Here is a 56,052-nt window from a genome sequence, read left to right on the forward strand (position 1 = left end):
GAAGCGGGCCGTGCAGTTTCGCTTTCCAGGTTCTTCGCTTTCGCGTTTTCCCTTTCCGGCGAGTCCGACTCTATCAGATCCTTTCGGGCCTGATTCCCAGTCAGTGGGTTTTGTCTTCCGGGCTGTTGGGCCGTTCCGACGAGTGAGACTTTAGCGGAATCCTGCGCCCCGACGCTAATCGGGGTGCGTTCCTTCGAACGCGGATTCCTCATTTCGCGCAGGCACACGAAAAGGCATGCGACACGAGGTCGCGCGTCTGTCGTGGTTACTGCGGAATGGCTGTCCGGGGACCGACCGGGGTCGGCGCTCACGTCGGACAACTCGGAGCACACTACGGATGTGTCCGGGGTGTGTCAACCCCCGGCCCGTGGTGCCGGTGGCCGGGGGTCGAGGGTGGTCCTGAGCTGGGGATCAGCCGTTGCCGGAGGCCAGTTCGCGGCTGCGGTCGCGGGCCGCTTCCAGGGCGGCGATGAGGGCCGCGCGCACGCCGTGGTTCTCCAGCTCGCGGATCGCGCTGATCGTGGTGCCGGCCGGGCTGGTGACGGCCTCGCGGAGCTTGACCGGGTGTTCGCCGCTGTCGCGGAGCATGACGGCGGCGCCGATGGCGGCCTGGACGATGAGGTCGTGGGCCTGGGCGCGGGGCAGGCCGAGCAGGATGCCCGCGTCGGTCATGGCCTCGACCAGGAAGTAGAAGTAGGCGGGGCCGGAGCCGGAGAGGGCGGTGGCCGCGTCCTGCTGGGACTCCGGGACGCGCAGGGTCTTGCCGACGCCGCCGAAGATCTCCTCGGCGGTGGCGAGGTGCGCGCCGGTGGCGTGGCTGCCCGCCGAGATGACCGACATGCCCTCGTCGACGAGGACCGGGGTGTTGGGCATGACCCGGACGACCGGGGTGTCCGGGGTGAGCCGGTCCTCGATGAACGTCGTGGTGATGCCGGCCGCGGCGCTGATGACCAGACGGTCGGCGGTGACGTGCGGGGCGAGTTCGTCCAGGAGCTTGCCCATGTCCTGCGGCTTGACCGCGAGGATGAGGATGTCGGCGTTCTTGGCCGCCTCCGCGTTGGTGACGGACTCGACCCCGTACCGCGTGTGCAGTTCCCGGGCCCGGTCGCCGCGGCGGGTGGTCACCAGGAGGTCGGCCGGTCGCCAGCCCGCCCGGATCATCCCGCTGAGCAGGGCCTCACCGATCTTGCCGGTGCCGAGGACTGCGACTGTCTGGGTCATGCGTTCACCCTCCGGGCGGTGCTGGGCTGTGCTCTCCCCGTCATCCTCGCATCGGGTTCTCACGGTGTACGGCGGCGGAGGGTGATCGCGCCGAGGCAGAGGACCAGGAGGGCGCTGCCCGCGACCACGGCGATGTCGCGGACGAAGTCGCCGGTGATGTCGGGGTGGTGGAGGACCTGGTTCATGCCGTCGACGGCGTACGACATGGGCAGGACGTTCGAGATCGCCTCCAGGGCGGGGTGCATCGCCTCGCGCGGGGTGAACAGGCCGCACAGCAGGAGCTGGGGGAAGATCACCGCCGGCATGAACTGGACCGCCTGGAACTCGGACGCGGCGAACGCGGAGACGAACAGGCCGAGCGCGGTGCCGAGCAGCGCGTCGAGCAGGGCGACCAGGAGCAGCAGCCACGGCGAGCCGATGACGTCCAGGCCCAGCAGCCAGATGGAGACGGCCGTCGCGAGCGCCGACTGGAGAGCCGCGACCGCGCCGAACGCGAGGGCGTAGCCCGCGATCAGGTCGCCCTTGCCGAGCGGGAGGGCGAGAAGGCGTTCCAGGGTGCCCGAGGTGCGTTCGCGCAGGGTCGCGATCGAGGTCACCAGGAACATCGTGATCAGCGGGAAGATGCCGAGGAGGGAGGCCCCGATGGAGTCGAAGGTGTCGGGGCCGCCGTCGAAGACGTAACGGAGCAGGGTGATCAGCAGGACCGGGACGATCACCAGGAGCGCGATGGTGCGGGGGTCGTGCGTCAGCTGGCGCAGGACCCTGCCCGCGGTGGCGGTCGTCCGGGACGGGGTGAGCGGGCGGGCCGGGGCGGCTCCGCTCGTGGGCAGGGCCGGGCTGGGGGCGGTGGCGGTCATCGGTACGCCTCCTCGGTGAGGGGTGCGGCTGCGTCGACCAGGCGGAGGAACGCCTCCTCGACCGTGGCCGTGCCGGTGCGGTGGCGCAGGGCGTCCGGGGTGTCCTCGGCGAGGATCCGGCCGTCGCGCATCAGGAGCAGGCGGTGGCAGCGTTCGGCCTCGTCCATGACGTGGGAGGAGATGAGGAGCGCGGTGCCCCGGTCGGCGGCCAGGCGGTGGAAGAGGTCCCAGAGGTCCCGGCGGAGTACGGGGTCGAGCCCGACGGTCGGTTCGTCCAGGACCAGCAGGTCCGGGGTGCCGAGGAGGGCGACGGCCAGCGAGACGCGGCTGCGCTGGCCGCCGGAGAGCGCGCCGGCGAGGGCGTCGGCACGGGTGGTCAGGTCGACGTCGTCGATGGCGCGGGTGACGGCGTCGCGGCGGGCGTCCCGGTGGGCGCGGCCGGGGTGCAGGACGGCGGCGAAGTAGTCGAGGTTCTGCCGGACGGTGAGGTCGGTGAAGACGGAGGGCGCCTGGGTGACGTAGCCGATGCGGGGGCGCAGGGCCGGGTCCCCGGCGGGGTGGCCCAGGACGTCGAGGGTGCCGGTCACCTTGGCCTGGGTGCCGACCACCGCGCGCATGAGGGTGGTCTTGCCGCAGCCCGAGGGGCCGAGGAGGCCGGTGATGCTGCCGGGTCGGACGGTGAAGTCGAGTGCGCGCAGGACGGTGCGGTCGCCCCGGACGACGGTGAGGCCGCGGGCTTCGATCGCCGGGTCCGGCGGTGGGGGTGGGGGCGGAGGCGCGTCCGGGGCCGGGTGCGTCGTGGGGGCGGTCGGCGCCGACCCGGGTTCGTTATTCATCATGTGATGAATTCTTCGCCTGACAAGGCCGCCCGTCAAGAGGGAGGAGAGGAGGGGTGGGGTGGGAATGACTCGGCCCGCCGACGCGGGGTCGGCGGGCCGATTCGTGGGTGCGTGCGGTGGGGCTTCGGTTCTCAGCCGCGCTTCGGGCGCTTGCGGCCCGACGCCTTGCGGGCCGCCGGGTTGCCGGTGCGGGTCGAACGGCGCTTCTCGAACTGGGCGCGGGCCTTCTCGTACTCGGTGCGGCGCAGCTTCTCGCCCGGTGCCTCGGTGAGCGAGCGGACGAAGTAGGCGAGGAGCGAGCCGATGAAACCGATGGACTTCAGGCCGCGCAGGGAGTCTTCGCGGGCCGGGTCCCTGGGGCGGGCGCCGAAGCCCTCCCAGGTCTTGCGGAACGCGATGGCGCTGCACACGGAGAACATCGCGATGACCAGAATCCCGACGAAGCTCCCGACCTCCGCGATCTCCAGGCCCTCGTAGGCGAAGCGCAGGACGAAGCAGGCGGCCACCGCGGCGGCCAGGGAGCCGACGGCGGCGCCGGCGCGGCGGAGCCCGTAACCGCCGTCGTGGTCGACCCACGTCGTGCCGAAGAAGCGGATGGGCTCGGGCTGCGGGCCCGGGGGCGTGGCCGCGGAGATGCCGCCGGAGGGTGTTCCTCCGGTGGGCGGGGTGCCGGGGGCTGCGCTGTTCTCGCTCACGGGGTCGATTATCCCCGTTGCCCCCGGCCCTGCGGGTGGGCCCGTCAGTCGCAGCGCGGTGCGATGTAGCCGTCACGCCCCGTGTAGACGTAGGCGTCCGCGACGAACTGGCCGTTGGCGATGTTGTCCCAGAGGTTCGACGTGCCGTACGGGCCCGTGACCCGCTCCCCCGGCTTCTGGCAGTAGATCGGGATCTTCTGGTCGTACGGCAGGGTCCTGACGATGCGGTAGCTGGTACCCGGTCCGGTGCGGACGTTGACCCGGTGGCCCGGGGCGATCGGGTAGCGGGTGCCGGACGCGGTGGTCTCCACCGCGAGCTCCGCCGTCGCCGAACCCTCGGCCGCCGCCGGTTCCTGGGTGTGCTCTTCAACGCCCATGTGGGCCTCCCCCGTTGAGAATCGCGTACGCGCGGCGCGTACGACGCGCAGGCTAGCAAGCGCCGTGCTTCTCGCACGCACCATCGACTAGGCTCCGTGCGTCGCATGCGCACGAACACACGGGGGTGGGCGATGCCGCCGCTGCGAGAGCCCGGAGCGCATCCGGAAGCGGAGTTTCCGCAGTACGCCGGCGCCTACCGCCTCGAAGCCTGTCTCGGCTCGGGCGGCATGGGGGTCGTGCATCTGGCGCGCTCGGCCTCGGGGATGCAGCTCGCGGTGAAGGTCGTGCACGCACCGTACGCGGCGGATCCCGAGTTCAGGGCGCGGTTCCGGCAGGAAGTGGCGGCCGCGCGGCGGGTGAGCGGGGCGTTCACCGCGCCCGTCGTCGACGCCGATCCGGAGGCCGGCCGGCCCTGGATGGCCACTCTCTACGTTCCCGGGCCCACGCTCGCCGAGCAGGTGAAGCGGAACGGCCCGATGGCCCCCGCCGAGCTGCGCAGGCTGACCGCCGGGCTGGCCGAGGCGCTGCGGGACATCCATCGGGCGGGCGTGATCCACCGCGACCTCAAGCCGAGCAACGTGCTGCTGACCGACGGGGGCCCCAAGGTCATCGACTTCGGGATCTCCCGCCCGTACGACAGTGATCTGCGCACCGAGACCGGCAAGCTGATCGGCTCGCCGCCCTATATGGCTCCCGAGCAGTTCCAGCGGCCGCGCGAGGTGGGGCCGCCGGTCGACGTGTTCGCGCTGGGGGCCGTGATCGTCCACGCGGCGACGGGCCGGGGTCCGTTCGACTCGGACAGCCCGTACATCGTGGCGTACCAGGTGGTGCACGATCAGCCGGATCTGGGCGGAGTGCCGGAGGACCTCGCCCCGTTGGTCGCCCGGTGCCTGGCGAAGGACCCGGACGACCGGCCGACGCCGGACGAGGTGATGGCGGCGCTGCTGCCCCCGTCGTACGAGGCCAAGGCGTTCGTACCGGCGCGGCGGCGGGCGGTGGTCGCGGCGGCGGTGCCGGACGGGGAGCGGGCCGGTTCGGAGGAGCACACGCATGTGGGGGCCGCGCCTCCGGTCCGCCGCCGGCGGCTGCCGCGGGCCCGGCTGATCGTCGCGGTGGCGGTGCTCCTGCTGGTGGCGGGTGCGGGCGCCGGGGCGTACGCCGTGTGGGGCGGCGCTGCGGAGACGGACCGGCCGGGGCCGGAAGCGGAGCCGGAAGCGGGCGGTCCGAAGGGCGGGGACGACGGGGCCGGGGGCGTCACTCCTTGGCGTACCGGACTGCGGACCGCCGGCAGCGCCACGCCCGTCTGTTCCACCGCCGGTGCGGGCGGCGCGCTCTACTGCTCGGTGGCCGGGACCGGCACGGTCAGGATCGACCCGGCGGACGGGCGGGTGCTGTGGTCGGCCCGGTCCTCCTCGACCGGGGACGCCCACGCTCCGGTGGTCTCGGGCGCGGTGGTGCTGGCCGGCGGCCCGGACGGGAAGCTGCGCGCCCTCGACCCGGTGAAGGGGACCGCCGTCCGGGACACCGCGCTGTCCGCGAGCCCCGGCGGGGCGTTCCCGGCGGGCGACACCCTGCTGGCCGTCGCGGAGGACGGCACGGTGACGGCGCTGGACGGGGCGAGCGGGACGGACCGCTGGCAGAAGCCGCTGGCGCGGCACACGCGGCCCGACTTCGCGCTGTACGACGGGGCGTCCGGGCTCGCCTACGCCTTCGAGCACGCGCCCTCCGGCGCCTCCACCCTCGTCACGGCGGTGGACGCTGTCAGTGGCCAGGCGGCCTGGCAGCGGCGGCTGGACGGGGTGCTCACCCCGGTCGGCACCGCGGGGGCCGGGGAGCTGGTACTGACGGCGATGGACGAGAACTCGGACACCGCCGAGCTCGTCCGGTACGCGCCCGGGTCCGGCGCGGCCGACCGTATCGCGCTGCCTTTCACGCTGGACGGGCCGCAGGTGGCGATGGCTGGGGATGTCGCGTACCTGCTGGCGCGGGGCGGATCGCTGCTGGCCGTCGACACCGCGGCGAGCGGTGCGGAGGCGGAGCTGTGGCGGCTGGAGACGGGGGTCGGGCGGGCTTCCGCCCCGGTGCTCGGGGAGGGCGGCCACCTGTACTTCTCCGCCGCGGACGGGCGGCTGCTGGCCGTCGACACGGGCCGGGGGGCGCTGGTGGGGCAGACCCGGGCCCGGTTGAGCGGGGGGAAGCTGACGTACGCGTCCGATCTGCCCGCGCCGGTGGTGGCGGGGCGGGCGGTGGTGGGGACGGCTCCGGACGGGTCGGTGTTCGCGGTGGACGGGGCGGATCCGGGCGGCTGGTGAGGGCCGCCCGGGTCCGGGTCCGGCACCGGGTTCCCGGGGCCCCGCGCCGGACCCCGCTCCTCCATCGCCGGAGGGGCTGACAGGGGTCACCCGGAGCCACCGGGGGGACCCGGAGGCGGCTCCGGGTGCGGAGGTGCCCGGTGCCCCCCGGGAAGGTACCCGGAGCCGCCCCGGGAAGGCCCGCCGAGCCGGTGGGGTGGAAGGTCAGCCGAGCTTGGAGATGTCGCGGACCGCGCCGCGGTCGGCGCTCGTCGCCATCGCGGCGTAGGCGCGCAGCGCGGCCGAGACCTTGCGCTCGCGGTTCTTCGGCGCGTACACCCCGTTCAACGCCTCGCGGCGGGTGGCCAGCTCGGCGTCGTCGACGAGCAGCTCGATGGAGCGGTTCGGGATGTCGATGCGGATCCGGTCACCGTCCTCGACCAGCGCGATGGTGCCGCCGGAGGCCGCCTCGGGCGAGGCGTGGCCGATGGAGAGGCCCGACGTACCGCCGGAGAAGCGGCCGTCGGTGACCAGCGCGCAGACCTTGCCCAGGCCCCGGCCCTTGAGGAAGGAGGTGGGGTAGAGCATCTCCTGCATGCCGGGGCCGCCGCGCGGGCCCTCGTACCGGATGACGACGACGTCGCCCGGCTCGATCTCCTTGCGGAGGATCTTGTCGACGGCCTCGTCCTGCGACTCGCAGACGACGGCCGGGCCCTCGAAGGTCCAGATCGACTCGTCGACGCCGGCCGTCTTCACGACACAGCCGTCCACCGCGAGGTTGCCCTTGAGGACGGCGAGGCCGCCGTCCTTGGAGTAGGCGTGCTCGACGTCGCGGATGCAGCCGCCCGCCGCGTCCAGGTCGAGGGTGTCCCACCGCTCCGACTGCGAGAAGGCGGTCGCGGAGCGGACGCAGCCGGGGGCGGCGTGCCACATCTCGACGGCCTCGGGGGACGGGGAGCCGCCGCGCACGTCCCAGTTCTTCAGCCACTCGGCGAGGGTGTCGGAGTGCACCGAGTGGACGTCCTCGTTGAGCAGACCGCCGCGGTGCAGCTCGCCGAGGAGGGCGGGGATGCCGCCGGCCCGGTGGACGTCCTCCATGTAGTACGTGCCGCCGGGGGCGACGTTGGGGGCGACCTTGGCGAGGCACGGCACGCGGCGCGAGACCTCGTTGATGTCGTCGAGGTCGTACGCCAGCTGCGCCTCCTCGGCGGCGGCCAGCAGGTGCAGGATCGTGTTGGTGGAGCCGCCCATGGCGATGTCCAGCGCCATCGCGTTGTCGAACGCGGCGCGGGTGCCGATGGCGCGCGGCAGGACCGTCTCGTCGTCCTGCTCGTAGTAGCGCTTGGTGATCTCGACGACCGTGCGGCCGGCCTCCTCGTACAGCGCCTTGCGGGCGGTGTGCGTGGCGAGGACGGAGCCGTTGCCGGGGAGGGAGAGGCCGAGGACCTCGGTCAGGCAGTTCATCGAGTTGGCGGTGAACATGCCGGAACAGCTGCCGCAGGTGGGGCAGGCGTTCTCCTCGATACGCAGGATGTCCTCGTCGGAGATGGACTCGTCGACCGCGTCGCTGATCGCGTTGACCAGGTCGAGTTTTCGCACGGTGCCGTCGACGAGGGTGGCCTTGCCGGCCTCCATCGGGCCGCCGGAGACGAAGACGGTCGGGATGTTGAGGCGCATGGCGGCCATCAGCATGCCCGGGGTGATCTTGTCGCAGTTGGAGATGCAGATCAGCGCGTCCGCGCAGTGCGCCTCGACCATGTACTCGACGGAGTCGGCGATCAGGTCGCGGGAGGGCAGGCTGTAGAGCATGCCGCCGTGGCCCATCGCGATGCCGTCGTCCACGGCGATGGTGTTGAACTCGCGCGGGACCGCGCCCGCCGCCTGGATCGCCTCGGAGACGATCCGGCCGACCGGGGCGAGGTGGGTGTGGCCGGGGACGAACTCGGTGAACGAGTTGGCGACCGCGATGATCGGCTTGCCGATGTCCGCGCTCGCTACGCCCGACGCGCGCATAAGGGCGCGCGCGCCCGCCATGTTGCGTCCGTGGGTGACCGTGCGGGACCTCAGCTGGGGCATCGTCGCTCGCTCCTTCGGCAGGGGGTACTGCCTCCGACAGTTAGGAAAAGACTGTCTTCGAGCGTACGCCCCGGATCCAAGATCTGGACAGGCCGTCCGGAATGCGGGACGTGGTGGTCGGTGGGTGGTCATCCCCCGCCGGTGAGCGCTCGGGCCCGGGCCCGCTTCAGCCCTCGCCCAAGTATCTCTGGAGCGTGGGGGCGACCATCGCCACGATGTCCTCCGGGTCGGCGGAGGCGAGCGGCTCGGCGCGGACCACGTACCGGAGCATCGCGATGCCGAGCATGTGCGAGGCGGCCAATTCGGCGCGGAAGGTGGGGTCCGGCACGTCCAGCTCGGCCGCGACCCGTTCCAGCAGCCGCCGCAGCACGAAGTCACGCAGGACGTTCGCCGCGGCCTCGTGGGTGACCGCCGAGCGCAGGATCGCCAGGAGGGGCGTACGGGTGCCCGGGTCCTCCCACACGGAGAGGAAGAACCGCGCCAGCCGCTCCCCCATGCTCTCCGGCGGGCCGCCGAGCACGGCGGGCAGGACCAGGGCGGGCTCGAAGGTGACCTCGATGGCGGCGGCGAAGACCTCGTCCTTCGTACCGAAGTAGTGGTGGACGAGGGCCGCGTCGACCCCGGCGGCCTTGGCGATGCCCCGGATCGACGTCTTGTCGTAGCCGCGCTCCGCGAACTCCGTGCGGGCCGCCTCCAGGATGCGCGTACGGGCGTCGGGGCCTTCGGCGGCGGCCTTGCGGGAGGGGCGGCCCCGGCGACGCGGGGCGGGAGCGTCCTCGGTCACGGGCGGTGGATCGGGCTCCCCGGCCACGGGCCGCCGGTCGGGCTCCTCGGTCACGGGCGGTGGATCTTCGCGGACGGGTCGGCGGCGACGGAGGCGGTGGCCAGGTGGAGGCGGGTGAAGGCCAGCGCCTCGGCGAGGTCGGCCTCACGTTCGGCGGAGGACATCGCGCGACGGGTGTTGACCTCGATGACGACATGGCCGTCGAACGACGTACGGGCCAGGCGCTCCAGCAGCTCCGCGCACGGCTGGTCGCCCCGGCCGGGCACCAGGTGCTCGTCCTTGGCCGAGCCCTTGCCGTCGGCGAGGTGGACGTGGGCGAGCCGGTCGCCCATCCGGTCCACCATGGTGAGCGCCTCGGTGCGGGCGGTCGCGGTGTGCGAGAGGTCGACCGTGAAGTGCCGGTAGTCGTCGTTGGTGACGTCCCAGTCGGGGGCGTACGCGAGCATCTCGCGGTCCCGGTAGCGCCAGGGGTACATGTTCTCGACGGCGAACCGGACGTCCGTCTCGTCCGCCATCCGCCAGATCCCGGTCACGAAGTCCTTGGCGTAGTTGCGCTGCCACCGGAACGGGGGGTGCACCACGACGGTGGAGGCGCCGAGCTTCTCGGCGGCGGCCTTCGCCCGCTGGAGCTTGATCCACGGGTCGGTGGACCAGACGCGCTGGGTGATCAGGAGGCAGGGGGCGTGCACCGCGAGGATCGGAACCCGGTGGTGGTCGGAGAGCCGGCGCAGGGCCTCGATGTCCTGGCTGACGGGGTCGGTCCAGACCATGACCTCGACGCCGTCGTACCCCAGGCGCGCGGCGATCTCGAAGGCCGTCGCGGTGGACTCGGGGTAGACCGAGGCCGTTGACAGGGCGACCTTCGCATCGGGGATGCGCACCACTGGTTCTGCCACCTGGACAGCGTACGGGCAGTGATGCGCCACTCCGAGAGGTCCTGGCCGAAAGTGATCAGGGCCATGGGCCCGTGACCGAACGTCACCGGCGCGGCGCTTCCCGTGCCGCCGAGCGGCGGGCACCGGCGTCGCATCCCGTCCGCCGGAGGCCGGCCGCGGGAACCGCGTCCCGGTCCGCCGCAGGTCGGGCACGGGCAGTGCGGCCCGGTCCGCCGGAGGTCGGCGGTCGCCGTGCACCCGTCCGCCGTACGTCAGCCGGGCAGGGCGGCCTGTTTCGCCGGGAGGTGGTCCAGGCGGCGCAGGATGACGCCCTCGCGCAGGGCCCAGGGACAGATCTCCAGCTCCCCGACGCCGAACAGGTCCATCGCGCCCTCGGCCACGAGCGCCCCGGCGAGCAGTTGCGCGGCCCGGCCCTCGGAGACTCCGGGGAGCCTGCCGCGCTCCTCGACGGTCATCGCCGCCAGCTTGGGGACCCAGTCCTCCAGCGCCTTGCGGGTCAGCGAGCGCTGGACGTACAGGCCCTCGGTGGAGCGGGCGGCTCCGGCGATCCGGGCGAGCTGCTTGAAGGTCTTGGAGGTGGCGACGACGTGGTCGGGGCGGCCGGCCCGGCTGAACTCGCCCACCGTCCGCGCGATGCTGGCCCGTACGTGCCGGCGCAACGCCCTGACCTGCTCCGGGTCGGCCGGGTCGTCCGGCAGCCAGGTGCCGGTGAGGCGGCCCGCGCCGAGCGGCAGGGAGACGGCGGTGTCGGGCTCCTCGTCGATGCCGAAGGCGATCTCCAGGGAGCCGCCGCCGATGTCCAGGACGAGCAGCTTCCCCGCCGACCAGCCGAACCAGCGGCGGGCGGCCAGGAAGGTCAGCCGGGCCTCCTCCTCGCCGCTGAGGACGGCGAGGTCCACGCCGGTCTCCATCCGCACGCGCTCCAGCACCTGGTCCGCGTTGGTCGCCTCGCGCACCGCGGAGGTGGCGAAGGCCAGCACGTCCTCGCACCCCTTGTCCTCGGCGGCCTGGACCGCCCCGGCGATCGTCGCGACGAGCCGGTCCACGCCGAGCGGGCCGATCGCTCCGGTCCCGTCGAGGAGTTCGGCGAGCCGGAGCTCGGCCTTGTGCGAGTGCGCGGGCAGCGGGCGGGCGCCGGGGTGGGCGTCTACCACCAGCAGATGAACCGTGTTCGATCCCACGTCGAGGACTCCGAGTCTCATACGGGAACGCTACTGCGCCATCGGACTTACTCTGGGCGCGTGCCAAAGACGAAAAAGGCTAAGCAGGACAAAGCCACGAAGAAGCCGAAGTCGAACAAGCAGGCGTCACAGCCGGAGGCGAACGGACCGGACCCGTCCGACGAGAAGGGCATCGACTTCGCGCGGGCCTGGGTGGAGTTCCCCGACCCGGCCGACGACGAACAGGTCTTCCGCTGCGATCTCACCTGGCTGACCTCCCGCTGGACCTGCATCTTCGGCAGCGGCTGCCAGGGCATCCAGGCGGGCCGCGCCGACGACGGCTGCTGCACGCTGGGCGCCCACTTCTCCGACGAGGACGACGAGAAGCGGGTCGCCGAGAACGTGGCACGGCTCACCCCCGAGCTGTGGCAGTTCCACGACGTCGGCACGGAGACGGGCTGGGTCGGCGTCGACGAGGACGGCGAGCGGCAGACGCGCCGCTGGGAGGGCTCCTGCATCTTCCAGAACCGTCCGGGATTCGCCGCCGGGGCGGGCTGCTCGCTGCACATCCTGGCGCTGCGGGAGGGCAAGGAGCCCCTGGAGACCAAGCCGGACGTGTGCTGGCAGCTGCCGGTGCGACGGACGTACGACTGGATCGACCGGCCCGACGACACCCGGGTGCTCCAGGTGACGATCGGGGAGTACGACCGCCGGGGCTGGGGTCCGGGCGGCCACGACCTGCACTGGTGGTGCACCTCGGCCACCTCGGCGCACGGGGCCGGTGACCCGGTGTACGTGTCCTACCGCCCGGAGCTGATCGAGCTGATGGGCAAGGAGGGCTACGACCGGCTGGTCGAGCTGTGCGAGGAGCGGCTGTCCTCGCTGCTGCCGATGGCCCCGCACCCGGCGGACCCGCCGCTTCCCGCGCCTTCGAAGAAGCGCTGAGACCGGCCCCGGCGGGCCCGGTCGTCCTGCTCAGCCCGTCGGGGCCGGGTCGGTGGGGTCCGTCGGCGCCGGGTCGGTCGGGTCGGTCGGGTCCGGCGTCGGTTCGGGCGGGTCCGTGGGGTCGGGCGGATCGGTCGGGTCCGGCGGGTCCGTGGGGTCGGTCGGGCCCGGTCCCGGGTCGGTGGGACCGGGGTCGGTCGGGCCCGGGTCGGTGGGGCCGGGATCCGTCGGGCCCGGATCGGTCGGCCCGGGGTCCGTGGTGCCCGGGTCCGTGGGGCGGGGCGAGCCCGTTCCGGGGCGGGTGGGGCGCGGGCCGCCCGTCGTCGGGGCGGTGCCCCCGTGACCGTCGATGAGTACGGCGGAACCCGAGGGGGTCAGCGAGACCCTGGCCCGCCACGGCCCGGCCGGCTGCGCGTCCCGGATCACCGAGACCGCGATCGTGGTGGACTGCCCGGCCGCGAGCGTCCCCGACGTGACGCTGAGGCGCAGCCACGAGGCGTCCGTCGCCGCCGACCAGCTGACCGGCCCCCGTCCGGAGGCGGTCAGCGTGATCGTCGTGACGGCCCCGGAGGTGCGGGCCGTCACCGCCAGCCGGGCGTCGCCCTGGTGCGCGCCCCCGGTGCTGACGACCGCGGCGGTGACGTCCTGGACGCGGGCGCCGAAGCGGTCGCCGGGGCGGCCGTTGCCGGTGTTCTCGGGGTCGTACGGGTCGCCGCTCATGCCGCCGGCGCCGTCCACCTCCGTGGCGGTGACCGAGCCGCCGTCGTGGCCCTCGCCGGTCTGCGGCGCTCCCCGGTAAGCGGCCCACAGGGCGATCACCGGGGCCGCGACCACCGTCGCGACGACCGTGGTCGTCACGACCCGGGCGCGCAGCCGGTCCCGGCGGGCGGCCTGGTCCTTGGGGTCGAGCGGATACCCGGCCCGGTCGAAGCGGGGGCCCGCCGAGCGGGAGCGGTGGGCCTGGGTCATGGCGACGTACACGGAGGGGCGGGGGGCCTCCACGACGGGCAGGGCGGCGACCGGGGCCAAGGCCGCTCCGGGCCAGGGTCCGGCGGCATCCGCCCGCTCGGCGGCACGACGGCAGCGGGGGCAGTCGTCGACGTGCCGGACGAGCTCGCGGCGCAGGGCGGCGGAGAGCAGCACCTGGTGGTCACCGGTGAGCCGGGCGACGGTGGGGCAGTCACCGGCCTCGACGACGGCGAGGGCCGCGCGGGTGCGCTCCACCTCGCAGGCCGCGGCGGCCAGCAGCTCCCGGGCGGTGGCCGTCTCCAGTCCGAGCACGGCGGCGACGGCGCGCGGGGTGAGCCGGTGACGTACGGCCAGTTCGAGGGCTTCGCGCTGCTCCGGGGTGGTGCCCGCGGCCTCGGGCCAGGCGAGCGTGGCGAGCTCCCGGCGGCGGGCCTCGGCGGCCGGTGACTCGGCGGGGGCGGGCGTGGCGGCCTCCTCGGGGGTGGCGGACGAGGTCCACGCGGGGGCGGCCGGCGAGGTGTGCTCCGGGGTGCGCCGGGCGCTGTGCGCCCCCTTGCCGGTCTCGGGAGCCTTGGCCGTACCGGCTTCGGGTGCCTTGGCCGTACGGCTCTCGGAGGCCTTGGCCGTACGGGGCGGCTTGACGGTCCCCGAGGGCCGGCGGTGGGCCTGGCGGCCGCGTCTGCGCTCGGTGAGCGCCCGCAGGCACGTCCACCGGGCCAGTGCGTACAGCCAGGATTTACGTTCCTCCTCGGCCGTGGGGCACCGGGAGTCCTGCCGGTCCGCGATGGCCAGGACGGCGCCGAGCGCTTCGGTGGCCGCGTCGTGATCGCAGAGCACGGAGAGGCAGTACGTGAAGAGTCCGTCGAGATACGGCTCGTAACGTGCGGGCGGTCGCTGTGCCGGGGCGTCGGGTCCTCGGCGGTGCGCCCGGTGTGCGCCGGTGGTGTGCGTCGGGGTCTCCAGCCTGCTGCTCGTCACCCGGCGACCGTAGGCAACGGAGCGCATGCCTCAAGTACCCCTTGAGCACATTTAATCCTTACGAGTGAATGTATCCCTCGAAAGAGTCGTGAAAACGGACAGAGATCACGGATTCATCCCGTAGCGCTCCGGAGTGCTTCCGTGCGCCCTGCGCGCGCAGCGGCGGCGCACGCCGACCGCCCGGGCGGCGTTGTCGTACCCCACCTATACGGTGACGCCATGGCTGCCCGTACGAAATCCGCGAAGGACCGGCCGTCCTACCGCTGCACCGAATGCGGCTGGACCACCGCCAAATGGCTCGGCCGTTGCCCCGAGTGCCAGGCGTGGGGGACGGTCGAGGAGTTCGGCGGCGCCCCCGCCGTGCGCACCACCGCGGCGGGCCGGGTCTCCACGGCCGCGCTGCCGATCGGCCAGGTCGACAGCCGGCAGGCCACCGCCCGCTCGACCGGCGTCGGTGAGCTGGACCGGGTGCTCGGCGGCGGGCTGGTGCCGGGCGCGGTCGTGCTGCTGGCGGGCGAGCCGGGCGTCGGCAAGTCGACGCTGCTGCTGGACGTGGCGGCCAAGGCGGCGAGCGACGACCACCGCACGCTCTATGTGACCGCCGAGGAGTCCGCGAGTCAGGTCCGGATGCGGGCCGACCGGATCCGGGCGATCAACGACCACCTCTACCTCGCGGCGGAGACCGACCTGTCCGCGGTGCTCGGGCATCTGGACGCGGTGAAGCCGTCCCTGCTCGTCCTGGACTCGGTGCAGACGGTGGCCTCGCCCGAGATCGACGGCGCGCCCGGCGGGATGGCCCAGGTCCGGGAGGTCGCCGGAGCGCTGATCCGGGCCTCCAAGGAGCGCGGGATGGCCACGCTGCTGGTCGGCCACGTCACCAAGGACGGCGCGATCGCCGGGCCCCGGCTGCTGGAGCACCTGGTGGACGTGGTGCTGTCCTTCGAGGGCGACCGCCACGCCCGGCTGCGGCTGGTGCGCGGCGTCAAGAACCGTTACGGGGCGACCGACGAGGTCGGCTGCTTCGAGCTGCACGACGAGGGCATCACGGGCCTCGCCGACCCCTCGGGCCTGTTCCTGACCCGTCGCGACGTGGCCGTGCCGGGCACCTGCCTCACCGTGACGCTGGAGGGCAAGCGGCCCCTGGTCGCCGAGGTGCAGGCGCTCACCGTCGACTCGCAGATCCCCTCGCCCCGGCGCACGACCTCCGGTCTGGAGACCTCCCGGGTCTCGATGATGCTCGCCGTGCTGGAGCAGCGCGGCCGGATCACCGCGCTCGGGAAGCGGGACATCTACAGCGCGACGGTGGGCGGCGTGAAGCTCACCGAGCCCGCCGCGGACCTGGCGATCGCGCTCGCGCTGGCCAGCGCGGCCAGCGACACCCCGCTCCCGAAGAACCTGGTCGCGATCGGTGAGGTGGGGCTCGCGGGCGAGGTCAGAAGGGTCACCGGGGTGCAGCGGAGGCTGGCCGAGGCGCATCGCCTGGGCTTCACCCACGCCCTGGTCCCGACCGATCCGGGCAAGGTCCCGGCCGGTATGAAGGTCACGGAAGTCGCCGACATGGGCGACGCTCTGCGGGTCCTCCCGCGCCGGTCTCGTCAAGAGGCGCCGCAGCCTCGTCAGGAAGACAACGCGCGCCGGTAGACTTTGCCCTGGTCTCGCCCGCCCGTGGACACGGCATGGGGGACGCAAGGGCACCGCAAACCTGTGACCGGAGGAGTGCAGTGGCAGCCAACGACCGGGCGACGACGCCCGGAAAGTCCGGCCAAGGCACCGGTAACGAGGCGCTGATGCGCGCCTCGCTGAGCGCGGTCGCGCCCGGAATGGCCCTGCGGGACGGCCTGGAGCGCATTCTCCGCGGCAATACCGGTGGCCTGATCGTGCTGGGCATGGACAAGACCGTCGAGTCGATGTGCACCGGCGGATTCGTGCTGGACGTGGAGTTCACGGCGACGCGCCTGCGGGAGCTGTGCAAGCTCGACGGGGCGCTGATCCTGGACAAGGACATGACCAAGATCCTGCGGGCCGGCGTGCAGCTGGTCCCGGACGCCTCGATCCACACGGAGGAGACGGGCACCCGTCACCGCACGGCGGACCGGGTCTCCAAGGCGTGCGGCTTCCCCGTCGTCTCGGTCTCCCAGTCGATGCGCCTGATCGCGCTGTACGTGGACGGGGAGCGAAGGGTCCTGGAGGAGTCCTCCGCGATCCTGTCCCGGGCCAATCAGGCGCTCGCCACGCTGGAGCGGTACAAGCTGCGCCTCGACGAGGTGGCGGGCACGCTGTCCGCGCTGGAGATCGAGGACCTGGTCACCGTCCGGGACGTGACGGCGGTGGCGCAGCGGCTGGAGATGGTGCGGCGGATCGCCACGGAGATCGCGGAGTACGTGGTCGAGCTCGGCACCGACGGACGGCTGCTCTCCCTCCAGCTGGACGAGCTGATCGCCGGGGTGGAGCCGGAGCGGGAGCTGGTGGTCCGGGACTACGTCCCCGAGCCGACGGCGAAACGGTCGCGCACGGTGGCCGAGGCGCTGACGGAGCTGGACGCGCTGAGCCACACGGAGCTGCTGGAGCTGCCGGTGGTGGCGCGGGCGCTGGGCTACAGCGGCTCGCCGGAGACGCTGGACTCGGCGGTCTCCCCGCGCGGCTTCCGGCTGCTGGCGAAGGTGCCGCGGCTGCCGGGGGCGATCATCGAGCGGCTGGTGGAGCACTTCGGGGGGCTGCAGAAGCTGCTCGCGGCGAGCGTGGACGATCTCCAGACGGTGGACGGCGTGGGCGAGGCCCGGGCCCGCAGCGTCCGCGAGGGGCTTTCGCGGTTGGCGGAGTCGTCGATCCTGGAACGGTACGTCTGAGGTCGGTCCGCGTCTTTTGAGCCCGTCCGGCGACCACCACAGCCCGTCCGGCGACCACCACAGCCCGTCCGGCGACCACCCAGCCCGTCCGGCGTTTGAGGACGGAACCCTCGGGCCGGGGCGGGCTCTGCTCTTACGGGCTGGCCCGGACACGTAGATGCCACGCCCGTCCGCGTGAACGGTTCCGTCCTCAAGCGCCGGACAGGCTGGGTTTTCGGGCCCACCCGACCCCTTGAGCGCATCGCCCGTCCGCGTGAACGGTTCCGTCCTCAAGCGCCGGACGGGCTGGAGATGCCCGGCCCGCGAGCGCATCGCCCGTCCGCGTCGACGGTTCCGTCCTCAAGCGCCGGACGGGCTGGGAGGGGTCAGTCCTTCGCCAGGACGAACGAGGCTCGCTGGATCGGTTCGCCGGGGGCCTTCGCCTCCAGGAGGTACGTTCCCGGGCCGGCCTTGCCCGCCGGCGGAGTCGCACAGCCCGGCGCGGACTGGGTGCGGTTCCAGTCCACCGCGTGGACCACCGTCGCGCCCGCCGGGACCTTCAGGAACAGCGGGCCGGCCGCGGCGGGGCAGTCCTTCGAGGACCAGATCGGATCGTCGTCCTCGCCCCCGGCCTCGGTGACCGTGAGGACCGCGTTCTTCGGCCCGAAGTCGGCCTTGCACGTGGCCGACGACGAGTTCTTCGCGACCAGTTCGAACTTCGGCTTGTCGTCGGGGCCGTAGCTGACCTTCGTCCGCAGGCTCAACTGCACGGCCGCGGGCTTGCACTCGGGGAGCGGGGAGCCCGCCGGGACCTGCTGGCCCGCCGTGCCGCCGCCGCCCGATCCGGCGGTACCCGCACCGGAGGAGTCCGCACCGCCCGTGTCCGTACCGACTGTTGACGCCCCGTCGGACGAACCGCCGTCGCTCTCGCCACCGGAGGACTCGCCGGCGCCGCCCGAGCCGCCGGAGCCGCCCTCGTCGTCCGACTCGTCGCGGCCGCCCGGCTGTTGGCTGATCGCGGGTCCGGAGCTGCCCGGCCCGGGGGTGATCGACTCGACCGGGTCGGAGCCGCCCCGCTTGCCGTCGTCGCGGCTTCCCCCACCGCCTCCGGACGTCACGGCCCAGGCGATCAACACGGCGAGCAGCGCAACCAGAAGTCCCGCTACCGCCCTTCGTCGCCAGTAGATGCTGGAGGGAAGCGGACCGACCGGATTGCGCATAGATCCCACGGCCCGAACTCTACGAGAGATCCGGGCCGACTCCGGCCTCACCCGCCGCTCCGCTCACAAGTTTTGCCGATCATCATCACGGGAGGGGCGTCGCGAGCCGGTCACAGGGGACAGAACGGGTGGCGTTGTCACCTCCTGGGCCGCCGCGCGGGCCGACACCCCCGCTCCCGTGACGCCCGCCCCGCCTTCCGTGCCAGGATCGTCAGTGCCATGACTGCCATGACTTCGACTTCACCCCAGACGCCCCCCGCCGCCGCCTCCCTCCACACCCCCGTCATCGGGTGGTTCGAGCAGCATGCCCGCGATCTGCCCTGGCGCCGCCCCGAAGCGGGCGCCTGGGGCGTGATGGTCAGCGAGTTCATGCTGCAGCAGACCCCGGTGAGCCGGGTCCTCCCGGTGTACGAGCAGTGGCTCGCCCGCTGGCCCCGCCCCGCCGACCTGGCCGCCGAGGCGCCCGGTGAGGCGGTCCGCGCCTGGGGCCGGCTCGGTTACCCGCGCCGTGCGCTGCGGCTGCACGGGGCCGCGCAGGCGATAACGGAACGGCACGGCGGCGATGTGCCGAGCGAGCACGCCCAGCTGCTGGCGCTGCCCGGGATCGGCGAGTACACGGCGGCGGCCGTGGCCTCGTTCGCGTACGGACAGCGGCACGCGGTGCTCGACACGAACGTCCGCCGGGTGTTCGCCCGCGCCGCGACCGGGGTCCAGTACCCGCCGAACGCGACGACGGCCGCCGAGCGCAAGCTCGCGCGGGCGCTGCTGCCCGAGGAGGACGAGCGGGCGGCGCGCTGGGCGGCGGCCACCATGGAGCTGGGCGCCCTCGTGTGCACCGCGCGCAACGAGGACTGCGACCGGTGCCCGATCGCCTCGCGGTGTGCCTGGCGGCTGGCCGGGAAGCCCGCGCACCAGGGACCGCCGCGCAAGGGGCAGACGTACGCCGGTACCGACCGCCAGGTGCGCGGGCGGCTGCTGGCGGTGTTGCGGGACGCGGTGAACCCCGTCACCCAGGCGGCGCTGGACGCGGTGTGGGAGGAGCCGGTGCAGCGGGCCCGTGCGCTGGACGGGCTGGTGGCCGACGGTCTCGTCGAGCCGCTGGCCGACGGCCGGTACCGGCTGCCGCTGACCTGATCCCCCACATCCCCGGAGCACTGGTCCCCCGCACCGCCGGAGCCCCGGCGGTGCGCTGTTACACAACCGATGGACAGCCGTGCACCGGCCTACGGCTGCTCCGCACACCGCCGTGACAACGCCTCCGTAGCGTCTTCGACAGCAGGACGGCCGGACCGCGGAACACCCGCGGCCCGGCGGTACACGGGGATGTTCGGGGACGGAGGCGGTTGTCATGGCGCAGGGCGAGGTGCTCGCGTTCGAGGACTACGTACGCACACGGCAGGACGCGCTGCTGCGCAGTGCACGTCGTCTGGTCCCGGACCCGGTGGATGCCCAGGATCTGCTGCAGACCGCCCTGGTGCGCACGTACGGCCGCTGGGACGGCATCGCCGACAAGTCCCTGGCCGACGCCTATCTGCGCCGCGTCATGATCAACACCCGTACGGAGTGGTGGCGGGCGCGCAAGCTCGAAGAGGTCCCGACCGAGCAGCTGCCCGACGCGAGCGTCGACGACGGCAGCGAGCAGCGCGCCGACCGCGCCCTCCTCATGGACATCCTCGGGATTCTGGCTCCGAAGCAGCGCAGCGTCGTCGTGCTGCGACACTGGGAGCAGATGAGCACGGAGGAGACGGCCGCGGCGCTCGGCATGTCGGCCGGTACGGTCAAGAGCACGCTGCACCGGGCCTTGGCGCGACTGCGCCAGGAGCTGGAGAGCCGAGAGCTGGACAGTCGCGAGGCGGTCGCCCGGGAGACCGGGAGCCACCGGAGCGCGGCACCGGTCACCTCCGCGCGTGTCCCCGCCCAGCGGTCGCCGCTCACATCGGTGCCGGGGGCGAGGGCGCACACACCGGCGCAGCGCAACGGGCGTCACGACGAGCGGGGGATGGAGCGGTGCGCGGCCTGAGCGGCAGCAGCGGCGGCGGGGGCGGCGGCTTCGGGGGCGACGTCCCGGGCGGCCCTTCCGGGAGCGGCTCGTCCTTGAGCGGTCCAGGTGGCTCGGACGACGGCGAGGGCCCGGCCAGATCGGGCCGAAGGCGCGGCTTCCGGAGCGGTATGGCGGCGAGTGGCACGGCCTTGGCCGGACTCGTCGCCTTCGGGCTGTTCGGCGTCGGCTGCTCGACGGGCGGCACCGGCACCCGCGACGAGGGTCCCGCCGGCAGTCAGCCGGTCGCCCAGATCACCCCGCAGCCCCGCCCCTCCGGCACGACCCCGCCCGTCCGGCGGGTCGACGCCGTGCGGCTCCTCAAGGGCGATCCCAAGGTGGGGGGCCAGGTCAGGGACGGGCTCAAGCCCTGCGCGGGCGAGGCCTACCCGGTCGACACCTCCTACGGGTCGATGACCGGCGGCCGGTCCGCCGACGTGGTCGTCAACGTGATGAGCTGCGCCGACTCGGTGGGCGTCGGAACGTATGTGTACCGGGCGGACGACGACGGCTCGTACAAGAACGTCTTCGCGGCCGAGGTGCCCGCCGTCTACGGAACGATCGACCGGGGCGACCTGGTGGTGACGACCCAGGTCTACGGGTCGAAGGATCCGCTGGCGTACCCGTCCGGCTCGGAAGTGGTCACCTACCGTTGGGCGAGCGACCGCTTCACCGAGCACGACCGGGTGCACAACGACTTCAGCCGTGCCGTCGAGGGCACGGACGGCGACCTGCCGGTGCAGTCGGAGCCGGAGGAGCCGGCGCCGGCGGACGAGCCGGCGGAGCCGGACAGGAATTGACGCCGGCGGGGAACCGACGCCGGGCAGGAGCGTAGTCGTGCCGGTGGTACCGGGCGGGAACGGAAAGCGAGAAGCAGTCCCATGGCCGAGACCCACGTCCTCTTCGTCGAGGACGACGACGTCATCCGCGAGGCCACTCAGCTCGCCCTGGAGCGGGTCGGCTTCACGGTCACCGCGATGCCCGACGGGCTCTCCGGTCTGGAGGCGTTCCGCGCCGACCGGCCGGACATCGCCCTGCTCGACGTGATGGTGCCGGGCCTGGACGGGGTGAGCCTGTGCCGCCGTATCCGGGACGAGTCGACCGTACCGGTGATCATGCTCTCCGCGCGGGCCGACTCGATCGACGTGGTGCTCGGGCTGGAGGCCGGAGCCGACGACTACGTCACCAAGCCCTTCGACGGGGCGGTCCTGGTCGCCCGCATCCGGGCGGTGCTGCGCCGCTTCGGCCACGCGGCCGGGCCGGACGGCGCCGGCCAGGGCGGTACGGAGGGGGACGGGGAGGCGCTCGGCGGGGTGCTGGTCTTCGGTGACCTGGAGGTCGACACGGACGGCATGGAGGTGCGGCGCGCGGGTGAGCAGGTGGCGCTGACGCCCACCGAGATGCGACTGCTGCTGGAGTTCTCGTCCGCGCCGGGCACGGTCCTGTCCCGCGACAGGCTCCTGGAGCGGGTCTGGGACTACGGCTGGGGCGGTGACACCCGGGTCGTGGACGTCCACGTCCAGCGGCTGCGCACCAAGATCGGCCAGGACCGGATCGACACGGTCCGCGGCTTCGGCTACAAGCTGCGCGGCTGATGCGGGCGTGAAGCGGCTGGTGGGACACGGATGAAGAAGCGTCGTGCGGGGATACGGCGGCCGGTGAGGCGCCGATGAAGCGACTCGCCCTGCGGACCGGTGTCCGCTGGAAGATCAGCATCGCCATCGCGGCGGTCGGCGCGCTCATCGCGGTGGCGCTGAGCCTCGTGGTGCACAACGCCGCCCGCGTCTCGATGATCGAGAACGCCCGCGAGGTGCAGCTGGAGCGGCTGCTGGGCGCCCAGCGCTTCTACGAGGCGACGAGCATGCAGAAGGGCGGGCCGAAGTTCGGGGCGAAGCTCAACGACCCGACGATCCCGCCGACCCTGCGCGACGAGGTCCGCAAGAACCGCCGGGCCACCCATGTGGAACAGGGGGCCGACGGGGTCCCCGAGGTCTGGGCGGCGGTGCCGCTGGCGGGCGGCGACGTGCTCTCGCTGCAGACCCGGTTCGCGGACCGTTCCGCCACGATCATGGACGACCTGGACCGGGCCCTGATCATCGGCTCGGTCTCGGTGGTCTTCGGCGGCTGCGCGCTCGGGGTGCTCATCGGCGGCCAGCTCTCGCGCCGGCTGCGCCAGGCGGCGGCCGCGGCGGTCCGGGTCGCCCAGGGGCAGACGGACGTACGGGTCGGGGAGGCCGTCGGCGGGGTCGTCCGCGACGAGACGGATGAGCTGGCGCGGGCGGTCGACGCGCTGACCGACGCGCTGAACGAGCGGATCGAGGCGGAGCGCCGGGTCACCGCGGACATCGCCCATGAGCTGCGTACCCCGGTGACCGGGCTGCTCACGGCGGCCGAGCTGCTGCCGCCGGGCCGCCCCACGGAGCTGGTACGGGACCGGGCCCAGGCGATGCGCACGCTGGTCGAGGACGTCCTGGAGGTGGCCCGCCTGGACAGTGCGTCGGAGCGGGCGGAGCTCCAGGAGCTGCCGCTCGGCGAGTTCGTCAGCCGCCGGATCGGGCTGCTGGACCCCGATGTGACCGTACGGGTGGTGCACGAGTCGTGGGTCTCCACCGATCCGCGCCGGCTGGAGCGCATCCTCGGCAATCTGCTGGGGAACGCCGCCAAGCACGGCTCCACCCCGGTGGAGGTCACGGTCGAGGGCCGGGTGGTGCGGGTCCGCGACCACGGTCCGGGCTTCCCGGAGGAGCTGCTGCGGGACGGGCCGAGCCGGTTCCGTACCGGAAGCATGGACCGGGCCGGGCACGGGCACGGTCTCGGCCTGACGATCGCGGCGGGCCAGGCGCGGGTGCTCGGGGCCCGGCTGACCTTCCGCAACGCGGCGCCCTCGGGTGCGGCGGAGGGCACGGGCGGGGCGATCGCGGTGCTGTGGCTGCCGGAGCACGCGCCGACGGTGACGGGGAGCTTCCCGGTGCTGCGGATGGCGGACCAGCGGCAGCCGTCGGACTGAGCGGCGCGCACCTGTCCGGCAGCGCGACTGACCTGCGGGCCGGCCCGGCGGTGTGCGGAAGAACGCCGACGGCGACCCCGAGGAGTGAGCCGTGAGGCTGTCCTCGACGTCGCCGTCGGTCGGGTGACCCGGGCGCACGCCCCGGGTACCGGGGTGTAACGGGTCCACTGAACTCTCTTCGGTTGTGCTGCGCGGCCGGGCGCCGGGCTCCGGCTGACGCCGGGGGTCGGTGCCGTCGGGCCGCGCGGTTACGCCGGCCGGATCAGATGGAGACGTGCACCGAGCGGAGGAACGCGGCCGGGTTCAGCGCCGAGCCGTAGTTCGGGCTGGTGCGGATCTCGAAGTGCAGGTGCGGGCCGCTGGAGTTTCCGGTGTTGCCGGACAGCGCGATCTTCTCGCCCGTCTTGACCTGCTCGCCGATCGTCACGTTGACCTTCGACAGGTGCGCGTACTGCGAGTACTTGCCGTTGGAGTGCTTGATCACGATGGCGTTGCCGTACGCGGGGCCGTCGCCGGCGCCGTTCGGGCCGGCCTTCACGACGGTGCCGGTGTGGGCGGCCGTGACCGGGGTGCCGATCGGCACGGCGAAGTCCTGGCCGGAGTGCTTGGCGGCCCAGCGGGCGCCACCGGTGCCGTAGCTGGCGGTCAGCTTGTACTTCTTGACCGGGGTCTTCCAGGAGGCGGCGTTCTTCTTCGCGGCCTTCTTCTTGTCCTCGGCCTTCTTCTTGGCGTCGGAGGCCTTCTTCGCGGCCGCCTTCTTGGCCGCGTCGGCCGCCTTGCCCTGCGCGGCCGCCTGTGCGGCGACGGAGTCGGCGGTCGTGCTCGCGGCGAGGGGAGCAGCGGCGGCCTCGGTGCCGCCGGAGGCGAACGCCGTTCCGGCACCCAGCACCACGGACGCCCCCAGGCCGGCGGCCAGGACGGCGCCACGGACGCGGAAGGCGGACGGGCGGATGGTATGCAGGTTCGTTGCGCGCTTCATACGAGGAAGTCCTCCGAAGGTGAGTGGACCCGGCGTGCTGTCCGGGCTTGCTCCACCTTGGTAACCCGCACCCCCGCCGGTGCTCAAACACCCCATCTACGAAGAAAAGCCGTAGGAGAGGCCAGGGGAATTGGCCGGAGTTGTCCCTCCGGAGGAGCCGTCGCAGGCCACGAAATCCTTCGCGCGAAAGGGGTTTAACGCCTGTTCCATGGGGACTTTTCCGGACATGGCACCGCGAAACGGCCGTATCGCCCAGAACATCGGAAGGGCCTGCCGAGGCCGGGCCGAAGGTCCCGCGGCCGGTCTCGGCCCCTTCTACTGGCCCGGGTAGTAGGCCTGTTTCGGCCTGTGCGCCTTGTCACCGCCGGTGGGACCTAGGTCCTTCCGATTCGGGACCTTCGGCCTGCTACTTCACTACGCTGACGGGAAAGCGGCACCGCACCCCGGGGGACCCCATGACAGCCGAGAACACCAGCGCACTGGACGGCATCGAGCTCGCGGACGCCGTCGCGTCCATCCGCAACCAGCTCATCGACGCGGCGACCCGGGCCACGGACCACCCGGTCTCCTTCGCGGTCGGCGACATCCAGATGGAGTTCACCCTCGAACTGCGCCGGGAGGCGAAGGCGGGCGGCAAGGTGAAGGCCTGGGTGGTCGAGGCGGGCGCGGACGCCGCCCGCACCAAGGGCCGCACGCACAAGGTGGCCTTCACCCTGACCCCGCGCAACGCTGCGACGGGCGAGGCGTGGGAGATCGGGACCGAGGACGACGGGTCGACGGCGGGGTTCGGTGACCGGGCCGGGCAGCCGTGATCGCGTTGTCCCTGGCCGAACGCACGGTGGTCGTCACCGCGATCCAGCAGGGCAGCGGCGTCCTGCTCACCGACCGGCTGGTCCTCACCTGCGCCCACGTGGTCAAGTCGGGCTCCGTCCACATCGCCCACCCGGCTCTGCCGGACCGGATACGGGCCACCGTCGCCTGGATCGACTACCGACTGGACGTCGCCCTGCTGGAGGCCCTGGAGCCGGTGCGCCCGGTCCCGCCCGTGCGGCTCGGCGTGATCGACACCCGCCAGGCGATACCCGGCTGCGAGATCACCGGCTTCCCGCGCGTCCAGCGCTACGGCCCCGACCGGCGGCTGGAGGCGGACCAGTACACGGCGACGGTCCTGCCCGTGGCGGGCCAGGTCCGCGACCTGCTGGTCTGTGATCTGGACGGCCCGCCCCCCGCCCGCCCGCGACGACGAGCCGGCCGCCCTGTCCGGACTCTCCGGCGCCCCCGTCTTCACCGGGGACGTGCTGCTGGGCGTGGCCCGCCAGGTGCCCCGGCAACGCGACGGCCGCCGGGTCGAATGCGTACCGCTGGAACGGGTCCTGGCGGCGGAGCCGTTCGTCCAGGCCTGCCGCACGGCGGGCGTCGATCTGCGCCACGAACGGGTCCACGGACATTTCCCGGGGGATCAGCGGTACGAGGCGGAGTACGCCCAGGCGCTGGGCGTCGCGTACCGCCGGATGAAGATCTTCGGCCTCGACGAGCTGAGCAGGCACGACTCGGAGTGGGACCTGAAAACGGCCTACCTCAGCCTGGAGGCCCAGTCGCAGGACCGCACCGCCCCCGGCTCCCCGCTCCCCCGGCGCATCGACGACCTCCTCGCCGACCGTCCCCGGATCCTGCTGCGCGGCGAGGCGGGCGCGGGCAAGACGACCCTGCTGTGGTGGCTGGCCTCCCATGCCTCGGCCCGCACCCTTGAGGACCACTTGGCGCCGTTGAACGGCCTGGTCCCGCTCGTCGTCCCACTGCGGACCCTGCGCGCTCGCGGCGGCACGTTCCCGAGCCCGGCGGAGCTGTCGGGTGCGGCGGGCCTGGTGGCGGACGCGGCCCCGGAGGGCTGGACGGGCCGGGTCCTGGCGTCGGGCCGGGCGTTACTCCTGGTGGACGGCCTGGACGAGGTGCCGCCTGAGGACCGCGAGCAGGCGCACACCTGGCTCGCCCAGCTGCTGGCCCGCTACCCGGAGACCCGCTGCGTCGCGACCGTACGGCCGCTCGCCGTCGAGCCGGACTGGCTGCGGTCGGAGGGCTTCGAGGAACTGCGCCTGCTGCCGATGCGGACCGAGGACATCCAGGCGTTCGTGGCCTCCTGGCACCGGGCGGCCCGGCTGTCCGAGCAGGACGACCCCGAGCGGCTCGACCGGCTCGACCGCCTGGAACACGACCTGGCCCGCCAGTTCGACCAGAACGCCACGCTCCGTGACCTGGCCCGTACGCCCCTGCTCTGCGCGGTGATCTGCGCCCTGCACCGCCTCCGCGACGGCTTCCTCCCCGACACCCGCTGGCAGCTCTACCGCTCGGCCCTGGAAATGCTCCTCGGCCATCGCGACGACCGCCGGTGGATGGGCAAGCCCGAGGGCGTCCATCTGCGCGTCGAGGAGCAAGCCCAGATCTTCCAGCGCATCGCGGTCTGGCTGGTCCGCAACGGTCAGTCGGAGCTGACCCGCGCCCAGGCGCTGCGCCACCTCCGGAGCGCCCTGCGGGGGATGAAACGGGTGAGTGACCAGGGGCCTCCGGAGCAGATCCTCACCTATCTGCTGAACCGCAGCGGCCTGCTCCGGGAGCACGGCGACGACACCTACCAGTTCATCCACCGCACCTTCCAGGACTACCTGGCCGCGAAGGAGCTCATCGAGGACGAACACCTCGGGGAACTGCGGAGCCACGCGAACGAGGAGCACTGGCAGGACGTGATCCTGCTGGCGGCGGGACACTGCGGCCGGCATGACCTGGCCGTGCTGGTGAGCGGATTGCTGGACGCGGGAGAGAGGCACGAGGAGGGGTCGATCGAGCGCACACGCCTGTGGGTCCGGGCCGCCCTCTGCGCCCAGCACGCGGCCTACTTGGACGAAGCGGTGAGCGAACGGGTCCGGCGCAGCACGGCGGCGCTGTTCCCGCCGACCGACGACAGACAGGTGCGCGCGCTGGTCCGGCTGGGATCAGCCGCGCTGGATTTCCTGCCCGAGCCCGGTCGGACGGACCGTGAGGATCCGTCCGTCAGGAACGTGGCGGAGCTGATCGTGCGGGTCGGGGGCGCCCTCGGTGTCCCGCACGCCCGGGCCTGGCTGCGGGCCTACCCCGGCCTGAGCGGCCTCTTCGGTTCCGCCTGGCCCTTCTTCCCGCCCGAGGAGTACGCCGCCGACGTGCTGGCCCACTGCGATGCCTCGGCCACCGCCCTCGTGGTGGGCGACCGGAAGCGGCTGCGGGCCCTGCGGCACATCCCGGCGGTCAAGGTGCTGGTACTGACGTCGGACCTGCCCGAGGAAGAGATCGGTGCGGCGTTGAAAGGCCGCCGGATCGACGTGCTCAGCATCGACACGAACGCGCTGCTCGTCCGCCTCTCCCACCTCGACGCACTCGCGGACACCGTGTCGATGCTGAACATCTCCGCGTGCCCCGGGGTACGCGATCTGACGCCGCTCGCCGGGCTGCGCCGTCTGCACAGCCTCAGCCTGGACGCGCAGGCGATGCGTCCCGCCGAGCTGGCGGCACTGGCCCGGCTCGACCGCCTGATCGTTCTGGAGCTGAACAACCTCGCGGTGGGCCGGGTGAGCGAGATCGCCGCGCACCCCGGCATCGAGTCCCTGAAGGTGACGAGCGACCGTCCCCTCGTGCTGGACGGACTCGCCGCCTGGACGTCGCTCAGGAACCTGGAGATCTCCGAGGCCGCCGCGTTCGGCGATGCTCTCGCCGCGCTGCGGGGACGTCCCCGCATCACCCGCCTCGGCCTCACCGCGTTCCCCTGGGCGCACCGGCCGGACCGCGAGCACTACGCCCCCGCCGTCGAGCACCTGGCCGTGCAGGCCCCTCACCACGGCGAGGACATGGGGCTGCTGCGGAAGCTCTTCCCCGGGGTCACGGACCTCACCGTGGACGCCTCGGCACGGCGCGTACTGGACCTCACCTCCCTGCACACCTGGCCGGACCTCCGCGTGGAGGTGACCGGGCTGGAGCACCCCCGTCTCATCGGGGCGGAAGAGCTGGGCGACCGGCTCACCGTCACCCCGTACTGACCCAGGAAAAGGGGCTGCCCCGGATCGGTACGGATACCGATTCCGGGGCAGCCCCTCAGCGCGGGCTCAGGCCCTGTGTGCGCGTCACGCGTCCTTCGTGAGGTTCGGGCCGGCGCCGCCTGCCGCCTGCTCGATCGGCGGGACGTCGGGCAGAGCCGACTTCTCCTCGCCGCGGAAGGTGAACGTCTTCTCGTCACCCTCGCCCTCGGTGCCCACGACCACGATGTGACCGGGACGCAGCTCACCGAAGAGGATCTTCTCGGAGAGGATGTCCTCGATCTGCCGCTGGATCGTCCGGCGCAGCGGCCGGGCGCCCATCACGGGGTCGTAGCCCTTCTTCGCGAGCAGCGTCTTGGCCTCGCCGCTGAGCTCGATGCCCATGTCGCGGTCCTTGAGACGCTCGTCGACCTTGGCGAGCATGAGGTCGACGATCTGGATGATGTCTTCCTCGGTCAGCTGGTGGAAGACCACCGTGTCGTCGACACGGTTGAGGAACTCCGGCCGGAAGTGCTGCTTGAGCTCTTCGTTGACCTTGGTCTTCATCCGCTCGTAGTTCGTCTTGACGTCGCCCTGGGCGGCGAAGCCCAGGTTGAAGCCCTTCGAGATGTCCCGGGTCCCGAGGTTGGTCGTCATGATGATGACCGTGTTCTTGAAGTCCACGACCCGACCCTGGGAGTCGGTCAGGCGACCGTCCTCCAGAATCTGGAGCAGGGAATTGAAGATATCGGGGTGGGCCTTCTCGACCTCGTCGAAGAGGACGACGGAGAACGGCTTGCGGCGCACCTTCTCGGTGAGCTGGCCGCCCTCCTCGTAGCCCACGTATCCGGGGGGCGAACCGAAGAGGCGGGAAACCGTGTGCTTCTCGCTGAACTCCGACATGTCGAGGGAGATCAGCGCGTCCTCGTCGCCGAAGAGGAATTCGGCGAGCGTCTTGGAGAGCTCGGTCTTACCGACACCGGACGGGCCGGCGAAGATGAACGAGCCACCGGGGCGCTTCGGGTCCTTCAGGCCGGCTCGCGTACGGCGGATCGCCTGCGAAAGGGCCTTGATGGCGTCCTTCTGCCCGATGACGCGCTTGTGGAGCTCGTCCTCCATGCGCAGCAGACGGGAGGACTCCTCCTCGGTCAGCTTGAAGACCGGGATTCCGGTGGCCGTGGCCAGGACCTCGGCGATGAGCTCGCCGTCGACCTCGGCGACGACGTCCATGTCGCCGGCCTTCCATTCCTTCTCCCGCTTGGTCTTCGCCGCCAGCAGCTGCTTCTCCTTGTCGCGGAGGGAAGCCGCCTTCTCGAAGTCCTGGGAGTCGATGGCCGACTCCTTGTCGCGGCGGACGCCCGCGATCTTCTCGTCGAACTCGCGGAGGTCCGGCGGCGCGGTCATCCGGCGGATGCGCATCCGGGATCCGGCCTCGTCGATCAGGTCGATCGCCTTGTCCGGCAGGAAGCGGTCCGAGATGTACCGGTCGGCCAGGGTCGCGGCCTGGACGAGGGCCTCGTCCGTGATGGAGACCCGGTGGTGGGCCTCGTAACGGTCGCGCAGGCCCTTGAGGATCTCGATGGTGTGCGGCAGCGACGGCTCCGCGACCTGGATGGGCTGGAAGCGGCGCTCAAGGGCCGCGTCCTTCTCCAGGTGCTTGCGGTACTCGTCGAGCGTGGTGGCGCCGATGGTCTGGAGCTCACCGCGCGCCAGCATGGGCTTCAGGATCGAAGCCGCGTCGATGGCGCCTTCCGCGGCACCCGCACCGACCAGCGTGTGGAGCTCGTCGATGAACAGGATGATGTCGCCGCGGGTGCGGATCTCCTTGAGGACCTTCTTCAGGCGCTCCTCGAAGTCACCCCGGTACCGCGAACCGGCGACCAGGGCGCCGAGGTCCAGGGTGTAGAGGTGCTTGTCCTTGAGGGTCTCGGGCACCTCGCCCTTGACGATCGCCTGGGCCAGGCCCTCGACGACCGCCGTCTTGCCGACACCGGGCTCGCCGATGAGGACCGGGTTGTTCTTGGTCCGGCGGGACAGCACCTGCATGACCCGCTCGATCTCCTTCTCGCGCCCGATGACCGGGTCGAGCTTGGACTCACGAGCGGCCTGGGTGAGATTCCGGCCGAACTGGTCGAGCACCAGGGACGTGGAGGGCGTGCCCTCGGCGGGACCGCCTGCGGTGGCCGCCTCCTTGCCGCCCGAGTAACCGGAAAGCAGCTGGATGACCTGCTGCCGGACCCGGTTCAGATCGGCGCCCAGCTTCACGAGGACCTGGGCGGCGACGCCCTCGCCCTCGCGGATCAGGCCGAGCAGGATGTGCTCGGTGCCGATGTAGTTGTGGCCCAGCTGAAGGGCCTCGCGGAGCGACAGCTCCAGGACCTTCTTGGCTCGCGGGGTGAAGGGGATGTGCCCGGACGGAGCCTGCTGGCCCTGCCCGATGATCTCCTCCACCTGCTGGCGGACCGCCTCGAGCGAAATCCCGAGGCTCTCCAGGGCCTTAGCGGCGACACCCTCACCCTCGTGGATCAGGCCCAGGAGGATGTGCTCGGTGCCGATGTAGTTGTGGTTGAGCATCCGGGCTTCTTCCTGAGCCAGGACGACAACCCGCCGCGCGCGGTCGGTGAACCTCTCGAACATCGTTAATCGCTCCTCAGAGCGGTCGGTCAGTGAGGGGTCGGTCCCCTCCCAGTCCTTCCGCATGCTAGTCCCGCAGGACGGGACAGCTCATTCCAACTGCCGACATCCGTCCGGATCACCCCGCACCGGGCGGGGATTCTTACTGCCGAACAGCTGACAACTGCTCCAACCCGATGGTGCGAGACGATGTTCCCGCAGGCCAGGCAGATACCCCTTTCGCCAGTACGCCGATGGCGAACGTGAGACGCCTCGGCCAGCGTGTCGCCCCTTCCCACTAGGAAAGTCTTACCCGCAATCACTGACAGTCCATGCGGCGCGCCCCGGTTCCCTCCGCTACGGGCGAACACCCTTGCGCTGCTGAATGCTCTCGCGCGCCCCCGCGGCCGGGACGGAAAGTGATGCGGCCGGAACCCTGCGTAACCCCGGGGGTGGTCGGACGGTTCATCGGACATGACCCCCACCGTCCCGCAGCCACGATCATCGCCCGATGCCGCTCCGGGTTCCGCCGACGCGGCGCTCGCCCGGCGGTACGCGAAGGAGCTGGGCTGGGCCACCGCGGGTCGGGATCCGCTGCGCCTGCTCACCGGGGTGCGCTTCGATGTGCTGGAGCTGCCCGCCGAGGCCGGTCACGCCGTGCTGCGGCGTGGTGTGCGCACGGGGCCCGTGCTGCTGTCCGGTACGCGGATGGGGCTGCTGGTCGCCGCGGGCGGCGCCGATGAGCTGCCGGGGCTGCTCGACTGGCTGGAGTGGGGGCCGGTCGCTCCGGACCTGACCGCCGTGGGGGCGGGGGGCCGCGTCACGGCCCCGCCTCTCCCGGGCGCCCCGGGGGCCTCGCCGGGGGCCGCCGTGTGGCTGCGGCCCCCAGAGCCGAGGCGTGCGCCCGAGCCGGCGCTGCCGGCCCTCGCGGGCTTCGGGAGCAGCGGTGGGGATGCCCCCGATCTCGTACGCCTGGTGGACGCGGCGGCCACGGAATGCCATCGGGTCCGGTTGTCGTGCGCCCGTTCCGGGGTGCCGACGGGGGTGCTGACAAGAGGTGCGGCAGATCAGCCGTTGGCCTTCTCGTAAGCCTCACGGATCTCGGCGGGAACGCGGCCGCGGTCATTCACATTGTGGCCGTTCTCCCGCGCCCACCGGCGGATTTCCGCGGTGTCCTTGTTACCGCCGGACACGGCGCGGCCCTTGCCACGGCCCGTGGCGGCACGGCCACCGGTGCGACGTCCACCCTTGGTGTAGGGCTCGAGAAGGCCGCGAAGCTTGTCCGCGTTGGCCGTGGTGAGGTCGATCTCGTACGTCTTGCCGTCAAGGGCGAACGTGACGGTCTCGTCGGCCTCGACACCGTCGAGGTCATCGACAAGAAGGACCTGAACCTTCTGTGCCACGGGATTTCCTTTCATCGAAAATGGAGTACGCGGAAAGGAAACCGCTTTTCCCTCGAAAACACAAACCCCCGGGAGGGGTTCAGCAGCCCGGGAAGACGGGAAACGTGCGCGATTCGGACATAGGGTTGCAGGTCCTTCTGCAGATCACAGGTGCAGAAGCATCCGGCTGTTGCCCAAGGTGTTCGGCTTCACTCGTTCGAGACCGAGGAACTCCGCGACACCCTCGTCGTAGGAACGCAGCAGCTCACTGTAGACATCGGTGTCGACGGGCGTCTCTCCGATCTCGACGAAGCCGTGCTTCGCGAAGAAGTCCACTTCGAAGGTGAGACAGAAAACCCGCCGCACACCGAGCCATCGCGCGGTCTGCAAGAGCTTGTCCAGCACGTGATGCCCGACTCCCGCGCCCTTCGTGCGGGGGTCGACGGCGAGGGTCCGTACTTCCGCCAGGTCTTCCCACATGACATGAAGTGCGCCGCAGCCGATGACCGTCGCGTCCTCGTCGCGTTCCGCGACCCAGAACTCCTGGATGTCCTCGTAAAGGGTGACGGTCGCTTTGTCGAGCAGGATGCCTCCGGACACGTACCCGTCGAGGAGTCGTCGCACCGACCCGACATCACTCGTCCTGGCCCGCCGGACGGTGATGGCGGGCTTATTTACCGACGGGTCGGTATGGAGTTCGGTATCCGGATCGTTTTGCGGCTGCTCTGAGGACATGCCCCGACGCTATCGCCCGCTCTCCGACGTCGCGTCATCGGTCGGTGCGTCATCTCCGGCGGAGTCGGAGGTCGGTTCCGCGGGGGTGCCGGGGGTGGTTTCGGCAGGGGTGCCGGGGGTGGTTTCCACGGGATTGGGGGAAACCATACGAACAGCGTCCTGCAGCGCTTCGCGCTGCTCGGCGGACATCATGCCGAAGAACGCGACAAGTGCGGCGGCGGGGTTGTCACTGTGTGACCAGGCTTCGTTCATCAGTGCGGCCGAGTAGGCGGCCCTGGTGGAGACGGCCGTATATCGATAGGCCCGGCCGTCGACTTCCCTGCGCACCCAGCCCTTCTGATGGAGATTGTCCATTACCGTCATCACGGTCGTGTAGGCGATGGACCGTTCCTGCTGAAGGTCCTCAAGGACTTCCCGCACCGTGACCGGTCGGTTCCATTGCCAGACACGCGTCATCACGGCGTCTTCGAGGTCTCCCAATTGACGGGGCACGAGATCACTTTAGTGCTAGATGTCCTGAATCTTCTGCTCTTTACCCAGCAAAAAGCGCACGGCTCTCACGAGTCGTGCGCTCCGGGGTCGCGTCGGGAGGACGCGGGGCGGGCGGGCCGGGAGGATACCGGGCGGACGGGCCGCTCCCGCGGTCAGACGTTCTCCGGACGAGCGGTCTGCTTTGCGGATTCCGCGCGGGCGAGCGCCGCGTCCACCGCGCCGTCCTCCTTGGCCTTGTTCGGACCACCCTGGCTCTTGACGATGATCACGATCAGGGAGACGAAGAAGACGGCCATCACCACGGGCGGCACGAGCGCGGATACGTAGTCCATGCCGTCCAGAGTAGCGAGCCCCCGACGGCCCGACGCGGCGACCTCCCGGTGGAGGCCGCCGCGTCGGATGTCGCGGGACGGGTCAGCCGGCCGCCCGCTCCTCGGACGGAGGCGGCGCCGGCCGGCGGCGCGGCGGGAAGACCTCGGAGGGCTTGGGCATCGGGCGGTCGCCGGGCTTCTGCGGGTGGCTCGGGGTGGCCGGGGGCCTGGGCCGGTCCGGTTCCCGGGCGGCGGCGCGGCCGCCGGGCAGGGCGAGCAGCCGGCTGCGGGGGCCGGGGGCCGCGAGTCCGGCGGAGCGGCCGGCGAGACGGGCCCTGACGGAACGCTCGGCGAGCACCTGACAGCGCTCCAGGAGGGCCGCCGCGAGCGGCCCCCCGCGCAGGGCCCGCAGGGCGGCCAGATCGTCCGGGCGGGGGTCGTAGCCGGCCGCCAGGGCGTCCTGGAGCAGTTCCAGATAGCCGGCGGCGGAGCCGGGGAGGGCATTGCGGTAGCGGGCGAGGTCGGCGAGGAGGAACGCTCGCAGCCGGCCGGCCTCGCCGACCGCCTCGTCCACGGAGCCCGCGAGCCGCAGGCAGTCCTGGACGTCCTCGTCGGACAGGGGCGTGGGGTGGAGGGCGATGGCGAGGGCACGTCGGAGCACCCGCAGCTCGTCCGCGCTGAACGCCATGCCGCCTCGTGAACCGTAGGGCGTGGGCATAACGCGACAATACGTGCTAAATGGACAAAATCCGTTTAACTGGTCGTCGGTGGCGCGGCGCGCCAGGACGGTCCCCCGGCCCCGCCGTCGGCCGTTCCCGCAGGTACGCCGGGCCCCGCGGCGCGCCGCCCTACGCGCGGGACACGTTCCGCTCGTACACCAGGCGCAGCCCGATGAGCGTCAGCCACGGCTCGTGCTCGTCGATGACCGAGGACTCCCCCAACACCATCGGAGCAAGGCCGCCCGTCGCGATGACGGTGACGTCGTCCGGGTCGGCGGCCAGCTCCTTCTTCATCCGGGCCACCACCCCGTCGACCTGGCCCGCGAAGCCGTAGATGATGCCGGACTGCATGGCCTCGACGGTGTTCTTGCCGATCACGCTGCGCGGCCGGGCCAGCTCGATCTTGCGGAGCTGGGCGCCCCGGACGCCGAGCGCCTCGACCGAGATCTCGATGCCGGGGGCGATCACCCCGCCCGCGTACTCGCCGCGCGGGGAGACCGCGTCGAAGGTGGTGGCGGTGCCGAAGTCGACGACGATCGCCGGGCCCCCGTACAGCTCGACGGCGGCGACCGCGTTGATGATGCGGTCCGCGCCGACCTCCTTGGGGTTGTCCACCAGGACCGGCACGCCCGTCTTGACGCCCGGCTCGACCAGCACGGCGGGGACGTCGCCGTAGTAGCGGCGGGTGACCTCGCGCAGCTCGTGCAGGACCGAGGGGACGGTGGCGCAGATCGCGATGCCCTCGATGCCGTCGCCCAGCTCCATGCCGAGCAGCGGGTGCATGCCCATCAGGCCCTGGAGCAGGACGGCCAGCTCGTCGGCGGTGCGCCGGGCGTCGGTGGAGATCCGCCAGTGCTCGACGATCTCCTCGCCGTCGAAGAGGCCGAGGACCGTGTGCGTGTTGCCGACGTCGATGGTGAGCAGCATCAGGCGTCGGCCCCGTCCCCGGCCGAGGAGGCGTCGCGGAAGTCCAGGCCGATGTCGAGGATCGGCGACGAGTGGGTGAGCGCCCCGACCGCGAGATAGTCGACGCCAGCGTCCGCGTAGGCGCGGGCCGAGTCGAGGGTGAGGCGGCCCGACGACTCCAGGATCGCCCGCCCGTCGACCAGGGCGACCGCCTCGGCGGTCTCGGCCGGGGTGAAGTTGTCCAGCAGGATCAGGTCGACGCCCGCGTCCAGCACCTCGCGGACCTGGTCCATCGTGTCGACCTCGACCTCGATGGGCAGCTCCGGGAACTCGGCGCGGACCCGCTTGAACGCCTCGGCGACGCCGCCCGCCGCGATCACGTGGTTGTCCTTGACCAGCGCCGCGTCGGAGAGCGACATCCGGTGGTTGACGCCGCCGCCGCAGCGCACCGCGTACTTCTCCAGCGCGCGCAGGCCCGCCGTCGTCTTGCGGGTGTCGCGGACCTCGGCCTTGGAGCCCTCCAGCACGTCCGCCCAGGCGCGGGTGGCCGTCGCGATGCCGGAGAGGCGGCAGAGCAGGTTCAGTGCGCTGCGCTCGCCGGTCAGCAGGTCGCGGGTGCGGGTAGTGACGGTCAGCAGCTTCTGGCCGGGGACGATCCGGTCGCCGTCCTCGACGTGCCGCTCGACCTCGAACTCCTCGGTGCAGACGATCGACAGGACCGCCTCCGCGACCGGGAGCCCGGCGACCACGCCCGCCTCGCGTGCCGTGAAGTCACCGGTGATCACGGCGTCCTCGGGGACGGTCGCCACGGTCGTGACGTCCACTCCGCCGTCGAGGTCCTCCTCGATCGCCACATGGGCGACGTCCTCGACCTGTACGGGGTCGAGCCCCGCCTGGGCCAGCAGCAGGGCGAGCGCCGGGTCCAGGCCGCACTCCAGGGCTTCGGGGTCGAATCCGTCGTCACCGCCGCAGCCGCAGCCGTCGCCGCAGCCGCCCCCCGAGGCCTCTGACGGGGCGGGCGCGCCGACGCTGATCAGCGGAACGTCCACGGGTGTGGGGCGCGGATTCTCTTCGGGCGTGCTCACGGTGACGGCTCCTCGGGGGCGTGGCGGGTGGTGCTTCTCGTGGTGTCGGCGCCGCCCTGGGGTGTGCGGCGGAGCGGCTGCTTCCAGCAGTGTGCTCAATCCGACGGGCGTACGGGCGGGAATGCGGCGGTCTCCGTGCGATGGACGACCGGGGTGCGGTCCGGCGCGATGCGGACGACCAGGTGGCGGCGGCCGTGGGCGTCGTCGCGGTCGGGCCGGTCCTCGCGCCAGTGGCAGCCGCGGGTCTCCTCGCGTTCCCGGGCGGCGGCGACCAGGACCCGGGAGACCAGCAGCAGGTTGGTGACCTCCCAGGCGTCGACCCCGGGGACGACGGCCTTGGAGACCCTGGGCCCGTCCGCGTCGGCGGCGGCCTCGCGGTGGAGGGCCTCCAGCTCCTCGGCGGCGGCGGCCAGGGAGGCGGCGGAGCGCAGGACCCCGGCGCCCCGGGTCATGGTGCGCTGGATCGCCGTACGGGCCTCGGGGGCCAGCAGCGGGGCCGGGCTGTCGGACGCCCCGGGGTCGTTCGCCGGTTCGGTGCGGGGCGGGCGGACCTCGGCGATGTCGGCGGCGATGCGCTCGGCGAAGACCAGGCCCTCCAAGAGGGAGTTGGACGCGAGGCGGTTGGCCCCGTGCACGCCGGTGCAGGCGACCTCGCCGCAGGCGTACAGGCCGGAGACGGTCGTGCGGCCCCGCAGGTCGGTGCGGACGCCGCCGGAGGCGTAGTGCGCGGCCGGGGCGACCGGGACCGGCTCGGTCACCGGGTCGATGCCGTGGGACCGGCAGGCGGCCAGGATGGTGGGGAAGCGCTGCTCCCACATCCGCGCGCCGAAGTGCCGGGCGTCCAGATACATGTGCTCGGCGCCGTGCTCGTGCATCCGGCGGGTGATGGCCTTGGCGACGATGTCGCGCGGGGCCAGCTCGGCCAGCTCGTGCTGTCCGAGCATGAAACGGACGCCGTCGCCGTCGACGAGGTGCGCGCCCTCGCCGCGCACGGCCTCGGAGACCAGCGGCTGCTGGCCCTCGGAGTCCGCGCCGAGGAACAGGACGGTGGGGTGGAACTGGACGAACTCCAGGTCGGAGACCTCCGCCCCGGCCCGCAGCGCGAGCGCCACGCCGTCGCCGGTGGAGACGGAGGGGTTGGTGGTGGCGGAGAAGACCTGGCCCATGCCGCCGGTGGCGAGGACCACCGAGGGGGCCCGGACCGCGCCGACGCCGTCGTGCTGGCCCTCGCCCATGACATGCAGCGAGACACCCGCCGTACGGCTTTCGGCGTCGGTGAGCAGGTCCAGGACGAGCGCGTTCTCGATGGTGTGCAGGGCGGCCTCGCGGACCGCCTCGACCAGGGCCCGGGAGATCTCCGCGCCCGTCGCGTCACCGCCCGCGTGGGCGATGCGGCGGCGGTGGTGGCCGCCCTCGCGGGTCAGCGCTATGTCGCCGCTGTCGGTGGTGTCGAAGTGCGCGCCGGTGGTGATCAGCCGGCGTACGGCGTCGGGGCCCTCGGTGACGAGGGTGCGCACGGCCTCCTCGTCGCAGAGGCCCGCGCCCGCGACGAGGGTGTCGTCGAGGTGCTGCTCGGGGGTGTCTCCCTCGCCGAGCGCGGCGGCGATGCCGCCCTGGGCCCAGCGGGTCGAGCCGTCGTCGAGGCGGGCCTTGGTGACGACGACGGTGTCCAGCCCGGCCGCCGCGCAGCGCAGCGCCGTGGTGAGTCCGGCGACGCCGGAGCCGACCACCACGACGTCCGCGTCGATGGCCCAGCCGGGGGCGGGGGCGGTCAGCCGTATTCCGGTCACGTCAGGGCTCCGAAGGTGAGGGGGATGTTGTCGATGAGGCGGGTGTCCCCGACCCGGGCCGCGACGGCGAGGATCGCCTCCCCGCTCTCGCGGTCGTCCGGGATCTCGGTGAAGTCCGCCGGGTCCACCAGGGCCAGGTAGTCCAGGGTGAGCGGAACCCGGTCCCGGGCGGCGGCCTCGTCCAGGATCGTCCGGGCGGCGGCGCGGACGGCGGCGGGCGCCCCGTTGGGCCGGGCCAGCGCCACGGCCTGGGCGTCGGCGGCGGCGCGGGCCTCGCCGAGCCGGTTGAGCCCGGCGGCCCGGTCGCCGCCGGGCGCGGTGGCCTTGGCCCGCTCGTGCAGGGCCTGCTGGGCCGCGAGCCGGTCCTGGGCCGCGAACAGGGCGCGGGGCAGGGCGAGGGCGGTGTGCCGCTCCTGCGGGGAGAGGAAACGGTTGCGGCTGGAGAGCGCCAGGCCGTCCGCGTCCCGGACGGTGGGGACGCCGGTGATCCGGACGCCGAAATTCAGGTCCCGGACCATGCGGCGGATCAGGGCGAGCTGCTGGGCGTCCTTCTGGCCGTAGAACGCGTTGTCGGGGCGGGTGAGGTGGAGGAGCTTGGCGACGACGGTCAGCATCCCGTCGAAGTGCCCGGGGCGGGCCGCGCCTTCGAGGCGCTCGCCCATGGGGCCGGCGGTGATCCGGACCTGGGGCTCGCCGCCCGGATAGACCTCGTCCACGCCGGGGGCGAAGACGGCGTCGGCCCCCGCCGCCGCGGCGATCTCCAGGTCGGCGTCCAGGGTGCGCGGATAGCGGTCCAGGTCGGCGGCCTCGCCGAACTGGAGCGGGTTCACGAAGACGGTGGCCACGACCTGGCCGTCCGCCCCGGCCGCTTCGCGGGCCGCGCGGATCAGGGTGGCGTGGCCCTCGTGGAGCGCGCCCATCGTCATGACGACGGCCCGCTCGGCCCCGGCGGGGCGGGACAGCGCGTCCAGCTCGGCGGCGGTGCGCAGGAGGGCGGTCCTCACCGTGCGCGTCATCGGGCCTCCCCCGGTCCCGGACAGCCGATGGCCGTCGGGCTGGTGATCGTCCGGCCCCTGACGGTCCCGCTGACGATCGTCGTCATCGGGTCTCCCCCGCTCCGGGGCCGCCGGGGCGGCGCTCCTGGTCGGCCAGGACGACGAGCAGGTCCTCGGCCAGCTCGGCCTTGAGCAGGCCGTGGGCGAGCGCCCGGTCGGCCGTGGCGCGGGCCATCGCGAGATACCCGGCCACCGCCTGCGGGGCATGGGCGCGCAACTCGGCGACGTGGGCGGCGACCGTGCCCGCGTCGCCGCGGGCGACCGGGCCGGTCAGCGCGGCGTCGCCGGAGCGCAGGGCGTTGTCCAGGGCCGCGCCGAGCAGCGGGCCGAGCATCCGGTCGGGGGCGGCGACCCCGGCCTTGGTCAGCAGCTCCATCGACTGGGCGACCAGGGTCACCAGGTGGTTCGCGCCCAGCGCGAGGGCCGCGTGGTAGAGCGGGCGGGACTCCTCGGCGATCCACTCGGGCTCGCCGCCCATCTCGATGACCAGGGCCTCGGCCGCGAGCCGCAGCTCCTCGGGGGCGGTGACGCCGAAGGAGCAGCCCGCGAGCCGCTGGACGTCGACGGCGGTGCCGGTGAACGTCATCGCGGGGTGCAGCGCGAGCGGCAGGGCCCCGGCCCGCAGCGCGGGCTCCAGCACGCGGGTCCCGTACCGCCCGGAGGTGTGGACGAGGAGCTGGCCGGGGCGCACGGCGCCGGTCTCGGCAAGCCCTTCGACCAGCGTGGGCAGCACGTCGTCGGGGACGGTCAGGAGCACCAGCTCGGCGCGGGCCAGCACCTCGGCGGGCTCCACCAGCGGCACGTCCGGGAGCAGGTCCGCGGCACGGCGGCGGGAGGCGTCGGAGACGCCGGACACGGCGACCGGGCGGTGTCCCGCGAGCCGCAGCGAGGCGGCGAGGGCGGGTCCGACCCGGCCGGCACCGACGACGCCGACCGTGAGACGGGCGGGCCGGTCCCTCGCGTCGAGAGGTTCCTTCGAAACTGATGGGTTCACGTGGCGATGGCCTTCCGTTCCAGTCCGCGGGGGGTACCGGACGATTTCTCTGCATGCTACGCCAGCGTTTCGGGCAAGCACCCTCCACTGCCCACAGCCTGTGGATAACTTTGCGGGCGGGCCGGAACGCCGTGGGCGCGCCGGCGGAAGTCCGGGTGATGATCGTCCCATGGCGACGATGGATGAGCAGGAGCAGCGGCGGCGCAGGCTGACCGCGTGGCGGGGGGCTCGGCGGGTGCTGGCCCGGGTGGGCGCGGACGGCACGCTGGGCGAACGGCTGGCGGCGCTGGCCGCCGACGCCTCCTCCGTACACGATCCGGACGACTGGACCGATGTGTACGGGGGCGGGGTCGTCGCCGATCTGGAGCGGCGGGTGGCCCGGCTGCTGGGGATGGAGGCGGCGGCGTTCTTCCCGACCGGGACGATGGCCCAGCAGATCGCGCTGCGGTGCTGGGCGGGGCGTACGGGGAACGCGACGGTGGCCCTGCACCCGCTGTCCCACCCGGAGGTGCACGAGGGCGGTGCGCTGGGGATGGTGAGCGGGCTGCGCACGGTGCATCCGACGTCCGGGCCGAGGCTGCCGGACGCCGAGGAGATCCGGGAGTTCCCCGAGCCGTTCGGCACGCTGATGCTGGAACTGCCGTTGCGGGACGCCGGGTTCGTGCTGCCGTCCTGGGACGAGCTGACGGCGGTGGTGGAGGCGGCCCGGGAGCGGGACGCGGTGGTCCACTTCGACGGGGCCCGGCTGTGGGAGTGCGGTCCGCACTTCGGGCGGGAGCTGTCGGAGATCGCCGGTCTCGCGGACAGCGTGTACGTGTCGTTCTACAAGTCCCTGGACGGGCTGTCCGGGGCGGTGCTGGCGGGGCCCTCGACACTGGTGGAGGAGGCCCGGGTGTGGCGCCACCGGTACGGGGGCCAGGTCTTCCAGCAGTATCCGGCGGCGCTGTCCGCGCTGCTGGGCCTGGAGCGGGAGCTGCCGCGCCTGCCGTCGTACGTGGCCCACGCGAAGGTGGTGGCCGGGGCGCTGGCGGAGGGGTTCGCGGCGGCGGGGGCGCCGTGGTTCCGGGTGCATCCGGAGCCGCCGCACACGCACCAGTTCCAGGTCTGGCTGCCGTACGGGACCGAGGTGCTGGACGAGGCGTCGGTGCGGCAGGCCGAGGAGACGGGGGTGGCCCTCTTCCGGCGCTGGTTCGGGGGGCCGGGCGGGGCGGGGCTGCCGCCCGGGGTCTCGTTCACCGAGGTGACGGTGGGGGCCGCGGGGCTTGAGTGGTCGGCGCGGGATGTACGGGATGCGGTGGCGGGGTTCGTGGGGTACGTGCGGGCTCTCGCGTAGGGCCGGGGGCTGTCCGGGGGGCGGGAACCTGCTCAGTGCCGGGCCCCCGGGCCCCGGGGTTCCGTCCTCAAGCGCCGGACGGGCTGGAGATGGCTGGGGGGTCCGTCCTCGAACGCCGGACAGGCTGGAGATGCCGGGGCCCGTCCAGTGACCGGCCCCCGCCCTCGGGTTCCGTCCTCAAGCGCCGGACGGGCTGGAGGTGGCTGGGGGTTCCGTCCTCAAGCGCCGGAAGGGCCGGAGAGGTCGCCGGTCGCGTGTGTCGGCGGGTGGGTCAGCCAGTACCGGTACAGGTCGCGCAGGACCGCGCGGTCATGGCGGCCGGGGGGCGGCGGCGCGGGCTCCGACAGCCGGGCCGCGCGGTAGGTGTCGAGCATGTGCTGCTGGATGGCGTCCATGCCCTCAGCCTGCGCAGCTCGCGGCGGAGCCGCGCGTTGATTGACGGCCCCCGTCAATCGGAACGTCGGCCCGGGTGCGTACCGCCACTATGGAGGGGTGAGCGTGCACATAGACATCGCGGGACTGCCCGCCGAACGCGTCGTTTTCGCGACCTCTCCCCTCGCCGAGCTGGGCCTCGCCCTGCACGCGCTCTCCGAGCCCGGCCACCATCCGGGGCTGCACGGCTGGGTCACCGCGACCGCCGCGGCCCTGGAGCCGGACCTCGCCGACCGGATGCTGGAGGCGGAGTTCCTGTGGCGGAACACCTTCGCCGACATCTTCCTGGCGTTCTCCGGCATCCGCGGGGGCGACGGCAGGACCGGGGCGAACCTGACGGAGGACCTGGACATCCTGGACCGGCTCGACGACGAGCGGTTCGTCGCCGCGGCGACGGAGTTCACCTGCTCCAGGATGTACGGGAGCGACGCCCCGTCACCGCTGACGCACCCGGGCATGCGGGCCCGGGCCCTGGACATGGCGGCGGCGCGCGGCCCGCGGCAGGTGGAGTTCACCAAGCGGCTGCTGGCCGACCCCGTCTCCGTACGCGGGTGGATCCGGCGGCTCCTGGAGGACTGCGACCAGGCGTTCTTCGCGGACACCTGGCGACGGGTCTCCGTCCAACTGGTCGCCGACGCCCGGCACAAGACCGAGTTGCTGCGGCGCAAGGGGCTCCCCGAAGCGATCGGTGCGGTCTCCTCGGCGCTGACGCTGGACGAGACCGCGGAGCGGATCACGGTCGACAAGCTGACCGAGGGCCGGACCACCGCCGTCGCCCCGGACGTCGGCGTCGGGCTCACCCTCATCCCCACCAGTTTCGGCTGGCCCCACCTGACGGTGCTGCACGCCCATCACTGGCGGCCGGTGATCCACTACCCGGTCCGGATGCCCGATCTGCCGTCCCCCGCCTCCGTGGAACAGCTCCAGCTCCGGATGGAGGCCCTGGCCTACCCGATGCGGATGCGGCTGTGCCGCAACCTCGCCCGCTCCCCGTACACCACCGGCGAACTCGCCGAGTCGCACAGCATCACCTCGCCCGAGGTGTCCCGGCACCTGTCCGTGCTCAAGAAGGCGGGCCTGGTCACCACGCGCCGTCGGGGGCGCTACGTCCTGCACCAGCTGGACCTGACGGTCGTCGCCCGGCTCGGCAGCGACTTCCTGGAGGGCGTCCTGCGCTGAGCCGCCCCCGCGCCCCCCGGCCCCTCAGCCCGCCCCGCCGCCGGCCCGGACCAGGCCGGTCTCGTAGGCGAGGACGACGACCTGGACCCGGTCGCGGAGGTTCAGCTTGGTGAGGATGCGGCCGACGTGCGTCTTGACCGTGGCCTCGGAGAGCACGAGCCGGGCCGCGATCTCCCCGTTCGACAGGCCCTGGGCGACCAGGAGCATGACTTCCCGTTCGCGTTCGGTGAGCTTGCTGACGTGCTTGTTCTTCGGCTCCTTGTCGCCGCTGGGCAGCATCGGCGAGAAGCGGTCGAGCAGCCGGCGGGTGGTGGACGGGGCGACGACCGCGTCGCCGCTGTGCACCGAACGGATCGCGGCGAGCAGCTCGGCGGGCGGCACGTCCTTGAGCATGAAGCCGCTGGCCCCCGCCTTCAGCCCGGAGAAGGCGTACTCGTCGAGGTCGAAGGTGGTCAGGATGAGCACCTTCGGCGGGTCCTGCTGCGCGCAGATGCGGCGGGTGGCCTCGACGCCGTCCAGCCGGGGCATGCGGACGTCCATCAGGACCACGTCGACGGCGGTGGACCGCAGGATCTCGATCGCCTCCGCCCCGTCCCCGGCCTCGGCGACGACCTCCATGTCGGGCTGGGCGGCGAGCACCATCCGGAAGCCGGTCCGCAGCAGCACCTGGTCGTCGACGAGCATCACGCGGATGGCCATGGTCATGGGATCGTGTCCTGTCCTGGGGGTCGGTCGTGGTCGAAGAAGTCGTCGGACGGGTCAGCCCGGGGGCTTGAGCGGCAGCAGGGCGCTGATCCGGAATCCGCCGCCGGGCCGGGGCCCCGCGTCCAGGGTGCCGCCGACCATGCCGACCCGCTCCCGCATCCCGATCATCCCGTGCCCGGCGCCGTCCGCGCCGCCGTCCTCGTACAGCTCGTGCGCCGCGCCCCGGCCGTCGTCCTCGATCAGCAGCCCGAGGCCGTCGTCGAAGTAGACCAGCCGGACGCTGGCCCCGGCGTCGGGACCGCCGTGCTTGCGGGTGTTCGTCAGGGCTTCCTGCACGACGCGGTACGCGGTCAGCTCGACGCCGCTGGGCAGCGGGCGCGGGGTGCCCTCGACCTTGAAGTCGACCTCCAGGCCGGTCTGCCGCACCTGCGCGACCAGGTCCTCGATCTGCTCCACATCGGGCTGGGGGACGTACTCCCCGCTCTCCGGGGCGTCCCCGGTCCGCAGCACCCCGAGCAGCCTCCGCATCTCGGCGAGCGCCTGGCGGCCGGTGCTGGAGATGGTCTCCAGGGCCTGCTTGGCCTGGTCGGGGGCGGCGTCCATGACATAGGCGGCGCCGTCTGCCTGGACGACCATCACGGACACGTTGTGCGCCACGACGTCGTGCAGCTCCCGGGCGATCCGGGCCCGCTCGGCGGCGACGGCGACCTTGGACTGCGCCTCGCGTTCCCGCTCCAGGCGGGCGGCGCGCTCCTCCAGCTGGTCGAAGTAGGCCCGCCGGGTCCGCAGCGAGTCCCCGAGCACCCAGGCCAGCACGAACGGCACGGTCATGATGACCGTCACGAAGATCACCTGGGGCCAGGATCCGCCGGGCTCGGCCTCCCACCGCACCTGGGACAGGGCCGCCGCGCTCAGGCTGCAGATCAGGGCGAGCCGGGACGCCCAGCGCTCCCCGACCGTGGCCACCGTGTAGGTGATCACCAGCATCGCGAAGTTCCCGATCCCGGGCCGGACGTCGAACACCAGCTGCGCGACGCCCACCAGGATGGCGAGCAGCAGCATCTTCTCCGGGGCCTTGCGGCGCAGCGCCACCACCGTGGAGAACCCCAGCGCAACCGGAACGGCGACGATCTCCTCGCGTCCCGCGTCGTACATGCCCGAGACCATCGACATGCCGGAGAGCCCGAGGAGGAAGACGGCCCAGAAGACGTCGACGCCCGTCGGGTGTCTGCGGATGAAGTCGTAGAGGCGCTGCACGTAACCCAGCGTAGGGACAGCGGATCGGTGCCCGGGTCAACCGGAGGGTCGATCCAGGTCCTGGGACCGTACTCCCCAAGGTGGAGACTTGCCTACGTGACGGACGAGTGGCGCGGTTGGCGGGAGGCGGCTCAGGCCGCTCTGTACGGAGATGAGGGCTTTTATCGCAGCCCGCTGCGGAGCCCGGAGGGACCCGCGGGCCACTTCCGTACGTCGGTCCACGCATCGCCCCTTTTCGCGACGGCGGTGGCCCGGCTGCTGACCGGAATCGCGCAGGAGCTGGACACCGGCACACTCGCGCTGGTCGACGTCGGTGCGGGGCGCGGTGAGCTGCTGACCGGAGTGCTGGCCGCACTGCCGGAAGGACCGGACGTGACCCCGTACGCCGTCGAGGTCGCCGCCCGGCCCGCGGGCCTGGATCCCCGGATCGAGTGGTGCGCCGAGCCGCCGGCCGGGGTCACCGGGCTGCTGTTCGCCAACGAGTGGCTGGACAACGTTCCGGTGGAGGTGGCGGAGGCGGACGCGGACGGCGTCCCCCGGTACGTCCAGGTGCGGACCTCGGACGGCGTGGAGCGCCTGGGCGCTCCGGTGACCGGGGCGGACGCGGCGTGGCTGGAGCGCTGGTGGCCGCTGTCCGCGCCGGGCGACCGGGCGGAGATCGGCCGCCCCCGGGACGCGGCCTGGGCACGCGCGGCCGGCTCGCTGACCGCCGGGCTCGCGGTGGCGGTGGACTACGCCCATGTACGGGGCGCCCGGCCGCCCTTCGGGACGCTGACCGGTTTCCGGGGCGGGCGCGAGGTACGGCCGGTGCCGGACGGCTCCTGCGACCTGACCGCTCATGTGGCGCTGGACGCCTGCGCGGCGGCGGTGTCGACGGCCCTGGCGCCCGCGAGCACGGAGCTGACCGACCAGCGGGCGGCGCTGCACCGTCTGGGCGTCGGCGGTGACCGGCCGACGCTGAGCCTCGCCGCCACCGATCCGACGGGGTATGTACGCGCGCTGGCGGCGGCCGGCGAGGCGGCGGAGCTGACCGCGCGCGGCGGGCTCGGGGACTTCGGGTGGCTGCTGCACCGGGTGGGCTTCCCGGCCGGGTCCCCGTAACGCCCGCAGCCGGACGCGCGCAGGGAATACTGTCCCGCATGACGGAGACGACGATCGGCATCGGCGGAGCGGCGGAGAGCACCGACATGGTGCTGAACATCGGTCCCCAGCACCCCTCGACGCACGGGGTCCTCCGGCTGCGGATCGTGCTGGACGGCGAGCGCGTCCAGCACGCGGAGCCGGTCATCGGCTACATGCACCGGGGCGCGGAGAAGCTGTTCGAGGCGCGCGACTACCGGCAGATCATCATGCTCGCCAACCGCCACGACTGGCTGTCCGCGTTCTCGAACGAACTGGGCGTCGTGATGGCCGTCGAGCGGATGCTCGGCATGGAGGTCCCCGAACGCGCGGTGTGGACGCGGACGCTGCTCGCCGAGCTGAACCGGGTCCTCAACCACCTGATGTTCCTCGGCTCCTACCCCCTCGAACTGGGCGGCATCACCCCGGTCTTCCACGCCTTCCGGGAGCGCGAGGAGCTCCAGGCGGTGATGGAGGAGGTCTCCGGCGGGCGGATGCACTACATGTTCAACCGGGTCGGGGGGCTGAAGGAGGACGTCCCGGCGGGCTGGGCCGGGCGGGTCCGCGACGCCGTCGCCTCCGTCCGTTCCCGCATGGACGTGTACGAGAACCTCGTCCTCGGCAACGAGATCTTCCGGGGCCGTACGCGCGACGTGGGCGTGCTGTCCCCCGAGGCGGTGCACGCGTACGGGGTGTCGGGGCCGATCGCCCGTGCCTCGGGCGTCGACTTCGACCTGCGGCGCGACGAGCCGTATCTCGCGTACGGGCAGCTCCAGGACACCCTGAAGGTCGTCACCCGGACCGAGGGCGACTGCCTGGCCCGCTTCGAGTGCCTGCTGGAGCAGACCCTCAACTCCCTGGACCTGGCGGACGCCTGCCTGGACCGGATGGCCCACCTGGAGCCCGGGCCGATCAACCAGCGGCTGCCCAAGGTGCTCAAGGCCCCCGAGGGCCACACCTACGCCTGGACGGAGAACCCGCTCGGCGTCAACGGCTACTACCTGGTGTCCAAGGGCGAGAAGACGCCCTACCGGCTGAAGCTGCGCTCCGCCTCGTTCAACAACATCCAGGCGCTCACCGAGCTGCTGCCGGGCACGCTGGTCGCCGACATGGTGGCGATCCTGGGCTCGCTGTTCTTCGTCGTCGGCGACATCGACAAGTAGCGGACGGGAGCGGGGCCGTCTCTCAGGAGACCGCGCCGCGCAGTTGGGCCACGTCGATCTGCTCGGTCTCGTCGTGCGCGGTGAGGTCGATGACCTTGCCGACGGCGCGGTTGTCGACGACTCCCGTGCGGTGGGCGGCGAGCGCCTCCTCGCCGACGACGTCCGCGAGGTCCTCGTTCTGCACGGACTCGATCGCGGCGTTCGCCTTCTGGGCGTTCTGGGTGCCGAAGAAGTCGAAGTTGCCCTGGGGGGCCAGGTGGCGGCGAGCGGTGGCGTACGGGACGACGGCCGAGGCGGCCGGGATCGCCCGCGGCACGCGCACCGGCGCGATGGCGGCAGGGGCCTTCGCGAGGGCCGAGGCGTTCGCGCTCCGGGCGTTCGCGAGGGGCGCGGTGCCGGCGTTCCCGGGGTTCGGAGCCGGGGTGTTCGTGTTCCGCCGGTCCGGGGCGGGCGGGGTGGTCGAGGGGCGGCCGTGCTGGTGGTCCAGGTGCTCGCCCGCCCCGGTGGCCGCCGCGTGCTTCCCCTCCGGGCTCTCCGCCTCCGCATCCCGGTGCCGGTCGACGGGCCGGCGCTGCCGGGCCGCCTCCACCGTGCGGCGCGTCTCCTGGAGCGCCGCGTTGCGCGTGAGGTTCATCAGGGCCTCGTCCGCGCGCCGGTACGACTCGGGGGTCGGCGTGGACCGCGCGGGCAGCAGCTCCTTGGGGGCCGCGGCCTCGATGGCGAGCTGCCTGCGGCCCTCCAGTGCGCTGGCCCGCTCGGTCTCGGCGTTGGCGTACCGGCGCAGCAGTCCGGCGTGCTCCCCGCGCAGCCCCGCGAGCTCGACACGCTTGCGGCGGAGCTTGGTCTCCAGACGGGTGCGCAGCTCGCGCGACTCCTCCAGGTCCTGCTCCAGCTCGGCTATCCGCTCCTCGGCCCGCCATTCGTCACTGGCGCGGGCCCGGGTCAGCTCGGCGACCCGCAGCCCCGCCGCCCGGTCCCAGCTGCGCATCAGATACGCACCGGTGACGGCGGCGGCCGCCACGGCGGCCACCAGACCGCGCAGGACCAGGGGTTCGGCCAGCAGCCAGGCGCCGGCGGCACCGACGACCGACACTCCCGCCACCACGGAGGGGGGCAGGATTCTGTGGAGGGGCGGCGAATGGCGGTGGCGTCCACGGGGCATGGCCTGAAATTTACCGTGTGTGCGGGCCACTTGGGGGGCCGCCCGGGAATCTGTTCCCCGCCGGTTACCTCACGGCCCCCCAAAAGCACGGTGCCCGACCCTTTTCGCCGAGAACGAGCGCTACTTCTTGATCAGATTCTTCGACTCCAGATACTCCTTGGCGACATCGGCCGGCTTGGCGCGCTCGGCGTCGACCTTCCGGTTCAGCTCGGCGAGGTCTTCCGTGGTGAGGGTGTCGGTGAGCTTTCCGAGCGCCGCGGCGATCTCCGGGTCGCCCGCGTCCTTGGTGTTCAGCACCGGCAGAACGTTGTCCGCGTTCTGGAGCTTCTTGTCGTCCTCCAGGAACACCAGCCCGTCCAGCACCGCGTCCGTGGTGGTCGTCAGGACCAGCTCGACCTTGCCGTCGCGGACGGCCTGCTTGGACTGCGGGGTACCGACGCCCTTGGGGTCGATCCCGGTGACGTCGATGCCGTACGTCTTCTTCAGACCGGGTGCGCAGAACGGCCGCACCTCGCACTCGTCGCCCGCCGCGATCTTCACCTTCAGCTTCGACTTCCCGAGATCGGAAAGGGTCGTGAGGCTGTTCTTCTCGGCGAATTCCTTCGAGACCGCGAAGGCGTTCTGGTCCACGGCCTTTCCGGGCGGGAGGACCGTGAGACCCAGCGGTTCGGCGAGCTTCTTCAGCGCGGCGACCGTGGCGTCCACGTCGCCCGAGGCCACCGGCTTCTCCTGGGCCTTGTCGGCCCCGTTGACCTTGGCGTTGAGGAACTCGGCGATCGTGGCGGCGTACTCCGGTATGACGTCGATCTCGCCCTTCTCCACCGAGGGCTCGTACAGCTCACGGTTCTTCACCGTGGTGACCGAGGTGCTGTACCCGGCGTCGCCGAGGAGATGGGCGTACAGCTCGGCGAGCACCTTGGACTCGGTGAACGCGGCCGACCCGACGACCAGGGAGCCCTTCTTGCCGTCGCCGCCGGCCGAGGAGCCGGAGCCGCCCTTCTCCTGCTCCAGGCTGTCGCCACCGCAGGCCGCGAGCGACCCGGCCAGCGCCACCATGCCGATGACCGCTCCGGCTATCCGCGAGGTCCTGCTCATGTGTGTTGTTCTCCGTCCGAACAAAGGGAAATGACCAGAAGAAAGCAAGTCGGAAAAAAGATGTGGGCTCACGCGGGCCTGCGGCGGCGCAACGGGGACAGCAGCCGGTCCAGACCCACCAGCACGCCCTCCACCACCAGGGCGAGGCCGGCGACCAGGACCGCACCCGCGAAGACCTGGGCGGTGTCGTAGGTGTTGAACCCGGCGGTGATGATCCGGCCGAGACCGCCGAGGCCGACCATCGCGGCGATCGACGCCGTGGCGACGACCTGGACGGCGGCGGACCGCAGCCCGGTCATGATCATCGGGTAGGCGAGCGGCAGCTCGACCCGGACGAAGAGCTGCCCGCCCGACATCCCCATGCCGCGCGCGGCCTCCACCACGGCCCGGTCCACCTCCCGCATGCCGACATAGGCGTTGGTCAGCAGCGGCGGCACCGCAAACAGGACCAGCGCGATGATGGTGGGCCAGTACCCCGAGTTGCGCAGGGGCGTGACCATGAAGAGGGCCAGCACCGCGAAGACCGGGATGGCCCGCCCCACGTTGGAGAGGTTGACCGCGAGCGCGCCCCCCTTGCCGATGTGCCCCAGATACAGGGCGAGCGGCAGGGCTATCGCGCAGGCCACCGCCAGGGCGACCCCGCTCACGTACAGATGCTCGCCGAGCCGGTGCGCGGCCCCGCCGTCCCCCGACCAGTTGGCCCCGGTGGTCAGCCAGGTCCAGGCTTCGCCGATGACTCCCACGGGTCAGCCCACCTCCGCCTTCGCCAGGGCGGGGGGTCCCGCGTCCGTCTTCGCCGGGACGGGACGCGACGCCCCGGATATCCGGGTCCACGGCGTCAGCAGCCGCTGGAGGCCGAGCAGCAGCAGGTCCGCCGCCACCGCGAGCAGCACGCACAGGACCGAGGCGGTGAGCACCTGGGCCTTGAAGAAGCTGGGCAGCGCGTCCTCGATGAGATTGCCGAGGCCCCCCTTGCCGACGAGCGAGCCGACCGTGGTCAGCGCGACCGTCGACACGGTGGCTATCCGCAGCCCCGCCATCACCGCGGGCAGCGCCAGCGGGAGCTCCACCTCCCACAGCAGCCGGCCCGGCCCGTACCCCATGCCGCGGGCGGCGTCCTTGGCCTCCAGCGGTACCGCTTCGAGCCCGGCCAGGATGTTGCGCACCAGGATGGTCAGCGAATAGAGCACGAGCCCCGTCACCACGAGCGCGGCCGACAGCCCGAACAGGGGCAGCAGCAACGAGAACATCGCCAGCGAGGGCACGGTGTAGAGCACGGTCGTCAGCCCGAGCACCGGTCCGGCGAACCGCCGGCCCCGGCGCGCGAGCAACGCCAGCGGAAAGGCGACCGCGAGCCCGATCAGCACCGAGACCACCGTGATCCCGATGTGCTGCACGGTCGCGTCGGTCAACTCCTGGCTGCGGGAGCGCAGGTACTCCCCGCAGATCCAGTCGTTCGCCGCCAGGCAGCTCTGCTCGGCCATCCGCCCCCACCTCCTGCTTTCCCTCGTCACGCCGGATGCCCCGGATCACCCGGATCGAACTGATGACTGACGAGCCTATCCTCGACCACTGACAATCGCGGAGGCTGTCGCATTCCGGCAACATGCCCTTCACAGAACGCCCTCCACAATGGGGAACCATGATCCGTTTCGAGCACGTCACCAAGCGGTACGCCGATGGCACCACCGCCGTCGACGACCTTTCCTTCGAGGTCGCCGAGGGTGAACTGGTCACGCTCGTCGGACCTTCCGGTTGCGGCAAGACGACCACCATGAAGATGGTGAACCGGCTGATCGAACCGACCGAGGGCGGGATATTCCTCGACGGGGACGACATATCCACCATCGACCCCGTCATACTGCGCCGCCGCATCGGCTATGTCATCCAGCAGGTCGGACTCTTCCCGCACAAGACGGTCCTGGAGAACACCGCGACCGTTCCCCATCTGCTGGGCTGGAAGCGCGGAAAGGGGCGCGAACGCGCCGCCGAACTCCTCGACCTCGTCGGACTCGACCCCTCCGTCTATGGTGACCGCTATCCGGAACAGCTTTCAGGCGGTCAGCGCCAACGCGTCGGCGTGGCCCGCGCATTGGCCGCCGATCCGCCCGTCCTCCTGATGGACGAGCCTTTCGGGGCGGTCGACCCGGTCGTCCGCGAACGGCTCCAGAACGAATTCCTGAAACTCCAGGCCCAGGTCCGCAAGACCGTGCTGTTCGTCACGCACGACATCGAGGAGGCCGTCCGCCTCGGCGACCGCATCGCCGTCTACGGACAGGGGCGCATCGAGCAGTTCGACTCCCCCGCCACCGTGCTCGGAGCCCCCGCGACCCCGTACGTGGCCGACTTCGTCGGCGCGGACCGCGGGCTCAAGCGGCTCTCGGTGACGCCCATCGAGGAGAGCGACCTCGACCAGCCACCGGTCGTCCACCTCGACGACCCGCTGGCCGCGGCCACCGCGCGGCTCCGGTCCGAGGGCGCGCGCTGGGCGGTCGTCCTGGACGGCCGGGACAACCTCCACGGCTGGATCCCCGCCGACGCGACGGCCGGTGCGAGCAAGGCCGCCGACGCGACCGCAGGCGCCAAGGGCGCGGCGAAGGGCACCGTCCGCGAGCACGCCCGCCGGATGGAGGCGTGGCTTCCGCTCGGCGCGCCCCTGAAGCAGGCCTTCGCCACCATGCTCCAGCACGACGCGGGCTGGATCGCGGTCATCGACAAGGAGAGCGAGGGCCGCTTCCTCGGGGTGCTGACCCCCGCCCGGCTGCACGAGGCCCTGCGCCGCTCGATCGACGCGGACGCCCAGGACGTACCGCGCGCCGAGGTCGCCGTGGAGACGGTGACGAGCATCGCGACCACCAGCTAGACGGCCGGGGCCCGGTCCTCCGCCCGGGCGGCCGGGGCTCAGTCCTCGCCGAGCCGGGCGCTCAGCCCTTCCAGGGCGGGCGGGATCTCCCGCCGCCAGGTCGTGACGTCGTGCCCGCCGCCGTCGAGCACGACGGACGACACCTTCGCGGGCGCCTTCACGTCGGCGGGGCGAGCCGCGGCCGGAGCCGTACCCGTGGCGGCGAACAGCGCGACGGCCGGCGCCGCCACGACCGCCAGAACTGCGGTGCTGGTGAGACCCATGAGGCGTGTTCTCTCCGTGATTCCGTGCAGGGAGACCGGGCGACCGGATGCGGGAAATTTCCGGAATATGGGTGAACCCGCGCTCCCCGACCCTCGTCCTAGAGGGCGCACATCGTCCGCAGGGCCCCGGCCCGCGGACGGACGAACGAGAATCTCTCGCGAAGCCACGGGAAACGATGTCTGTCACGCCAGATGGGGATAAGCCGGTGTCGGTTCCGGGGCGCGTCCGCCGGTTGCTCCACGGGCCTCGCCCCGAATCCGTACCGGCTCTCGTCGGAACCGCCTGCACCGTCGTCGGGCTGATCGACGTCGCCTCCGGAGTCTTCCCCCGCTTCCGGCACAGCCGGATGCACACCCTCGCCGAGGTGCTCCCCGGGGCGCTCGGCCCGTTCGCCGCCGCGCTCGCGCTGAGCGCGGGCATGCTGCTGCTCCTGCTCGCCCACGGGCTGAAGCGGCACAAACGGCGGGCCTGGCGGGCCGCGGTGATCCTGCTGCCCGTGGGGGCCGTGGCCCAGTTCGCGTACCGCCACTCGATCGTCGGGGTGCTCGTCCCGCTCGCGCTCTGCTGGCTGCTGGTGCGCCACCGGGACCAGTTCCGGGCACTGCCCGACCCGCGCAGCCGCTGGCGCGCGCTCGCCAACTTCGTGCTGCTCGGGGCCGGTTCGCTGGGGCTCGGGCTGATCATCGTCAGCGTCCACCCCGGCCGGGTCGTCGGCGACCCGTCCATCGCCGACCGCCTCCAGCACGTGCTGTACGGCCTGTTCGGCGTCGAGGGCCCCGTCGACTACACCGGGCGGACCGACGGGACGGTGGCCTACTCGCTGGGCGCGCTCGGCCTGTTGACCGCCGTCACCACCATCTACCTCGCCTTCCGCCCCGAACACCCGGCGGCCCGCCTCACCGACGACGACGAGAGCCGGCTGCGGGAGCTGCTGGAGCGGCACGGCGGGCGGGACTCGCTCGGCCACTTCGCGCTCCGCCGCGACAAGGGCGTCGTCTTCTCCCCCAGCGGCAAGGCCGCCGTCTGCTACCGGGTCGTCTCCGGGGTGATGCTGGCCGGCGGCGACCCCATCGGCGACGTGGAGGCCTGGCCCGGCGCGATCGAGCGCTTCATGGACGAGGCGCAGGCGCACTCCTGGACCCCCGCCGTGATGGGCTGCAGTGAGACCGGCGGCCAGGTCTGGACCCGCGAGACCGGACTCACCGCCCTGGAGCTGGGCGACGAGGCGGTGGTGGACGTGGCGGATTTCTCCCTCGCCGGACGCGCCATGCGCAACGTGCGCCAGATGGTCAAGCGCATCGAGCGGGGCGGCTACGAGACCCGGGTCCGGCGGGCACGTGACATCGGCGACACCGAGCTGGACCGCATCCGGCGGGCCGCGGCCGACTGGCGCGGCACCGACACCGAACGCGGCTTCTCCATGGCGCTGGGCCGGATCGGCGACCCGGCCGACGGCGACTGCGTGATCGCCACCGCCCACCTGCCCGGCTCCGGTACGCAGGACTCCCCGCACGGCGACCTCAAGGCGGTCCTCCACTTCGTACCGTGGGGCCGTGACGGGATGTCCCTGGAGCTGATGCGCCGCGACCGCTCGGCCGACCCCGGCATGAACGAGCTGCTGATCGTCGCCTCCCTCCAGGCCGCCGAGAAGCTCGGCGTCGCCCGGGTCTCGCTGAACTTCGCGATGTTCCGCTCGGCCCTGGCCCGGGGCGAGCGGCTCGGCGCGGGCCCGGTGCTGCGCTGCTGGCGCGGACTGCTGATCTTCCTCTCCCGCTGGTTCCAGATCGAGTCGCTGTACAAGTTCAACGCGAAGTTCGGGCCCCGCTGGGAACCCCGCTTCGTGGTCTTCCGCACCAGCCGCGACCTGCCCCGCATCGGCATCGCCGCGATGCGGGCGGAGGGCTTCGTGAACCTCTCGCCGCCCCGCCCGTTCCGGCCCCGCACGCCCCGCCCGTGCGGTCACACCGTGCGTCCGCACGCGGAGCACGAGGTGAGCGCGGCGTAACGGCGTCGTACGGGGCCACGGCAGGTCCTAGTCTGGTCGTATGAGTACGTCACGCACGCGGGGCACGGTCCGAGGGCTGCCGGAGTGGGACCGCTGCGCGGTCATGGGGGTCGTCAACGTGACGCCCGACTCCTTCTCCGACGGCGGCCGCTGGTTCGACACCACGGCGGCGGTCAAACACGGCCTGCACCTGGTGGCCGAGGGCGCCGACCTGGTCGACGTGGGCGGTGAGTCGACCCGCCCGGGCGCCAGCCGGGTCGACGAGGCCGAGGAGCTGCGCCGGGTCGTCCCGGTCGTCAGGGGACTGGCCTCCGAGGGCGTCACCGTCTCCGTGGACACCATGCGCGCCCGCGTCGCCGAGCAGGCCGTCGCCGCCGGGGCCGCCCTGGTCAACGACGTCAGCGGCGGCCTCGCCGACCCGGACATGATCCGGGCCGTCGCCGCCGCCGAGGTGCCGTTCGTCGTGATGCACTGGCGCGGCTTCAGCGAGTCGATGAACAGCCGCGCGGTGTACGCGGACGTCGTCGCCGAGGTCCTCGACGAGCTGCGGCAGCGGATGGACGCGGTGATCGCGGGCGGGGTCGCCCCCGAGCGCGTCGTGATCGACCCCGGCCTCGGCTTCGCGAAGGACGCCGCCCACGACCTGGCGCTCGTCGCGCACCTGGCCGAGCTGCATGCGCTGGGCCGCCCGCTGCTGGTGGCCGCCTCCCGCAAACGTTTCCTCGGCCACGTCCTGGCCGGTCCGGGCGCCTCCCCGCCGCCCGCCCGCGAACGCGACGCCGCCACCGCCGCCGTCTCCGCGCTCTCCGCGCAGTCCGGCGCCTGGGCGGTCCGGGTCCACGAGGTGCGGGCCACCGCCGACGCGGTCCGCGTCGCCCGCGCGGTCGAGGGAGCCGCGTGAACGAGGAGCACGCACAGGCCGCCGCCGACATCGCGGAGGTCGAGGCCGCCAACACCGCCTTCTACGAGGCGCTGGAGCGCGGCGACTACGAGGAGCTCTCCGACCGCTGGCTGCCCGGCGAGGACCTCACCGTCTCCTGCGTCCACCCCGGCTGGCCGGTGCTCACGGGCCGGGGCGAGGTGCTGCGCAGTTACGCCCTGATCATGGCGAACACCGAGTACATCCAGTTCTTCCTGACCGACGTCAACATCGCGATGACCGGCGACACCGCGCTCGTCACCTGCACCGAGAACATCC

At 72.6% G+C, this 56,052-nt stretch carries 50 protein-coding genes and 2 pseudogenes (1 of these 52 only partly in view); 21 read left to right on the forward strand and 31 right to left on the reverse strand.

The annotated features are described in order from the left end of the window. Positions 1–411 precede the first annotated feature (411 nt). The 5 genes from proC to ACFWRV_RS22720 form a co-directional block, all read right to left on the reverse strand. The gene (gene proC / locus ACFWRV_RS22700) at positions 412–1,221 is read right to left on the reverse strand and encodes a pyrroline-5-carboxylate reductase (RefSeq protein WP_384337318.1); all 810 of its coding nucleotides are present in this window, start codon (positions 1,219–1,221) and stop codon (positions 412–414) included. Positions 1,222–1,280: 59 nt separating this feature from the next. Further along, entirely contained in the window at positions 1,281–2,078 is a 798-nt protein-coding gene (locus ACFWRV_RS22705) for an ABC transporter permease (RefSeq protein ID WP_384337320.1), read from the reverse strand. Then, the gene (locus ACFWRV_RS22710) at positions 2,075–2,917 is read right to left on the reverse strand and encodes an ABC transporter ATP-binding protein (RefSeq protein WP_384337322.1); all 843 of its coding nucleotides are present in this window, start codon (positions 2,915–2,917) and stop codon (positions 2,075–2,077) included. The genes ACFWRV_RS22705 and ACFWRV_RS22710 overlap by 4 nt, the downstream gene beginning before the upstream one ends. A gap of 131 nt (positions 2,918–3,048) precedes the next feature. Then, the gene (locus tag ACFWRV_RS22715) at positions 3,049–3,612 is read right to left on the reverse strand and encodes a hypothetical protein (protein WP_384337324.1); all 564 of its coding nucleotides are present in this window, start codon (positions 3,610–3,612) and stop codon (positions 3,049–3,051) included. A 44-nt stretch (positions 3,613–3,656) separates the two neighbouring features. Then, positions 3,657–3,989, reverse strand: coding sequence for an SH3 domain-containing protein (locus ACFWRV_RS22720; RefSeq protein WP_384337326.1), 333 nt, complete (start codon positions 3,987–3,989; stop codon positions 3,657–3,659). Between the two features lie 132 nt (positions 3,990–4,121). Between ACFWRV_RS22720 and ACFWRV_RS22725 the strand changes: the two genes are divergently transcribed. After that, a complete protein-coding gene (locus ACFWRV_RS22725) occupies positions 4,122–6,302 on the forward strand; it encodes a protein kinase (RefSeq protein ID WP_384337446.1) in 2,181 nt (726 codons plus the stop codon). A gap of 204 nt (positions 6,303–6,506) precedes the next feature. Here ACFWRV_RS22725 and ilvD read toward each other — a convergent pair whose 3' ends face one another. The 4 genes from ilvD to ACFWRV_RS22745 form a co-directional block, all read right to left on the reverse strand. After that, positions 6,507–8,357 carry a dihydroxy-acid dehydratase gene (gene ilvD, locus ACFWRV_RS22730; RefSeq protein ID WP_384337328.1) on the reverse strand — a complete coding sequence of 617 codons (1,851 nt, stop codon included), beginning with the start codon at positions 8,355–8,357 and terminating at the stop codon, positions 6,507–6,509. 166 nt (positions 8,358–8,523) lie between these two features. Further along, positions 8,524–9,141 (reverse strand): TetR family transcriptional regulator, encoded by a 618-nt coding sequence (locus ACFWRV_RS22735; RefSeq protein ID WP_384337448.1) that lies wholly within the window; start codon positions 9,139–9,141, stop codon positions 8,524–8,526. A gap of 50 nt (positions 9,142–9,191) precedes the next feature. Beyond that, positions 9,192–10,025, reverse strand: a complete 834-nt coding sequence (locus ACFWRV_RS22740) for a sugar phosphate isomerase/epimerase family protein (protein ID WP_384337450.1) — start codon at positions 10,023–10,025, stop codon at positions 9,192–9,194. A 263-nt stretch (positions 10,026–10,288) separates the two neighbouring features. Continuing rightward, positions 10,289–11,239: a Ppx/GppA family phosphatase gene (locus ACFWRV_RS22745; RefSeq protein WP_384337330.1), complete on the reverse strand. Its 951-nt coding sequence runs from the start codon at positions 11,237–11,239 to the stop codon at positions 10,289–10,291. 39 nt (positions 11,240–11,278) lie between these two features. Between ACFWRV_RS22745 and ACFWRV_RS22750 the strand changes: the two genes are divergently transcribed. Next, entirely contained in the window at positions 11,279–12,142 is an 864-nt protein-coding gene (locus tag ACFWRV_RS22750; protein ID WP_384337332.1) for a hypothetical protein, read from the forward strand. Positions 12,143–12,172: 30 nt separating this feature from the next. On the opposite strand, the gene ACFWRV_RS22755 is transcribed toward ACFWRV_RS22750, so the two are convergent. Further along, the gene (locus ACFWRV_RS22755) at positions 12,173–14,116 is read right to left on the reverse strand and encodes a hypothetical protein (protein WP_384337334.1); all 1,944 of its coding nucleotides are present in this window, start codon (positions 14,114–14,116) and stop codon (positions 12,173–12,175) included. Between the two features lie 192 nt (positions 14,117–14,308). Between ACFWRV_RS22755 and radA the strand changes: the two genes are divergently transcribed. Beyond that, complete coding sequence (radA, locus tag ACFWRV_RS22760) at positions 14,309–15,730, forward strand: DNA repair protein RadA (protein WP_384337336.1); 1,422 nt, start codon at positions 14,309–14,311, stop codon at positions 15,728–15,730. 80 nt (positions 15,731–15,810) lie between these two features. After that, on the forward strand, positions 15,811–16,935 hold the full coding sequence (gene disA, locus ACFWRV_RS22765; protein WP_003968311.1) for a DNA integrity scanning diadenylate cyclase DisA: 1,125 nt from the start codon (positions 15,811–15,813) through the stop codon (positions 16,933–16,935). Positions 16,936–17,300: 365 nt separating this feature from the next. On the opposite strand, the gene ACFWRV_RS22770 is transcribed toward disA, so the two are convergent. Next, positions 17,301–18,050: a hypothetical protein gene (locus tag ACFWRV_RS22770; RefSeq protein WP_384337338.1), complete on the reverse strand. Its 750-nt coding sequence runs from the start codon at positions 18,048–18,050 to the stop codon at positions 17,301–17,303. Positions 18,051–18,353: 303 nt separating this feature from the next. Here ACFWRV_RS22770 and ACFWRV_RS22775 point away from each other — a divergent pair, with 303 nt between their 5' ends. The 5 genes from ACFWRV_RS22775 to cseC all read left to right on the forward strand — a co-directional run bounded on the left by ACFWRV_RS22775 (position 18,354) and on the right by cseC (position 23,179). Continuing rightward, entirely contained in the window at positions 18,354–19,268 is a 915-nt protein-coding gene (locus ACFWRV_RS22775; RefSeq protein WP_384337340.1) for an A/G-specific adenine glycosylase, read from the forward strand. A gap of 214 nt (positions 19,269–19,482) precedes the next feature. Beyond that, positions 19,483–20,154 carry a SigE family RNA polymerase sigma factor gene (locus tag ACFWRV_RS22780; protein ID WP_384337342.1) on the forward strand — a complete coding sequence of 224 codons (672 nt, stop codon included), beginning with the start codon at positions 19,483–19,485 and terminating at the stop codon, positions 20,152–20,154. Positions 20,155–20,303: 149 nt separating this feature from the next. Next, positions 20,304–20,972: a hypothetical protein gene (locus tag ACFWRV_RS22785; protein ID WP_384337344.1), complete on the forward strand. Its 669-nt coding sequence runs from the start codon at positions 20,304–20,306 to the stop codon at positions 20,970–20,972. 81 nt (positions 20,973–21,053) lie between these two features. Then, a complete protein-coding gene (cseB, locus tag ACFWRV_RS22790; protein WP_384337346.1) occupies positions 21,054–21,767 on the forward strand; it encodes a two-component system response regulator CseB in 714 nt (237 codons plus the stop codon). A 74-nt stretch (positions 21,768–21,841) separates the two neighbouring features. Next, entirely contained in the window at positions 21,842–23,179 is a 1,338-nt protein-coding gene (gene cseC / locus ACFWRV_RS22795) for a two-component system sensor histidine kinase CseC (RefSeq protein ID WP_384337348.1), read from the forward strand. A gap of 262 nt (positions 23,180–23,441) precedes the next feature. Here the strand turns inward: cseC and ACFWRV_RS22800 are convergent, their stop codons facing one another. Further along, positions 23,442–24,158 carry a M23 family metallopeptidase gene (locus ACFWRV_RS22800; protein ID WP_384337350.1) on the reverse strand — a complete coding sequence of 239 codons (717 nt, stop codon included), beginning with the start codon at positions 24,156–24,158 and terminating at the stop codon, positions 23,442–23,444. A gap of 455 nt (positions 24,159–24,613) precedes the next feature. On the opposite strand from ACFWRV_RS22800, the gene ACFWRV_RS22805 reads away from it, so the two are divergent. From ACFWRV_RS22805 to ACFWRV_RS22815, 3 genes and pseudogenes are all read left to right on the forward strand, one after another. After that, the gene (locus ACFWRV_RS22805) at positions 24,614–24,970 is read left to right on the forward strand and encodes a trypco2 family protein (protein WP_384337352.1); all 357 of its coding nucleotides are present in this window, start codon (positions 24,614–24,616) and stop codon (positions 24,968–24,970) included. 98 nt (positions 24,971–25,068) lie between these two features. Then, positions 25,069–25,185 (forward strand): annotated as a pseudogene (locus ACFWRV_RS22810) (hypothetical protein); the annotation flags it as partial. Positions 25,186–25,363: 178 nt separating this feature from the next. Beyond that, positions 25,364–28,219, forward strand: coding sequence for an NACHT domain-containing protein (locus ACFWRV_RS22815; RefSeq protein WP_384337354.1), 2,856 nt, complete (start codon positions 25,364–25,366; stop codon positions 28,217–28,219). Positions 28,220–28,303: 84 nt separating this feature from the next. On the opposite strand, the gene ACFWRV_RS22820 is transcribed toward ACFWRV_RS22815, so the two are convergent. Beyond that, a complete protein-coding gene (locus ACFWRV_RS22820) occupies positions 28,304–30,832 on the reverse strand; it encodes an ATP-dependent Clp protease ATP-binding subunit (RefSeq protein WP_384337356.1) in 2,529 nt (842 codons plus the stop codon). 450 nt (positions 30,833–31,282) lie between these two features. Here ACFWRV_RS22820 and ACFWRV_RS22825 point away from each other — a divergent pair, with 450 nt between their 5' ends. After that, on the forward strand, positions 31,283–31,897 hold the full coding sequence (locus ACFWRV_RS22825; RefSeq protein ID WP_384337358.1) for an SCO3374 family protein: 615 nt from the start codon (positions 31,283–31,285) through the stop codon (positions 31,895–31,897). On the opposite strand, the gene ACFWRV_RS22830 is transcribed toward ACFWRV_RS22825, so the two are convergent. The 10 genes from ACFWRV_RS22830 to ACFWRV_RS22875 form a co-directional block, all read right to left on the reverse strand. After that, on the reverse strand, positions 31,876–32,211 hold the full coding sequence (locus ACFWRV_RS22830) for an Lsr2 family protein (RefSeq protein ID WP_018489329.1): 336 nt from the start codon (positions 32,209–32,211) through the stop codon (positions 31,876–31,878). The genes ACFWRV_RS22825 and ACFWRV_RS22830 overlap by 22 nt on opposite strands. Positions 32,212–32,355: 144 nt before the next feature. After that, the gene (locus ACFWRV_RS22835; protein WP_384337360.1) at positions 32,356–32,925 is read right to left on the reverse strand and encodes an amino-acid N-acetyltransferase; all 570 of its coding nucleotides are present in this window, start codon (positions 32,923–32,925) and stop codon (positions 32,356–32,358) included. A gap of 9 nt (positions 32,926–32,934) precedes the next feature. Continuing rightward, positions 32,935–33,417: a BlaI/MecI/CopY family transcriptional regulator gene (locus ACFWRV_RS22840; RefSeq protein ID WP_384337362.1), complete on the reverse strand. Its 483-nt coding sequence runs from the start codon at positions 33,415–33,417 to the stop codon at positions 32,935–32,937. A gap of 152 nt (positions 33,418–33,569) precedes the next feature. Beyond that, positions 33,570–33,749, reverse strand: a complete 180-nt coding sequence (locus ACFWRV_RS22845; RefSeq protein ID WP_384337364.1) for a hypothetical protein — start codon at positions 33,747–33,749, stop codon at positions 33,570–33,572. 82 nt (positions 33,750–33,831) lie between these two features. Beyond that, entirely contained in the window at positions 33,832–34,416 is a 585-nt protein-coding gene (locus tag ACFWRV_RS22850; RefSeq protein ID WP_384337452.1) for a hypothetical protein, read from the reverse strand. 160 nt (positions 34,417–34,576) lie between these two features. Beyond that, complete coding sequence (locus ACFWRV_RS22855) at positions 34,577–35,374, reverse strand: type III pantothenate kinase (RefSeq protein ID WP_384337366.1); 798 nt, start codon at positions 35,372–35,374, stop codon at positions 34,577–34,579. Continuing rightward, complete coding sequence (nadC, locus tag ACFWRV_RS22860; RefSeq protein WP_384337368.1) at positions 35,374–36,438, reverse strand: carboxylating nicotinate-nucleotide diphosphorylase; 1,065 nt, start codon at positions 36,436–36,438, stop codon at positions 35,374–35,376. The genes ACFWRV_RS22855 and nadC overlap by 1 nt, the downstream gene beginning before the upstream one ends. Positions 36,439–36,533: 95 nt before the next feature. Beyond that, a complete protein-coding gene (locus ACFWRV_RS22865; protein WP_384337370.1) occupies positions 36,534–38,228 on the reverse strand; it encodes an L-aspartate oxidase in 1,695 nt (564 codons plus the stop codon). Further along, positions 38,225–39,244 carry a pantoate--beta-alanine ligase gene (panC, locus tag ACFWRV_RS22870; protein WP_384337372.1) on the reverse strand — a complete coding sequence of 340 codons (1,020 nt, stop codon included), beginning with the start codon at positions 39,242–39,244 and terminating at the stop codon, positions 38,225–38,227. Before panC ends, ACFWRV_RS22865 begins: the two co-directional genes overlap by 4 nt. An 82-nt stretch (positions 39,245–39,326) precedes the next feature. Further along, complete coding sequence (locus tag ACFWRV_RS22875) at positions 39,327–40,277, reverse strand: Rossmann-like and DUF2520 domain-containing protein (RefSeq protein ID WP_384337374.1); 951 nt, start codon at positions 40,275–40,277, stop codon at positions 39,327–39,329. A 169-nt stretch (positions 40,278–40,446) separates the two neighbouring features. On the opposite strand from ACFWRV_RS22875, the gene ACFWRV_RS22880 reads away from it, so the two are divergent. Next, the gene (locus ACFWRV_RS22880) at positions 40,447–41,610 is read left to right on the forward strand and encodes a threonine aldolase family protein (RefSeq protein WP_384337376.1); all 1,164 of its coding nucleotides are present in this window, start codon (positions 40,447–40,449) and stop codon (positions 41,608–41,610) included. 218 nt (positions 41,611–41,828) lie between these two features. Here the strand turns inward: ACFWRV_RS22880 and ACFWRV_RS22885 are convergent, their stop codons facing one another. Further along, positions 41,829–42,005: a hypothetical protein gene (locus ACFWRV_RS22885; RefSeq protein ID WP_384337378.1), complete on the reverse strand. Its 177-nt coding sequence runs from the start codon at positions 42,003–42,005 to the stop codon at positions 41,829–41,831. A gap of 103 nt (positions 42,006–42,108) precedes the next feature. Here ACFWRV_RS22885 and ACFWRV_RS22890 point away from each other — a divergent pair, with 103 nt between their 5' ends. After that, positions 42,109–43,221 (forward strand): DUF5937 family protein, encoded by a 1,113-nt coding sequence (locus tag ACFWRV_RS22890; protein ID WP_384337454.1) that lies wholly within the window; start codon positions 42,109–42,111, stop codon positions 43,219–43,221. A 24-nt stretch (positions 43,222–43,245) separates the two neighbouring features. Here the strand turns inward: ACFWRV_RS22890 and ACFWRV_RS22895 are convergent, their stop codons facing one another. Together ACFWRV_RS22895 and ACFWRV_RS22900 are read right to left on the reverse strand one after the other, a co-directional pair. Then, on the reverse strand, positions 43,246–43,920 hold the full coding sequence (locus ACFWRV_RS22895; protein WP_030593192.1) for a response regulator transcription factor: 675 nt from the start codon (positions 43,918–43,920) through the stop codon (positions 43,246–43,248). Between the two features lie 60 nt (positions 43,921–43,980). Beyond that, positions 43,981–45,183, reverse strand: a complete 1,203-nt coding sequence (locus ACFWRV_RS22900) for a sensor histidine kinase (RefSeq protein ID WP_384337380.1) — start codon at positions 45,181–45,183, stop codon at positions 43,981–43,983. Positions 45,184–45,279: 96 nt separating this feature from the next. Between ACFWRV_RS22900 and ACFWRV_RS22905 the strand changes: the two genes are divergently transcribed. Then, a complete protein-coding gene (locus ACFWRV_RS22905) occupies positions 45,280–46,284 on the forward strand; it encodes an SAM-dependent methyltransferase (protein ID WP_384337382.1) in 1,005 nt (334 codons plus the stop codon). A 38-nt stretch (positions 46,285–46,322) separates the two neighbouring features. Further along, positions 46,323–47,465: an NADH-quinone oxidoreductase subunit D gene (locus tag ACFWRV_RS22910; RefSeq protein ID WP_384337384.1), complete on the forward strand. Its 1,143-nt coding sequence runs from the start codon at positions 46,323–46,325 to the stop codon at positions 47,463–47,465. A 22-nt stretch (positions 47,466–47,487) separates the two neighbouring features. Here ACFWRV_RS22910 and ACFWRV_RS22915 read toward each other — a convergent pair whose 3' ends face one another. From ACFWRV_RS22915 to ACFWRV_RS22930, 4 genes are all read right to left on the reverse strand, one after another. Next, positions 47,488–48,627 (reverse strand): hypothetical protein, encoded by a 1,140-nt coding sequence (locus ACFWRV_RS22915; protein ID WP_384337386.1) that lies wholly within the window; start codon positions 48,625–48,627, stop codon positions 47,488–47,490. A 120-nt stretch (positions 48,628–48,747) separates the two neighbouring features. After that, positions 48,748–49,722 (reverse strand): ABC transporter substrate-binding protein, encoded by a 975-nt coding sequence (locus ACFWRV_RS22920; RefSeq protein WP_384337388.1) that lies wholly within the window; start codon positions 49,720–49,722, stop codon positions 48,748–48,750. Between the two features lie 68 nt (positions 49,723–49,790). Next, positions 49,791–50,465: an ABC transporter permease gene (locus tag ACFWRV_RS22925; RefSeq protein WP_384337390.1), complete on the reverse strand. Its 675-nt coding sequence runs from the start codon at positions 50,463–50,465 to the stop codon at positions 49,791–49,793. A gap of 3 nt (positions 50,466–50,468) precedes the next feature. Then, the gene (locus ACFWRV_RS22930; protein WP_384337392.1) at positions 50,469–51,206 is read right to left on the reverse strand and encodes an ABC transporter permease; all 738 of its coding nucleotides are present in this window, start codon (positions 51,204–51,206) and stop codon (positions 50,469–50,471) included. 158 nt (positions 51,207–51,364) lie between these two features. On the opposite strand from ACFWRV_RS22930, the gene ACFWRV_RS22935 reads away from it, so the two are divergent. After that, a complete protein-coding gene (locus ACFWRV_RS22935) occupies positions 51,365–52,585 on the forward strand; it encodes an ABC transporter ATP-binding protein (RefSeq protein WP_384337394.1) in 1,221 nt (406 codons plus the stop codon). A gap of 38 nt (positions 52,586–52,623) precedes the next feature. Here the strand turns inward: ACFWRV_RS22935 and ACFWRV_RS22940 are convergent. Continuing rightward, positions 52,624–52,746: pseudogene (locus tag ACFWRV_RS22940) on the reverse strand (esterase); the annotation flags it as partial. 278 nt (positions 52,747–53,024) lie between these two features. Between ACFWRV_RS22940 and ACFWRV_RS22945 the strand changes: the two are divergent. The 3 genes from ACFWRV_RS22945 to ACFWRV_RS22955 all read left to right on the forward strand — a co-directional run. Further along, a complete protein-coding gene (locus ACFWRV_RS22945) occupies positions 53,025–54,854 on the forward strand; it encodes a phosphatidylglycerol lysyltransferase domain-containing protein (RefSeq protein WP_384337396.1) in 1,830 nt (609 codons plus the stop codon). A 103-nt stretch (positions 54,855–54,957) separates the two neighbouring features. Beyond that, positions 54,958–55,755: a dihydropteroate synthase gene (gene folP / locus ACFWRV_RS22950; RefSeq protein ID WP_384337456.1), complete on the forward strand. Its 798-nt coding sequence runs from the start codon at positions 54,958–54,960 to the stop codon at positions 55,753–55,755. Continuing rightward, positions 55,752–56,052 carry the 5' portion of a nuclear transport factor 2 family protein gene (locus tag ACFWRV_RS22955; protein ID WP_384337398.1) on the forward strand. It continues 173 nt past the right edge of the window, so 301 of the gene's 474 nt are visible here — the first part of the coding sequence; it begins with the start codon at positions 55,752–55,754; its stop codon lies off the right edge, out of view. Before folP ends, ACFWRV_RS22955 begins: the two co-directional genes overlap by 4 nt.

The sequence above is a fragment of the Streptomyces sp. NPDC058576 genome, from assembly GCF_042718715.1.
Classification (GTDB): Bacteria; Actinomycetota; Actinomycetes; order Streptomycetales; family Streptomycetaceae; genus Streptomyces.

Excerpts from the sequence above, each read along its gene's own strand:
- proC (WP_384337318.1), bottom strand. The coding sequence starts at position 1,221 with ATGACCCAGACAGTCGCAGTCCTCGGCACCGGCAAGATCGGTGAGGCC.
- ACFWRV_RS22705 (WP_384337320.1), bottom strand. The coding sequence starts at position 2,078 with ATGACCGCCACCGCCCCCAGCCCGGCCCTGCCCACGAGCGGAGCCGCC.
- ACFWRV_RS22710 (WP_384337322.1), bottom strand. The coding sequence starts at position 2,917 with ATGATGAATAACGAACCCGGGTCGGCGCCGACCGCCCCCACGACGCAC.
- ACFWRV_RS22720 (WP_384337326.1), bottom strand. The coding sequence starts at position 3,989 with ATGGGCGTTGAAGAGCACACCCAGGAACCGGCGGCGGCCGAGGGTTCG.
- ACFWRV_RS22725 (WP_384337446.1), top strand. The coding sequence starts at position 4,122 with ATGCCGCCGCTGCGAGAGCCCGGAGCGCATCCGGAAGCGGAGTTTCCG.
- ilvD (WP_384337328.1), bottom strand. The coding sequence starts at position 8,357 with ATGCCCCAGCTGAGGTCCCGCACGGTCACCCACGGACGCAACATGGCG.
- ACFWRV_RS22745 (WP_384337330.1), bottom strand. The coding sequence starts at position 11,239 with ATGAGACTCGGAGTCCTCGACGTGGGATCGAACACGGTTCATCTGCTG.
- ACFWRV_RS22755 (WP_384337334.1), bottom strand. The coding sequence starts at position 14,116 with ATGCGCTCCGTTGCCTACGGTCGCCGGGTGACGAGCAGCAGGCTGGAG.
- radA (WP_384337336.1), top strand. The coding sequence starts at position 14,309 with ATGGCTGCCCGTACGAAATCCGCGAAGGACCGGCCGTCCTACCGCTGC.
- ACFWRV_RS22775 (WP_384337340.1), top strand. The coding sequence starts at position 18,354 with ATGACTGCCATGACTTCGACTTCACCCCAGACGCCCCCCGCCGCCGCC.
- ACFWRV_RS22780 (WP_384337342.1), top strand. The coding sequence starts at position 19,483 with ATGGCGCAGGGCGAGGTGCTCGCGTTCGAGGACTACGTACGCACACGG.
- ACFWRV_RS22785 (WP_384337344.1), top strand. The coding sequence starts at position 20,304 with ATGGCGGCGAGTGGCACGGCCTTGGCCGGACTCGTCGCCTTCGGGCTG.
- cseB (WP_384337346.1), top strand. The coding sequence starts at position 21,054 with ATGGCCGAGACCCACGTCCTCTTCGTCGAGGACGACGACGTCATCCGC.
- cseC (WP_384337348.1), top strand. The coding sequence starts at position 21,842 with ATGAAGCGACTCGCCCTGCGGACCGGTGTCCGCTGGAAGATCAGCATC.
- ACFWRV_RS22800 (WP_384337350.1), bottom strand. The coding sequence starts at position 24,158 with ATGAAGCGCGCAACGAACCTGCATACCATCCGCCCGTCCGCCTTCCGC.
- ACFWRV_RS22805 (WP_384337352.1), top strand. The coding sequence starts at position 24,614 with ATGACAGCCGAGAACACCAGCGCACTGGACGGCATCGAGCTCGCGGAC.
- ACFWRV_RS22820 (WP_384337356.1), bottom strand. The coding sequence starts at position 30,832 with ATGTTCGAGAGGTTCACCGACCGCGCGCGGCGGGTTGTCGTCCTGGCT.
- ACFWRV_RS22825 (WP_384337358.1), top strand. The coding sequence starts at position 31,283 with ATGACCCCCACCGTCCCGCAGCCACGATCATCGCCCGATGCCGCTCCG.
- ACFWRV_RS22835 (WP_384337360.1), bottom strand. The coding sequence starts at position 32,925 with ATGTCCTCAGAGCAGCCGCAAAACGATCCGGATACCGAACTCCATACC.
- ACFWRV_RS22845 (WP_384337364.1), bottom strand. The coding sequence starts at position 33,749 with ATGGACTACGTATCCGCGCTCGTGCCGCCCGTGGTGATGGCCGTCTTC.
- ACFWRV_RS22850 (WP_384337452.1), bottom strand. The coding sequence starts at position 34,416 with ATGGCGTTCAGCGCGGACGAGCTGCGGGTGCTCCGACGTGCCCTCGCC.
- ACFWRV_RS22855 (WP_384337366.1), bottom strand. The coding sequence starts at position 35,374 with ATGCTGCTCACCATCGACGTCGGCAACACGCACACGGTCCTCGGCCTC.
- panC (WP_384337372.1), bottom strand. The coding sequence starts at position 39,244 with ATGACGCGCACGGTGAGGACCGCCCTCCTGCGCACCGCCGCCGAGCTG.
- ACFWRV_RS22880 (WP_384337376.1), top strand. The coding sequence starts at position 40,447 with ATGGCGACGATGGATGAGCAGGAGCAGCGGCGGCGCAGGCTGACCGCG.
- ACFWRV_RS22885 (WP_384337378.1), bottom strand. The coding sequence starts at position 42,005 with ATGGACGCCATCCAGCAGCACATGCTCGACACCTACCGCGCGGCCCGG.
- ACFWRV_RS22895 (WP_030593192.1), bottom strand. The coding sequence starts at position 43,920 with ATGGCCATCCGCGTGATGCTCGTCGACGACCAGGTGCTGCTGCGGACC.
- ACFWRV_RS22910 (WP_384337384.1), top strand. The coding sequence starts at position 46,323 with ATGACGGAGACGACGATCGGCATCGGCGGAGCGGCGGAGAGCACCGAC.
- ACFWRV_RS22915 (WP_384337386.1), bottom strand. The coding sequence starts at position 48,627 with ATGCCCCGTGGACGCCACCGCCATTCGCCGCCCCTCCACAGAATCCTG.
- ACFWRV_RS22920 (WP_384337388.1), bottom strand. The coding sequence starts at position 49,722 with ATGAGCAGGACCTCGCGGATAGCCGGAGCGGTCATCGGCATGGTGGCG.
- ACFWRV_RS22930 (WP_384337392.1), bottom strand. The coding sequence starts at position 51,206 with ATGGCCGAGCAGAGCTGCCTGGCGGCGAACGACTGGATCTGCGGGGAG.
- ACFWRV_RS22935 (WP_384337394.1), top strand. The coding sequence starts at position 51,365 with ATGATCCGTTTCGAGCACGTCACCAAGCGGTACGCCGATGGCACCACC.
- ACFWRV_RS22945 (WP_384337396.1), top strand. The coding sequence starts at position 53,025 with ATGTCTGTCACGCCAGATGGGGATAAGCCGGTGTCGGTTCCGGGGCGC.
- folP (WP_384337456.1), top strand. The coding sequence starts at position 54,958 with ATGGGGGTCGTCAACGTGACGCCCGACTCCTTCTCCGACGGCGGCCGC.